51 protein-coding genes, 1 tRNA gene and 1 pseudogene (1 of these 53 only partly in view) are annotated in these 55,986 nt (G+C 67.5%); 20 read left to right on the forward strand and 33 right to left on the reverse strand.

Going from position 1 to position 55,986, the window contains the following annotated elements; translation table 11 throughout:
- Positions 1-158: 158 nt before the first annotated feature.
- Both ACGTN6_RS16340 and ACGTN6_RS16345 read right to left on the reverse strand, forming a co-directional pair.
- Positions 159-542 (reverse strand): hypothetical protein, encoded by a 384-nt coding sequence (locus ACGTN6_RS16340; protein ID WP_394593599.1) that lies wholly within the window; start codon positions 540-542, stop codon positions 159-161.
- Position 543: 1 nt separating this feature from the next.
- A complete protein-coding gene (locus ACGTN6_RS16345) occupies positions 544-1,008 on the reverse strand; it encodes a flavodoxin domain-containing protein (RefSeq protein ID WP_394593601.1) in 465 nt (154 codons plus the stop codon).
- A 627-nt stretch (positions 1,009-1,635) separates the two neighbouring features.
- Here ACGTN6_RS16345 and ACGTN6_RS16350 point away from each other — a divergent pair.
- Positions 1,636-1,842: a DUF2788 domain-containing protein gene (locus ACGTN6_RS16350; RefSeq protein WP_394593603.1), complete on the forward strand. Its 207-nt coding sequence runs from the start codon at positions 1,636-1,638 to the stop codon at positions 1,840-1,842.
- A 118-nt stretch (positions 1,843-1,960) separates the two neighbouring features.
- Here the strand turns inward: ACGTN6_RS16350 and ihfA are convergent, their stop codons facing one another.
- The 9 genes from ihfA to ACGTN6_RS16395 all read right to left on the reverse strand — a co-directional run bounded on the left by ihfA (position 1,961) and on the right by ACGTN6_RS16395 (position 10,835).
- Positions 1,961-2,293 (reverse strand): integration host factor subunit alpha, encoded by a 333-nt coding sequence (ihfA, locus tag ACGTN6_RS16355; protein WP_394593714.1) that lies wholly within the window; start codon positions 2,291-2,293, stop codon positions 1,961-1,963.
- Between the two features lie 38 nt (positions 2,294-2,331).
- The gene (gene pheT, locus ACGTN6_RS16360) at positions 2,332-4,713 is read right to left on the reverse strand and encodes a phenylalanine--tRNA ligase subunit beta (RefSeq protein ID WP_394593605.1); all 2,382 of its coding nucleotides are present in this window, start codon (positions 4,711-4,713) and stop codon (positions 2,332-2,334) included.
- A 31-nt stretch (positions 4,714-4,744) separates the two neighbouring features.
- On the reverse strand, positions 4,745-5,764 hold the full coding sequence (pheS, locus tag ACGTN6_RS16365; RefSeq protein ID WP_394593607.1) for a phenylalanine--tRNA ligase subunit alpha: 1,020 nt from the start codon (positions 5,762-5,764) through the stop codon (positions 4,745-4,747).
- A gap of 131 nt (positions 5,765-5,895) precedes the next feature.
- Positions 5,896-6,249: a 50S ribosomal protein L20 gene (gene rplT, locus ACGTN6_RS16370; protein WP_013332273.1), complete on the reverse strand. Its 354-nt coding sequence runs from the start codon at positions 6,247-6,249 to the stop codon at positions 5,896-5,898.
- A gap of 37 nt (positions 6,250-6,286) precedes the next feature.
- Entirely contained in the window at positions 6,287-6,481 is a 195-nt protein-coding gene (rpmI, locus tag ACGTN6_RS16375) for a 50S ribosomal protein L35 (protein ID WP_016854829.1), read from the reverse strand.
- A gap of 103 nt (positions 6,482-6,584) precedes the next feature.
- Positions 6,585-7,124, reverse strand: coding sequence for a translation initiation factor IF-3 (gene infC / locus ACGTN6_RS16380; protein WP_394593716.1), 540 nt, complete (start codon positions 7,122-7,124; stop codon positions 6,585-6,587).
- A gap of 35 nt (positions 7,125-7,159) precedes the next feature.
- Positions 7,160-9,058 (reverse strand): threonine--tRNA ligase, encoded by a 1,899-nt coding sequence (thrS, locus tag ACGTN6_RS16385; protein WP_394593610.1) that lies wholly within the window; start codon positions 9,056-9,058, stop codon positions 7,160-7,162.
- 231 nt (positions 9,059-9,289) lie between these two features.
- Positions 9,290-10,105, reverse strand: coding sequence for an OmpA family protein (locus ACGTN6_RS16390; protein ID WP_394593612.1), 816 nt, complete (start codon positions 10,103-10,105; stop codon positions 9,290-9,292).
- 262 nt (positions 10,106-10,367) lie between these two features.
- Positions 10,368-10,835: a DUF2489 domain-containing protein gene (locus tag ACGTN6_RS16395; protein ID WP_394593614.1), complete on the reverse strand. Its 468-nt coding sequence runs from the start codon at positions 10,833-10,835 to the stop codon at positions 10,368-10,370.
- Positions 10,836-10,929: 94 nt separating this feature from the next.
- On the opposite strand from ACGTN6_RS16395, the gene ACGTN6_RS16400 reads away from it, so the two are divergent.
- Positions 10,930-12,369, forward strand: a complete 1,440-nt coding sequence (locus ACGTN6_RS16400; RefSeq protein WP_394593616.1) for an SLC13 family permease — start codon at positions 10,930-10,932, stop codon at positions 12,367-12,369.
- A 10-nt stretch (positions 12,370-12,379) separates the two neighbouring features.
- On the opposite strand, the gene cyoE is transcribed toward ACGTN6_RS16400, so the two are convergent.
- Genes cyoE through ACGTN6_RS16420 form a run of 4 tightly spaced genes read right to left on the reverse strand, consistent with a single transcriptional unit; the run spans position 12,380 to position 15,623 of the window.
- Positions 12,380-13,291, reverse strand: coding sequence for a heme o synthase (gene cyoE / locus ACGTN6_RS16405; RefSeq protein ID WP_394593618.1), 912 nt, complete (start codon positions 13,289-13,291; stop codon positions 12,380-12,382).
- Positions 13,284-14,336, reverse strand: a complete 1,053-nt coding sequence (locus ACGTN6_RS16410) for a COX15/CtaA family protein (RefSeq protein ID WP_394593621.1) — start codon at positions 14,334-14,336, stop codon at positions 13,284-13,286. The genes cyoE and ACGTN6_RS16410 overlap by 8 nt, the downstream gene beginning before the upstream one ends.
- A gap of 12 nt (positions 14,337-14,348) precedes the next feature.
- Positions 14,349-14,882, reverse strand: coding sequence for a hypothetical protein (locus ACGTN6_RS16415; RefSeq protein WP_394593624.1), 534 nt, complete (start codon positions 14,880-14,882; stop codon positions 14,349-14,351).
- A gap of 3 nt (positions 14,883-14,885) precedes the next feature.
- Positions 14,886-15,623, reverse strand: a complete 738-nt coding sequence (locus tag ACGTN6_RS16420) for an SURF1 family protein (RefSeq protein WP_394593626.1) — start codon at positions 15,621-15,623, stop codon at positions 14,886-14,888.
- Here ACGTN6_RS16420 and ACGTN6_RS16425 point away from each other — a divergent pair.
- Entirely contained in the window at positions 15,613-15,807 is a 195-nt protein-coding gene (locus ACGTN6_RS16425; RefSeq protein ID WP_394593628.1) for a DUF2909 family protein, read from the forward strand. The genes ACGTN6_RS16420 and ACGTN6_RS16425 overlap by 11 nt on opposite strands.
- Before the next feature lie 5 nt (positions 15,808-15,812).
- Here ACGTN6_RS16425 and ACGTN6_RS16430 read toward each other — a convergent pair whose 3' ends face one another.
- The 4 genes from ACGTN6_RS16430 to ACGTN6_RS16445 form a co-directional block, all read right to left on the reverse strand.
- Entirely contained in the window at positions 15,813-16,676 is an 864-nt protein-coding gene (locus ACGTN6_RS16430) for a cytochrome c oxidase subunit 3 (protein ID WP_394593630.1), read from the reverse strand.
- 59 nt (positions 16,677-16,735) lie between these two features.
- The gene (gene ctaD / locus ACGTN6_RS16435; RefSeq protein ID WP_394593632.1) at positions 16,736-18,367 is read right to left on the reverse strand and encodes a cytochrome c oxidase subunit I; all 1,632 of its coding nucleotides are present in this window, start codon (positions 18,365-18,367) and stop codon (positions 16,736-16,738) included.
- Between the two features lie 53 nt (positions 18,368-18,420).
- Positions 18,421-19,539, reverse strand: coding sequence for a cytochrome c oxidase subunit II (gene coxB, locus ACGTN6_RS16440; RefSeq protein WP_394593634.1), 1,119 nt, complete (start codon positions 19,537-19,539; stop codon positions 18,421-18,423).
- Between the two features lie 128 nt (positions 19,540-19,667).
- On the reverse strand, positions 19,668-19,841 hold the full coding sequence (locus tag ACGTN6_RS16445) for a DUF2970 domain-containing protein (protein WP_394593636.1): 174 nt from the start codon (positions 19,839-19,841) through the stop codon (positions 19,668-19,670).
- A 199-nt stretch (positions 19,842-20,040) separates the two neighbouring features.
- Between ACGTN6_RS16445 and ACGTN6_RS16450 the strand changes: the two genes are divergently transcribed.
- Positions 20,041-20,400 (forward strand): hypothetical protein, encoded by a 360-nt coding sequence (locus ACGTN6_RS16450; protein ID WP_394593637.1) that lies wholly within the window; start codon positions 20,041-20,043, stop codon positions 20,398-20,400.
- 44 nt (positions 20,401-20,444) lie between these two features.
- On the opposite strand, the gene ACGTN6_RS16455 is transcribed toward ACGTN6_RS16450, so the two are convergent.
- Together ACGTN6_RS16455 and ACGTN6_RS16460 are read right to left on the reverse strand one after the other, a co-directional pair.
- Positions 20,445-21,176 (reverse strand): LrgB family protein, encoded by a 732-nt coding sequence (locus ACGTN6_RS16455; RefSeq protein WP_394593639.1) that lies wholly within the window; start codon positions 21,174-21,176, stop codon positions 20,445-20,447.
- Positions 21,173-21,535, reverse strand: coding sequence for a CidA/LrgA family protein (locus tag ACGTN6_RS16460; protein ID WP_394593640.1), 363 nt, complete (start codon positions 21,533-21,535; stop codon positions 21,173-21,175). Before ACGTN6_RS16460 ends, ACGTN6_RS16455 begins: the two co-directional genes overlap by 4 nt.
- Before the next feature lie 189 nt (positions 21,536-21,724).
- On the opposite strand from ACGTN6_RS16460, the gene ACGTN6_RS16465 reads away from it, so the two are divergent.
- From ACGTN6_RS16465 to ACGTN6_RS16475, 3 genes are all read left to right on the forward strand, one after another.
- A tRNA-Pro gene (locus ACGTN6_RS16465) sits at positions 21,725-21,801 on the forward strand.
- A 1,031-nt stretch (positions 21,802-22,832) separates the two neighbouring features.
- Positions 22,833-23,081: a hypothetical protein gene (locus tag ACGTN6_RS16470; protein WP_394593642.1), complete on the forward strand. Its 249-nt coding sequence runs from the start codon at positions 22,833-22,835 to the stop codon at positions 23,079-23,081.
- A 32-nt stretch (positions 23,082-23,113) separates the two neighbouring features.
- Complete coding sequence (locus ACGTN6_RS16475; RefSeq protein WP_394593644.1) at positions 23,114-23,308, forward strand: hypothetical protein; 195 nt, start codon at positions 23,114-23,116, stop codon at positions 23,306-23,308.
- A gap of 3 nt (positions 23,309-23,311) precedes the next feature.
- On the opposite strand, the gene ACGTN6_RS16480 is transcribed toward ACGTN6_RS16475, so the two are convergent.
- Positions 23,312-23,935, reverse strand: coding sequence for a DUF938 domain-containing protein (locus tag ACGTN6_RS16480; protein ID WP_394593646.1), 624 nt, complete (start codon positions 23,933-23,935; stop codon positions 23,312-23,314).
- Positions 23,936-24,141: 206 nt separating this feature from the next.
- Here ACGTN6_RS16480 and hutC point away from each other — a divergent pair, with 206 nt between their 5' ends.
- A complete protein-coding gene (gene hutC / locus ACGTN6_RS16485) occupies positions 24,142-24,852 on the forward strand; it encodes a histidine utilization repressor (RefSeq protein ID WP_183387104.1) in 711 nt (236 codons plus the stop codon).
- A 10-nt stretch (positions 24,853-24,862) separates the two neighbouring features.
- Here the strand turns inward: hutC and ACGTN6_RS16490 are convergent, their stop codons facing one another.
- The 3 genes from ACGTN6_RS16490 to ACGTN6_RS16500 form a co-directional block, all read right to left on the reverse strand.
- Positions 24,863-26,071, reverse strand: a complete 1,209-nt coding sequence (locus ACGTN6_RS16490) for a DUF2955 domain-containing protein (protein ID WP_394593648.1) — start codon at positions 26,069-26,071, stop codon at positions 24,863-24,865.
- Positions 26,061-27,122 (reverse strand): HlyD family secretion protein, encoded by a 1,062-nt coding sequence (locus ACGTN6_RS16495; RefSeq protein ID WP_394593650.1) that lies wholly within the window; start codon positions 27,120-27,122, stop codon positions 26,061-26,063. The genes ACGTN6_RS16490 and ACGTN6_RS16495 overlap by 11 nt, the downstream gene beginning before the upstream one ends.
- A gap of 211 nt (positions 27,123-27,333) precedes the next feature.
- On the reverse strand, positions 27,334-28,662 hold the full coding sequence (locus tag ACGTN6_RS16500; RefSeq protein WP_394593652.1) for a YjiH family protein: 1,329 nt from the start codon (positions 28,660-28,662) through the stop codon (positions 27,334-27,336).
- 297 nt (positions 28,663-28,959) lie between these two features.
- On the opposite strand from ACGTN6_RS16500, the pseudogene hutI reads away from it, so the two are divergent.
- From hutI to ACGTN6_RS16530, 6 genes and pseudogenes are all read left to right on the forward strand, one after another.
- Positions 28,960-30,165: pseudogene (gene hutI / locus ACGTN6_RS16505) on the forward strand (imidazolonepropionase); the annotation flags it as partial.
- A gap of 30 nt (positions 30,166-30,195) precedes the next feature.
- A complete protein-coding gene (hutG, locus tag ACGTN6_RS16510) occupies positions 30,196-31,119 on the forward strand; it encodes a formimidoylglutamase (protein ID WP_394593718.1) in 924 nt (307 codons plus the stop codon).
- Between the two features lie 52 nt (positions 31,120-31,171).
- Positions 31,172-32,845 carry a urocanate hydratase gene (gene hutU / locus ACGTN6_RS16515; protein WP_394593654.1) on the forward strand — a complete coding sequence of 558 codons (1,674 nt, stop codon included), beginning with the start codon at positions 31,172-31,174 and terminating at the stop codon, positions 32,843-32,845.
- 181 nt (positions 32,846-33,026) lie between these two features.
- Positions 33,027-34,559 carry a histidine ammonia-lyase gene (hutH, locus tag ACGTN6_RS16520; RefSeq protein ID WP_394593656.1) on the forward strand — a complete coding sequence of 511 codons (1,533 nt, stop codon included), beginning with the start codon at positions 33,027-33,029 and terminating at the stop codon, positions 34,557-34,559.
- An 89-nt stretch (positions 34,560-34,648) separates the two neighbouring features.
- Positions 34,649-35,995, forward strand: coding sequence for a Na+/H+ antiporter family protein (locus tag ACGTN6_RS16525; protein WP_394593658.1), 1,347 nt, complete (start codon positions 34,649-34,651; stop codon positions 35,993-35,995).
- 120 nt (positions 35,996-36,115) lie between these two features.
- Positions 36,116-37,450 carry a Na+/H+ antiporter family protein gene (locus ACGTN6_RS16530; RefSeq protein ID WP_394593660.1) on the forward strand — a complete coding sequence of 445 codons (1,335 nt, stop codon included), beginning with the start codon at positions 36,116-36,118 and terminating at the stop codon, positions 37,448-37,450.
- Between the two features lie 223 nt (positions 37,451-37,673).
- Here the strand turns inward: ACGTN6_RS16530 and ACGTN6_RS16535 are convergent, their stop codons facing one another.
- Together ACGTN6_RS16535 and hrpB are read right to left on the reverse strand one after the other, a co-directional pair.
- Positions 37,674-38,126, reverse strand: coding sequence for a YchJ family protein (locus tag ACGTN6_RS16535; protein WP_394593662.1), 453 nt, complete (start codon positions 38,124-38,126; stop codon positions 37,674-37,676).
- Between the two features lie 44 nt (positions 38,127-38,170).
- Positions 38,171-40,627, reverse strand: a complete 2,457-nt coding sequence (gene hrpB, locus ACGTN6_RS16540; protein WP_394593664.1) for an ATP-dependent helicase HrpB — start codon at positions 40,625-40,627, stop codon at positions 38,171-38,173.
- A gap of 192 nt (positions 40,628-40,819) precedes the next feature.
- On the opposite strand from hrpB, the gene ACGTN6_RS16545 reads away from it, so the two are divergent.
- Positions 40,820-42,193 carry an NCS2 family permease gene (locus ACGTN6_RS16545; RefSeq protein ID WP_394593666.1) on the forward strand — a complete coding sequence of 458 codons (1,374 nt, stop codon included), beginning with the start codon at positions 40,820-40,822 and terminating at the stop codon, positions 42,191-42,193.
- Here ACGTN6_RS16545 and ACGTN6_RS16550 read toward each other — a convergent pair.
- Positions 42,180-42,866: a TetR/AcrR family transcriptional regulator gene (locus ACGTN6_RS16550; RefSeq protein ID WP_394593668.1), complete on the reverse strand. Its 687-nt coding sequence runs from the start codon at positions 42,864-42,866 to the stop codon at positions 42,180-42,182. The genes ACGTN6_RS16545 and ACGTN6_RS16550 overlap by 14 nt on opposite strands.
- 182 nt (positions 42,867-43,048) lie before the next feature.
- Here ACGTN6_RS16550 and xdhA point away from each other — a divergent pair, with 182 nt between their 5' ends.
- The 4 genes from xdhA to guaD all read left to right on the forward strand — a co-directional run bounded on the left by xdhA (position 43,049) and on the right by guaD (position 49,363).
- Positions 43,049-44,545 (forward strand): xanthine dehydrogenase small subunit, encoded by a 1,497-nt coding sequence (xdhA, locus tag ACGTN6_RS16555; protein ID WP_394593670.1) that lies wholly within the window; start codon positions 43,049-43,051, stop codon positions 44,543-44,545.
- Positions 44,529-46,985, forward strand: a complete 2,457-nt coding sequence (gene xdhB / locus ACGTN6_RS16560) for a xanthine dehydrogenase molybdopterin binding subunit (protein ID WP_394593672.1) — start codon at positions 44,529-44,531, stop codon at positions 46,983-46,985. Before xdhA ends, xdhB begins: the two co-directional genes overlap by 17 nt.
- Positions 46,972-47,835: a xanthine dehydrogenase accessory protein XdhC gene (gene xdhC, locus ACGTN6_RS16565; RefSeq protein WP_394593674.1), complete on the forward strand. Its 864-nt coding sequence runs from the start codon at positions 46,972-46,974 to the stop codon at positions 47,833-47,835. The genes xdhB and xdhC overlap by 14 nt, the downstream gene beginning before the upstream one ends.
- A gap of 202 nt (positions 47,836-48,037) precedes the next feature.
- Positions 48,038-49,363: a guanine deaminase gene (gene guaD, locus ACGTN6_RS16570; protein ID WP_394593676.1), complete on the forward strand. Its 1,326-nt coding sequence runs from the start codon at positions 48,038-48,040 to the stop codon at positions 49,361-49,363.
- An 82-nt stretch (positions 49,364-49,445) separates the two neighbouring features.
- Here guaD and ACGTN6_RS16575 read toward each other — a convergent pair whose 3' ends face one another.
- Positions 49,446-49,907: a rhodanese-like domain-containing protein gene (locus tag ACGTN6_RS16575; RefSeq protein WP_394593678.1), complete on the reverse strand. Its 462-nt coding sequence runs from the start codon at positions 49,905-49,907 to the stop codon at positions 49,446-49,448.
- Positions 49,908-49,994: 87 nt separating this feature from the next.
- Between ACGTN6_RS16575 and ACGTN6_RS16580 the strand changes: the two genes are divergently transcribed.
- Complete coding sequence (locus ACGTN6_RS16580; RefSeq protein WP_394593680.1) at positions 49,995-51,035, forward strand: helix-turn-helix domain-containing protein; 1,041 nt, start codon at positions 49,995-49,997, stop codon at positions 51,033-51,035.
- Here the strand turns inward: ACGTN6_RS16580 and ACGTN6_RS16585 are convergent.
- The 4 genes in view from ACGTN6_RS16585 to cydB are tightly spaced (at most 13 nt apart) and all read right to left on the reverse strand, a layout consistent with a single transcriptional unit that may run on beyond the window.
- Positions 50,980-51,975 carry an adenosine deaminase gene (locus ACGTN6_RS16585; RefSeq protein WP_394593682.1) on the reverse strand — a complete coding sequence of 332 codons (996 nt, stop codon included), beginning with the start codon at positions 51,973-51,975 and terminating at the stop codon, positions 50,980-50,982. The genes ACGTN6_RS16580 and ACGTN6_RS16585 overlap by 56 nt on opposite strands.
- Positions 51,976-51,988: 13 nt before the next feature.
- On the reverse strand, positions 51,989-53,737 hold the full coding sequence (gene cydC, locus ACGTN6_RS16590) for a thiol reductant ABC exporter subunit CydC (RefSeq protein WP_394593684.1): 1,749 nt from the start codon (positions 53,735-53,737) through the stop codon (positions 51,989-51,991).
- Entirely contained in the window at positions 53,730-55,394 is a 1,665-nt protein-coding gene (gene cydD / locus ACGTN6_RS16595; protein WP_394593720.1) for a thiol reductant ABC exporter subunit CydD, read from the reverse strand. Before cydD ends, cydC begins: the two co-directional genes overlap by 8 nt.
- A 4-nt stretch (positions 55,395-55,398) precedes the next feature.
- A protein-coding gene (gene cydB, locus ACGTN6_RS16600; protein ID WP_394593686.1) for a cytochrome d ubiquinol oxidase subunit II crosses the window boundary here: on the reverse strand, positions 55,399-55,986 show its 3' portion. 414 nt of this gene lie beyond the right edge of the window; the window shows 588 of its 1,002 coding nt (coding positions 415-1,002); its start codon lies off the right edge, out of view — the gene reads right to left on this strand; the stop codon is at positions 55,399-55,401.

Below are 55,986 nucleotides of genomic sequence, written 5' to 3' on the forward strand. Positions count from 1 at the left end.
GAGGCGGAATATTATATCGAAGAGTATTACGACAAGGTGCGGCTTCATGGTGCCTTGGGCGGGTTGTCGCCCGAGGCGTTTGAAGCCGCAGCCTGATCGAGGTGTCTACTTTTTCAGGGTCACTTCAATCTCGCTTCTTACCTCTTCCTTCTTACCTCTTACACCTTCCCCTCTCCGCCTTCGACCGGCTTCCACCACAGCCCCACGGCATGCAGCAACAGGCCGAGGGTGGTGCCGTGGGAGGCGAGCAGCGCCCAGCCTCCCCAGCCGGCAACAGCCAGTTGCCAGACGCCCATCGCCACCAGTCCCAGCGCCAGGCACACCAGCAGGCGCCGCAGCAGCGCCGGCAGACGCCCTCGGGCCTCGGCGGCCAGCAGTCGCCACTGGGCCAGCACCACGGCCAGGACCGCGACGATCGCGCATGCCAACAGGGTGAGCCGCGTCTGGTGACCACCGGCCAGATAGCGCGGCAGGGTCGCCGCCATCATCACCGCCAGCCCGACCAGCAGGCTGAGCCGCTCCGGACTCGAGGTCGCGCCCATGTCAGGCCACCTTAAGCCGCTGGCTGGCGATCCAATCCTCGACCCAGGGCACGGCCGCGTCGTCGGCCATGAAGGTCTCCATGGCGTCGATCTCCAGTCGTTCGCCCAGACGGGTAGCCCCCTGTCCCTGCAGCGTTTCGTCCAGGGCGCGGCCGGCGCCGCAGTAGGAATCGACGTAGGAGCTGTCGCCCAGGGCGATCAGCCCGTAGCGTAGCTCGTTGAGCCCCGGGCTCCTGGCCTCCAGGTCGCGCACGAAGGGCACCAGGTTGCCGGGAATGTCGCCGCTGCCGGTGGTGGACACGCAGAACAGTGCCAGGTCGGTGGGCGAGTCGACGAGATCGTCCAGGGTCGGCTGGTCATGGATCTCGACCGCATAGCCGGCGTCCTCGAACAGCGGCTGGACCTGCTCGGCGACATCCAGTGCGCCGCCGTACATGGTGCCAACGAAGATCTTGAGCTTGGGCATGGATATATCGTGGATTTGCCTGAGAAATTCACTCGGATATTAACATAGCCACAGCCACGGCCGCATCTTCGCCCCAGGGCTATCGCGCAGCGGAGCTGCGCTCCTACGAAAGCCTGCCCGGTGGCACTCACCCCCTGTGGGAGCTCAGTTTACTGAGCGATTGGCGCCAACAAGCGCCTCCAGTGGCAAGCAACGCCTGTGCCCACCGCTATCGCGCAGCGGAGCTGCGCTCCTACGAAGGTCTGTACGGTGGCACTCACCGCCTGAGGGAGCTCAGTTTACTGAGCGATTGGCGCCAACAAGCGCCTCCAATGGCAAGCAACGCCCGTGCCCACCGCTATCGCGCAGCGGAGCTGCGCTCCTACGAAGGTCTGTACGGTGGCACTCACCGCCTGAGGGAGCTCAGTTTACTGAGCGATTGGCGCCAACAAGCGCCTCCAGTGGCAAGCAACGCCCGTGCCCACCGCTATCGCGCAGCGGAGCTGCGCTCCGGCCTCTGTCTGGGAGGCCAATGACATGACCTCGAATGCAGGGCTATCGCAGATCAGCGTATCGTTCGGGCTGATTCGGCGACAGGCCGACGAGTGTACAATATGGGATCATTTTCCACTGGCGCGAGAGCCCCCTATGACGCAGACCTTCGAAGCCTGGATCACGCCGCTGATGATCGGCGGCCTGATGCTGTTCATGTGCTTCATCATCTGGGACCTGGCCAAGCAGTCGCGGGCCGGCCGCTTCGGCACCCTGATGCTGTTCGTGGTGCTGGGCGCCGGCATGCTCGGCTATCTGCTCAAGGTGGTGATCACCTGGTGGCTGGAGCGAGGGACCCTCTAGCCTACACTTGCCGCCCGTCCCATTCCGCCCACACACAAACGCCGACGCCACCCCGCAGGGTGGCGTCGGCGCTTCGGGTCACATGATCCAGGCCTCTGTCGAGTCGGTCGCGATCGAGTCAGTCGCTGCCGGAGCCGTTGCTGTCAGGGCCGTCGCCGTCAGGATAGTACTCCTCGACCTGAGCCTTGAGCTTCTGGCCGGGCCGGAAGGTCACCACACGCCGGGCGGAGATCGGAATCTCCTCGCCGGTCTTGGGGTTGCGTCCCGGTCGCTCACGCTTGTCGCGCAGGTCGAAGTTGCCGAAGCCCGACAGCTTGACCTGCTCGTTCTCGCGCAAGCAGCCCCTTATCTCCTCGAAGAAGGTTTCCACCATGGACTTGGCCTCACGCTTGGAGAGACCCAGCTCGGCGTGCAGGTGTTCGGCCAGCTCGGCCTTGGTCAACGCCCCCATGTCGCTTCCCTCTCGCTGCTGGTCGAGCCCGGAATCCCTCATGCGCGGAGTTCGGCGCCAAGATGCAGCCGCGACTCCTCGACGATGGCATCGACCAAGTGGTTGATTTCCTCGTCATTTAGCGTGCGCGAAGGATGCTGCCAGGTCAAGCCCAGGGCCACACTCTTGCGCCCCTCGGCCACGCCCTTGCCCTGATAGACGTCGAACAACCGCGCCTCCACCAGCCACTCGCCGGCCTGGGCATGCACGGTGTCGAGCAGCGCCTGGACGGGGCTCTCGGCGTCGACCAGGAAGGCCAGGTCGCGGCGCACCTCGGGATAGCGCGACAGCGGCGCAAAGGCCGGCACCCGCCCTCGGGTCAGCGCCTCGAGGCGAACCTCGAACAGCACGGCGTCGACCTTGAGGCCAAGCTGGGCGCGCACCGCCGGGTGCAGGGTGCCGATCCAGCCGGCTTCCTCGCCACGATGCAGGATCCGTGCGCACTGGCCCGGATGCAGCGCCGGATGCTCTGCGGGCTCGAATCGCCAGGCGTCGGGCTCGCCGCCCATCGCCAGCAGGCTCTCCAGGTCACCCTTGAGGTCGAAGAAGTCGACGTCCTGCTTGCCACCGCTCCAGCCTTCGGGCTCGCGGCTACCGCAGGCCAGGGCCCCGAGCATCGGCACCTGATGCAGCGCATCCAGCTCGCCGCGGAATACCAGCCCGGTCTCGAACAGCCGCACGCGATTCTGCTGGCGGTTGAGGTTATGCTGGAGCGCCCGCACCAGCCCCGGGAACAGGCTGGCCCGCATCACTGAGAGGTCGCTGGAGATGGGATTGGCCAGCGCCGGGGAAACGGCCTCGGGCAGCAGCGTCGACTGCAGCTCCGGCGCCACGAAGCTGTAGGTCACCGCCTCGAAGTAGCCCCGCGACACCATCTGACCACGCAGCTGGGCCAGCGGCGTGCGCGCCTCGAAGTCGGGCTTGAGCCCCATGCGCGCCTGGGGACGACGCACCGGCAAGCGGTTGTAGCCGTGGATACGCGCCACTTCCTCGATCAGGTCCTCCTCGATGGCCAGATCGAAGCGCCAGCTGGGGATGCGCGTCTGCCAGCCGTCCGCAACGGTTTCCACCGTCAGCCCGAGGCGTTCGAGGATCTCGCCGACCTCCTCGGCCGGCAGCGTCTTGTCCAGCGCCCGATCCAGACGGCCGCGGCGCAGCAGCACCTGACGGTCGCCGGGAAGGTGCTCGGCATCGACCACCTCGACCAGCGGGCCGGGCTCGCCGCCGACGATCTCGAGCAGCAGTGCGGTAGCGCGCTCGGCGGCCTCGCGGGCCAGCGCCGGGTCCACGCCGCGCTCGAAGCGATGCGAAGCGTCGGTGTGCAGGCCATAGGAGCGGGCCTGACCGGCCACCGCCAGCGGCGAGAAGTGCGCGGCTTCGAGGAAGATGTCACGTGTCTCGGCGTTGACGCCGGAATGCTCGCCCCCCATCACGCCGGCGATGGCCAGCGGGCCGCGCTCGTCGGCAATCACCAGGGTACCGTCGGCCAGGGTGATTTCCTGGCCGTCGAGCAGCACCAGGCGCTCGCCTTCACGGGCCTGGCGCACCACCACGGCCTCACTGAGGTTGGCGCGATCGAAGGCATGCAGCGGCTGGCCGAGCTCGAGCATCACGTAGTTGGTCACGTCGACCACCGGGTCGATGGCACGGACGCCGCCGCGGCGCAGGCGCTCGACCATCCACAGCGGGGTCTCGGCGGTAACGTCGACACCCTTGATCACCCGTCCCAGATAGCGCGGACAGCCCTCGGCATCCTCGACGCGCACCGGGAAGGTCGCGTCGTGAGTCGCCGCGACCGGCGCGATGCCCGGGCCTTCGACCGCCAAGCGGTTGAGCACGCCCACCTCGCGGGCCATGCCCTTGACGCTCAGGCAGTCGCCACGGTTAGGGGTCAGGTCGACCTCGATAGTGTGATCGTCGAGGCCCAGGTAGTCGCGGACGCTCTCGCCCACAGGCGCCGACGCCGGCAGCACCAGGATGCCCGGCGAGGCCTCTTCTTCCAGACCCAGCTCGGACGATGCGCAGATCATGCCGCGGGACTCGACGCCGCGCAGCTTGGCCTTCTTGATCTTGAAGTCGCCGGGCAGCACCGCGCCGACCCGCGCGAAGGGCACCTTCTGGCCCTCAGCCACGTTGGGGGCACCGCAGACCACCTGAACGCGCTCGCCGCTGCCGTCCTCGACCTGGCAGACGTTGAGCTTGTCGGCGTCGGGGTGCGGCGCCTTGGCAACGACCTCGGCCACCACCACGTCCGTGAACTCGGCCGCCACCGGCTCGATGGCATCGACCTCGAGGCCGGCCATGGTGATCTGATCGGCCAGCGCCTGGGTCGCCAGCGCCGGGGACACCCATTCACGCAGCCACTGTTCGGAAAATTTCATGTCGAATCCTATCGCTGTGTTCTTGGGACGTTCAGGCGAACTGCTTGAGGAAGCGCAGGTCGTTGTCGAAGAACAGCCGCAGGTCGTTGACGCCATAGCGCAGCATCGCCAGGCGCTCGGCCCCCATGCCGAAGGCGAAGCCGGTGTAGCGTTCGCTGTCGATGCCGGCGTGACGGAACACTTCCGGGTGCACCATGCCGCAGCCCATCACCTCGAGCCAGCCGCTGTGCGAGCAGACACGACAGCCGTCGCCGTTGCACATCACGCACTGGATGTCGACCTCGGCCGACGGCTCGGTGAAGGGGAAGTAGGAGGGCCGGAAACGCACCGAGAGATCGTCACGCTCGAAGAAGGCGTGCAGGAAATCCTGGATGGTGCCCTTGAGGTCCGAGAAACGCACGTCTTCGTCGACCAGCAGCCCTTCCACCTGGTGGAACATGGGCGTGTGGGTCAGGTCGGAGTCGCTGCGATAGACGCGCCCCGGGCAAACGATGCGGATCGGCGGCTCTTCTTCCTTCATGGTGCGTACCTGCACCGGCGAGGTGTGGGTGCGCAGCAGCCGGGTGGCATCGAAGTAGAAGGTGTCGGCCATGCCCCGCGCCGGGTGGTGGGCGGGAATGTTGAGGGCCTCGAAGTTGTGGTAGTCGTCCTCGATCTCCGGACCGACGGCCACATCGAAGCCGATGCGCGTGAACAGCCCTTCGATACGCTCCAGGGTACGGGTCACCGGGTGACGGCCACCGCTCGGCTGGCCGCGGCCAGGCAGCGTCACGTCGAGGCGCTCGGCGGCCAGGCGCGCCTGCAGGGCGGCCTTCTCGAGGGCCTGTCGGCGCGCGTCGATCTCCTGGGCCAGCGCCTGCTTGGCCTGGTTGATGCGCTCGCCGGCGGCCGGGCGCTCCTCGGCGGGCAGCTTGCCAAGGCCCTTGAGCAGCGCGGTGATCTCGCCCTTCTTGCCGAGGTAGCGCACCCGCAGCTCATCCAGGGCGGCCATGCTCTCGGCGGCCTGAACGGCGTCGCGGGCCTCGGCGACCAGAGTGGGAAGGTGGTCCATCCGTTGTGCTCCGATGTCTTGATCAGGGGGTCGCATGCAAAAAAAACAGGGGAAGAGCGGCTGCTCTTCCCCTGCGAGGATCCGCGGCATGGTGCGCCAGCACTGACGCGCCATGCCGTTATCGAGATCACTTACTGGGCAGCCTTGGCCTTCTCGACGATGGCGGCAAAGGCGGCCTTCTCGTTGACGGCCAGGTCGGCGAGGACCTTGCGGTCGATCTCGATGCCGGCCTTCTTCAGGCCACCGACGAAGCGGCTGTAGGACAGGCCGTGCTGACGAGCACCGGCGTTGATACGCTGGATCCACAGGGCGCGGAACTGGCGCTTGCGCTGGCGACGGTCACGGTAGGCATACTGGCCGGCCTTGATGACGGCCTGCTTGGCCACGCGGAAGACGCGTGAACGAGCACCATAGTAACCTTTGGCCTGCTTGAGGATCTTCTTGTGACGACGACGGGCGACGACACCACGCTTGACGCGAGTCATGGCTTACTCCTGACGATTAAAGTTTGGCGACCAAGGGTTACAGGTTCGGCAGCATGCGCTGCACGAGCTGCTTGTCGGCGTCGTGGATCTGCTTCATACCACGCAGCTGACGCTTACGCTTGGTGGACTTCTTGGTCAGGATGTGGCTACGGAACGACTGCTTGTGCTTGAAGCCGTTGGCCGTCTTCTTGAAGCGCTTGGCAGCGCCGCTGTTGCTCTTGATCTTCGGCATGAGATGAACTCCGCTCGAGGTTTTTTAGAAAATCCGGGGCCGATGGCCGGCTGGCTGCCGGCCATCCGTTGGACGGGCCGTCGGATCACTTCTTCTCTTTCACTTACTTCTTCTTAGGGGCAATGATCATGATCATCTGCCGCCCTTCCATCTTGGGGAAGGACTCCACGGTGCCGATCTCTACGAGGTCGGCGGCGATCCGCTCCATCAGTTTGCGACCGATGTCCTGATGAGCCATCTCGCGTCCGCGGAAGCGCAGCGTGACCTTGCCCTTGTCGCCACCTTCGAGGAAGCGCGTCAGGTTCTTCATCTTGACCTGATAGTCGCCCTCGTCGGTGCCAGGCCGGAACTTGACTTCCTTGACCTGGATCTGCTTCTGCTTCTTCTTCTGAGCCGCCTTCTGCTTCTTCTGCTCGAAGACGAACTTGCCGTAATCCATGATCTTGCAGACGATCGGATCGGCATTGGAAATTTGCACGAGATCCATACCGGCGGCTTCTGCGCGCTCCAGCGCATCGCTGGTGGGTACAATACCCAACTGCTCGCCGTCGCTGTCGATCAGGCGAACCTGATCCTCGGTAATGCGCTCGTTCATCGGGGGCCGCTTGTCCTGCGGACGCCCTCTAGGGTTGCTTCGCTTGATGGTTCCGTCTCCACTTTCGCTTAGGGAAGATGTCGTTACAGCCGCTCGGCCCGCACTCTGTCGATGAAGGCATCCACCGGCAGCGTGCCGAGATCCTCGCCGGTGCGTGTTCGCACGGCCACCGAGTCGGCCTCGACTTCCTTATCTCCCACCACCAGGAGATAGGGGACCTTCTGCAACGTATGCTCGCGGATTTTAAAGCCGATCTTCTCGTTCCTCAAGTCCGCCTTGACGCGAAGGCCGATTTTCTGCAGACGACGCTCCAGTTCCAGCACATAATCGCGCTGGGCATCGGTGATGTTGAGGATCACCGCCTGCTGGGGGGCGAGCCACAACGGCATGGCGCCGGCATGATGCTCGATGAGAATCCCCAGGAAACGCTCGAAGGAGCCCAGGATCGCGCGATGCAGCATGACTGGCGTCTTGCGATCGCCGTGCTCGTCGACGAACTGTGCGCCCAGGCGGCCCGGCAGGTTGAAGTCGAGCTGCAGCGTGCCGCACTGCCACACGCGGTTCAGGCAGTCACGCAGCGAGAACTCGATCTTGGGACCGTAGAAAGCCCCCTCGCCGGGCTGCAGCTCCCACTCCAGACCGGTGGAGTTCAATGCCGCCTCGAGCCCGGCCTCGGCGCGATCCCACAGCGCCGCCTCACCCATGAAGTCGTCGGGGCGGGTGGACAGCTTGAGCTCGACGTCCTCGAAGCCCAGTTCCTTGTAGACCTTGAGGGTCAAGGCGATGAAGGCCTCGGCCTCGGACTGGATCTGGCCCTCGGTGCAGAAGATATGGGCGTCGTCCTGGGTGAAGCCACGCACACGCATCAGGCCGTGCAGCGAACCGGAGGGCTCGTTGCGGTGGCAGCTGCCGAACTCGGCCAGGCGCAGCGGTAGATCGCGGTAGCTCTTCAGGCCCTGATTGAACACCTGCACGTGGCAGGGGCAGTTCATCGGCTTGACCGCGTATTCGCGCTTCTCGGACTCGGTGGTGAACATCAGGTCGCTGTAGTGCCCCCAGTGCCCCGAGGCCTTCCACAGCGAGAGATCGACCACCTGGGGCGTCTTGATCTCCTGATAGCCGTTCTCGATCTGTATCCGGCGCATGTACTGCTCGAGCGCTTGGTACATGGTCCAGCCGTTGGGGTGCCAGAACACCATGCCCGGGGCCTCTTCCTGCAGGTGGAAGAGATCCATCTTCTTGGCCAGCTTGCGGTGATCGCGCTTCTCGGCCTCCTCGAGACGCTTGAGATAGGCCTTGAGCTGCTTCTTGTCGCCCCAGGCGGTGCCGTAGATACGGGTCAGCATCGGGCGCTCGGCGTCGCCGCGCCAGTAGGCACCGGCCAGCTTGGTGAGCTTGAAGGCCTTGAGGTGCCGGGTGTTCGGCACGTGCGGCCCGCGACACATGTCGGTGTATTCCTGGTGATGGTAGAGACGAATGGTCTCCCCTTCGGGAATCTCTCGGACGATCTCCTGCTTGTAGGGCTCTTCACGATGCAGGAAGGTCAGCATCGCCTTGTCGCGGTCGACGTACTCGCGAACCACGTCGTAGCCGGTGTCGATCAGCGCCTTCATGCGCTGCTCGATGGCCTCGAGGTCTTCGGGGGTCGCCGCACGGCCGAAGTCGATATCGTAGTAGAAGCCGTCTTCGATCACCGGGCCGATGGCCATCTTGGCATCGGGATACAGCTGCTTCACCGCATGGCCGATCAGGTGGGCGCAGGAGTGCCGAATGATCTCCAGGCCTTCCTGGTCGCGGGCGGTAATGATGGCCACCTTGGCGTCACGCTCGATGATGTCCGCGGCATCCACCAGCTCGCCGTCGATACGGCCGGCCACGCAGGCCTTGGCCAGGCCGGCGCCGATGCTTTCGGCCACCTGCATCACGGTGAGCGGTTCGTCGTAGGTTCTCTGGCTGCCGTCCGGCAGGGTCACGATGGGCATGATGAAGGGTTTCCTTGTGCGCAGTGGTGATCCATACCAGGGATCACATGTCGCCAGAAAAAGAATGGTCGTCGCAAGCGCTTGATAAAGCGCCACCTAGCCTAGCAGACGAGGCGGCACCGAGGCCATGCCATCTTGACGAAAGCACTCATCGACGAAAAGAGGCGCCCGAAGGCGCCTCTTTCACTCTCGATATACCCCGGCTGACCGGGGCATGGGCTCAGCGGAAGATTATTCCCACTCGCCCAGCTCGACGCGGCGGTTCTGAGCACGACCGGCATCGGTATCGTTGGAGGCAACCGGCTGGGACTCACCGTAGCCGATGGTGCGCATGCGGTTACGGTCGACACCCTGACTTGCCAGGTAGTCGGCCACAGAATCGGCGCGACGCTGTGACAGGTCCTTGTTGTAACCTTCCGGACCCATCGAGTCGGTGTGGCCTTCGATGCGAACGCGAACGTTCTGGTTGGCGCGCAGCTTGTCGGCAACGCCGTCGAGAATGCCCTCTGCGCCCATGGTCAGGGTCGCGGAATCGAACTCGAAGTTGACGTCACGCAGCACCAGGTCTGCCTCACAGCCCAGGGCGTTGACTTCGGCGCCGGCCGGGGTACCCGGGCACTGGTCCTGGTAGTCCGGCACGCCGTCGGCGTCGGAGTCCAGCGGGCAGCCCACGGCATCCACGGCAACGCCGGCCGGGGTACCCGGACACTGGTCGTTGGCGTCGATGACGCCGTCGCCGTCGGTATCCCTAGGCGCGGGAGCGGCTGTCTTGTTCGGCTCGGCGCACAGCAGCGCACCCGCGGTGGCACCGATGGTGCCGCCGACGGCTGCCCCGTCGGTCTCGTCATCATCGTTGGTGACGGAATAGCCGATACCGCCACCGATCAGACCACCGGCGAGACCGCAGATTGCCGGGTGCTGATACCAGGCACGATCGGAGGATGCGCTATCCCCCATGCCCGAGGATTGAGAGGCCGAGCTGGCACAGCCTGAAAGGCCGACAACCAGAGCGGAACCGAGCAGCAAGCCAGTCGTAGATTTTTTCATGTAAGACTCCTTCTTCACACAAATCTGGCATGGTCATCGTGGTGAAGCCATCCAGGAGGCCCGATGGAATGGCCAGGGTGACGAACAGCGTTCGCCTACACCGATCAAGAAAGCACGAAAATGCGAATTAAGCCAGCCAAGACCGCTAGATAGCGTCGTTTCCCTTCGCATATGAGCCATCTGCGGTGCGACGACAAGCTTGCCCAAGGTGGGCGAAGGATGCAAATGCTGTGTTGTAAGTCATTGTCTACACAACATGGCCTCAATGCAGCGATTGCGGCCAATTGTGCCGGAAACGCAGGGCCGCACCGGCCGCCTCGAGCACCGCTTCGCGCATCTCGTCCTCGACCGCCAGTCGCTCGCGATCTTCCCGGAAGCGCTCCTTGGGGCTCAGCGCCTGCCGCGCCGAGTGGGTATGCAGGTGTCGAGTTCGGCTATGGACCTCGCCGAAGGCCTGAAACTCAGGTCGCTCGACGAGAGAGGGGTCGAGGATCTCGAGCAGCGTCTTGCAGCGCCAGGCGCCTTCGGTGACATCAACCTGCTCCTGCATCAGCGCCGAGGCCACCAATTCCAGGTTGTCGAGACAGTTGTCATGGGCACGGCGCAGTTCCGCTTCACGAAACGCTCGGCGACGACGCACTTCGCGCCACAGGGTCATGGCGTAAGCGCCAAGCCCGGCCACAATGGCCAGGCCAACGCCGAGCAGGATCAACGCGGTAGTCAAGGTCATGAAGGCTCCCGAAGCATCGTGGGATAAGGGTCGCCATTCTATACTGTGCCCCCCAAGACCCCAATCCCCGGGACAAACCTGGCAAGGAGCCAAGATGACTGCGTCCGAATCCCGTCCCTCCCATGCCGCACGCATTGGCCTGGTACTCGGCCCGCTGTGGCTGCTGGCAACGCTGCTGGCACCTCCCCCCGCCGGCATGAGCGAGAGCGCCTGGGCCTGTGCCGGCCTGGCGCTGCTGATGGCGACCTGGTGGTCGACCGAGGCGATTCCAATCCCCGCCACCTCGCTGCTGCCCCTGGTGCTGGCTCCGGCGCTGGGCCTCGGCGACATGCGCGAGGCGGCATCCAGCTATGCCAATCCGATCATCTACTTGTTCCTGGGGGGCTTCCTGCTGGGCATTGCCATGCAGCGCTGGAACCTGCACCGGCGCATTGCGCTGCACGTGCTGCGCGTGGTCGGCCACCACCCACGGCGCCAGATCGGCGGCTTCATGCTGGCCACCGGCTTTCTCAGCATGTGGGTCTCCAATACCGCCACGGCGATCATGATGCTGCCCATCGGCATGTCGGTGATCAGCCTGCTCGACGACAGTGATCCCGAGGAACTCGCCCGCTACGCCACCGCCCTGCTGCTGGCCATCGCCTACTCCGCCAGCATCGGCGGCATCGCCACGCTGATCGGCACGCCGCCCAATGCACTGCTGGCCGGCTACCTGGCCGACAGCCGCGGCATCGATCTCGGCTTCGCCCAGTGGATGCTGGTCGGACTGCCGATCAGCCTGGCGATGATGGCCTGCGCCTGGTGGTGGCTGACCCGCCGCGGCTTCAACCTGCAAGGCAGCGACGAGGGCGCCGACCTGGTACGGCGCGAACTGCAGCACCTGGGCCGGACCAGCGCCGCCGAACGTCGTGTGGGCATGATCTTCCTGCTGGCCGCGATGGCCTGGGTCTGTCGCCCGCTGCTCAACCAGGCCGGCCTCGACTGGCTATCGGATACCGGGATCGCCATCGCCGCCGGGATCGCGCTGTTCCTGGTACCCGCCGGCAAGGGCAAGGGCGAGCGACTGATGACCTGGGAATCGGCCCAGACGCTGCCTTGGGGCATCCTGCTGCTATTCGGCGGCGGCCTGGCCCTGGCGGGAGCGATCAGCCGCTCGGGGCTCGCCGAGTGGATCGCCCAGCGCCTGGAGATCTTCGGCACCTTCCCGCTGCTGGCACTGATCGGCGTGGTGGTACTGGTGATCATCTTCCTCACCGAGGTGACGTCGAACACCGCCACCGCCGCGGCCTTCCTGCCGCTGCTCGGTGCCCTGGCCGTGTCGCTGGACATCTCGCCGCTGCTGGTGACTGTCCCCGCCGCCATCGCCGCGAGCTGCGCCTTCATGATGCCGGTGGCTACACCGCCCAACGCCATCGTCTTCGCCACCGGACACATGCGCATCCAGTCGATGATCCGGACCGGCTTCGCGCTCAACCTGATCGGCACCCTGCTGGTCAGCCTGCTGGCCTACCCGTTGGTGACGCTGTTCTGGTGAGACAGCGGCCTCAGGTCGGCCAGAGCATCGCGTAGTGATCCAGCAGCAGTACGCCGAACACGCCCAGCAGATAGCGAATCGAGAACCAGAAGGCTCCCAGCGGAGCCTTCTGATCCCGCCCCCGCCAGACCCGCCAGTTCCAGACCATGAAACGCGCATTGAGGATCATGACCCCGACCAAGTATAGCGCCCCGCTCATGCCGATCACGAACGGCAGCAAGGTCACGGCGACCGTCAGCCAGCCATAGAGCCAGACCTGCAAGCGCGTGAAGGCTTCTCCGTGCGTCACCGGCAGCATCGGCACCTGGGCCCTGGCATACTCGTCGCGCTTGTGAATGGCCAAGGCCCAGAAGTGCGGCGGCGTCCAGGCGAAGATGATCAGCATCAGCAGCAGCGGTTCCGGCCCGAGCTGACCACTGACCGCCGTCCAGCCGAGCAGCGGCGGGGCCGCTCCCGCCACCCCGCCGATGACGATGTTCTGAGGCGTGGCCCGCTTGAGGAAGGCGGTATAGACCAGCGCATAGCCGATCAGCGAGCTCAGGGTCAGCCAGGCCGTCAGGGCATTGACCCGCCACAGCAGCAGCGCGATCCCCGCCACCGACAGCAGCGTCGCCCAGCCCAGCGCCAGCGGGGTCGACAGCCGCCGACTGGCCAGCGGACGGGAGGCGGTTCTCAGCATCAGCGCGTCCAGCCGTCGATCCACCACGTGATTGAAGGCCGCGGCTCCGCCGGCGGCAAGCGCGATGCCCAACAGGCCGAAGAACACCGCACCGGGAGACGGCAAGGGCCGCGCCAGCAGCATGCCCACCAGGCTGCAGACCAGCATCACCGCCACCACGCGCGGCTTGCACAGGCTCAACAGGTCTCGCCAGCGCGGTGCTGCCCCGGCAGCCAGCGCTCGCATCGTCACGCCTTCAGACATGCACCCACCCCTCTCGCCCGACATTCGGCGCCACGGCCATGGGCGGCCAGCGCCAATGCCAGACCGCCAGCGACAGGCAGATCACCAGCAGGGCCGCGCCGGCCGTGTGCAACAAGGCTAGCCACAGCGGCAACCACAGCAGCACGTTGGCCACTCCCAGCGCCGCCTGCCCCAGGCCAGTGCCAACCGCCAATGCCAGCCAGGGCCGCATCGCCCGATCGCGGGCATGACGCCAGGCCAGCGCCAGCAGGCAGGTCAGCAGCAGCGCGGCACCCAGCCGGTGCCCCACCTGGATGGCGCTACGCGCCTCGGCATGCAACTGTCCGTGCAGATAGTTGGGGCCTACCGCCTGGGTCAGATGGAAGCCTTCCCCCCAGTCCATGGCCGCTGCCCACTGTCCATTGCAGGTGGGGAATCCCTGGCAGGCGATGCCGGCATAGTTGCTCGACGTCCAGCCGCCTAGCGCCAACTGCAGCACCAGAGCGAGCAGCGTGGCCCGCCACAGTAGCGTGAGGCGACGAGGCCGCATCACGGCAGGCGCTCCCGAGGCCAGACGCCGAAGGCGAAGGTGCAGCCACAGAAACAGCACCATGACCGCGAGGCCGCCCAGCAGGTGCAGCGTCACTACCTGGGGCCACAGCTTGAAGGTGACCGTGAAGGCGCCGAAGGCACCCTGCACCATCAACAATGCCAACAGCCCCAGGGTCGGGCGCCAGGGGTAACCGACCCAGCGCTGGCGTAGACGCCCGCCCAGCGCCATCAGCAGCAGCGCCATGGCGATCAACGCCGCCGCCAGATAACGGTGCATCATCTCCATCCAGGCCTTGGTCGCTTCGAGCGGAACCTCCGGACTGTGAGCCAAGGCGCCCTCGGCATCGGGTACCAGCGGCGCGCCATAGCAGCCGGGCCAGTCCGGGCAGCCAAGACCGGCATCCATCAGCCGGGTCGCGGCCCCGGCCAGCACCACCAGGGCACAAAACAGCGTCCCGGCCAGGCTCAGCCACAGCACGGGGCGCAGGCATGAACGATCGTCGGTATCGCGCATCCGGGTCCCTCCTCACTCGCGGTGCAGGCGCGCCGTGGGCGGCGCGGGATTGCGTTCGAGCAGATGCTCGAGGTCCTCGAGCACCAGCGACGTCTCGACCCCGGGCGCATACTGCAGCACCGGACGCCCCTCGGGGTCGAAGATCCACAGCCGCCCCGGCGCCCGCCACGCGGCTTCCTCCGTCCATTCCGCCGTCGCAGCCCCGGGCAAGGCCTCGCTGGAGCCTCCGAGCCGCAACCGACTGACACGATGGGCCTCCCGTCCCAGGGCGCGGTGCAGGCGCCACCAGCGATCGGCCTGTTCAGCGCACGATGCCGAGCAGTCGAAAGCCAGCACCCAGTCATCGGCGCCCTGCTTGGCACCTCCGACGAGCGGCCAGGCGGCAAGCTCCGGCAGGTCCGGCGTCAGGCGCCCATGAGCGGTGCGGCCCTCGGGCACGCCCCAGCGCCACTCGACCATGCCCCAGGCCACCGCCATGGGCAGCAGGAAGACCGCGAAAAGCGCCAGCAGCTTGGCGCGCGACGAGACGGGAGATTGGGCAGGCATCGATCACTCCTCTTGGCCGGACGAGGACTCGCGACGATCACGGGCCAGGCGTCGACCGCCCAGGATCATCACCACCAGCGCGGCGAGGGCCAGGCCCCACCACTGAAGGGCGTAGCCCAGATGCCGCGACGGCGGCAGAACGTTGGGACGCCACCAGGATTCGAGATGCCCGGGGCCGGCCTCGAGATGCAGCCAGCCGTCGTGGGCGAAGCCACCGAGCCCCGACCAGGCGCTCAGCGCGATACGCTGCAGACGACGCCCTTCGCGATTGGGACCGAACAGCGGCGCCGCCTCGCCGGCGACCTGCCAGCGCCCGGACAGCACGACCTTACCCTCGGGCGTGGCCACGACGGGGGTCGCCCGGCTAGGCCCGGTGGCCAGGAAGCCACGCTCCACCAGCCACAGCCGACCGCCATCGTCGCGCAGCGGTGTCAGGGCGGCGACGCCCAGCTGACTGTCGTGGGTGCGGTTATCGAGGAACAGCGTGTCCTCGGCCACGTACTCACCACGCAGGGTCACACGGGCGCCGTCTGGCGGCATCGCCACGGGGTCTTCCAGCTGGGGCGCCTCGGCGTAGCGTGCCAGCAGCTCGCGCTTGTCGGCGGCCCGCTGCCACTGCCATAGTCCAAGTCCGAGCGCCAACGCCACCACCAGGCTCCAGCACAGGATCCAGAGCCCCAGGCGGCGGCCGCTCCAGCGTCGGTCAGCGGCCCCTTTCACGGAGTGAGAAATGCTACTCAAGACCTTGATTGCCCTCGTTTTCCTGGCCATGGTGGCGAGCCTCGCCGCCGGCGCCGGCTTCCTGATCAAGGACGGGGGGCGCTCGCGGCGGGTCCTTGTGTCCCTCAAGCTGCGCGTCGTCCTGGCGGCCCTGCTACTGGCGCTGCTCCTGTATGGCTTCTATATCGGCGACCTCGGCGGCTGATTCGCTCAGAAGACGTAGACGCAGGTGAACAGGCCGATCCACACCACGTCGACGAAGTGCCAGTACCAGGCCGCCGCCTCGAAGGCGAAGTGGTCGTCGTGGGAAAAGTGCCCGCTCACCACCCGCCCCAGAATGGCGATCAGGATGATGGTGCCAATGATCACGTGGAGACCGTGGAAGCCGGTCATCAGGAAGAAAGTAGCGCCGTAGATACCCGCCTGCAGCGTGATGCCGTAATGAGCGTAGGCCTCGTAGTACTCGAACCCCTGGATGAGGATGAAGCAGAGCCCGAGCAGCACCGTGCCAGTCAGCCAGTTACGCGCTGTGGCGCGATAGCCCTCTTTGAGCCCTTCGTGGGCCACCGTCAACGTGATGCTGGAGCCGACCAGGATCAGGGTATTGACCAGCGGCAGGTGCCAGGGGGAAAAGGTCTCGCTGGGCCCCTGGATGGCCTTGTCCGGGGGATTCATCAGCGGCCAGGAGGCAGTGAAGTCGGGCCACAGCAAGGCCGCCACGCCCTTGGCGCCCTCGCCGTCCAGCCACGGCAGCGCGAAGGCGCGCACGTAGAAGAGCGTGCCGAAGAAGGCGGCGAAGAACATCACCTCCGAGAAGATGAACCAGCCCATGCCCCAGCGGAAGGAGCGGTCCATCTGCGCGTCGTAGAGGCCGCGGCGGGACTCCTGGATGACGTCACGGAACCACAGCGTCATCACCGCCAACACCCCCAGCAGGCCAACCGTCATGACAGGCCAGCCGGCCAGCCCGTGGACCAGCAGGGTGCCGGCACCGATCATCATCGCGCCCATCGCCAGCGAGGCCAGCACCGGCCACTTGCTGGAGGCGGGAACGTAGTAGCTGCCACCGCTCATGCTCGATCTCCTCTAGCTGGCCACCGCCCGAGTCGGCACCGCTGCGAGGCGCCGCGAACTCAGTGCTCGCGAGGCCGGAAGTCGGGAGGCGTTTCGAAGGTGTGCAACGGCGCCGGGCTCGGTACCGTCCACTCCAGGTCCTCGGCGCCGTCCCATGCCTTGGCCGGCGCCTTCTCCCCGCCCCGCACGCACAGCACCACCACCGCCACGAACAACAGCTGGGAGGCCCCGAACAGGAAGGCGCCGAGGCTGGTCACCATGTTGAAGTCGGCGAACTGCAGCGCGTAGTCCGGGATGCGCCGCGGCATGCCGGCCAGGCCGGCGAAGTGCATGGGGAAAAAGGTCAGGTTGACGCCGATCACCGACAACCAGAAGTGCCACTGGGACAGCCGCAGGTGCGGGTAGTGGCCGGTCCACTTGGGCAGCCAGTAATAGACGCCGGCCATGATGGCGAAGACCGCGCCGGGCACCAGCACGTAGTGAAAGTGCGCGACCACGAAATAGGTGTCGTGGTACTGGAAGTCCGCCGGGGAGATGGCCAGCATCAGCCCGGAGAAACCGCCGATGGTGAACAGCACCACGAAGGCCAGCGCGAACAGCATCGGCGGTTCGAAGGTGATCGAACCGCGGAACAGCGTGGTCACCCAGTTGAAGACCTTCACCCCGGTGGGCACCGCGATCAGCATGGTGCTGTACATGAAGAACAGCTCGGCCACCAGCGGCAGCCCCACCGTGAACATGTGGTGGGCCCAGACCAGGAACGACAGGATGGCGATGGAAGCCGTGGCGTAGACCATGGAGGCGTAGCCGAACAGCGGCTTGCGCGCGAAGGTGGGGATGATCACCGAGACGATGCCGAAGGCCGGGAGGATCATGATGTAGACCTCCGGATGGCCGAAGAACCAGAATAGATGCTGGAACAGCACCGGGTCGCCACCGCCGGCGGCGCTGAAGAAGCTGGTGCCGAAATTGATATCCAGCAGCATCATGGTGATCACCCCCGCGAGCACCGGCATCACCGCAATCAGCAGGAAAGCGGTGATCAGCCAGGTCCACACGAACAGCGGCATGTCCATCAGCCGCATGCCCGGCGCCCGCAGGTTGAGGATGGTGGCGATGATGTTGATGGCGCCCAGGATCGAGCTGATGCCCGCGAGATGCAGCGAGAAGATGAAGAAGGTGGTCGACGGCGGCCCGTAGGTCGTCGACAGCGGCGCATAGAAGGTCCAGCCGAAATTGGGGGCGCCACCCGGCATCACCAGGGTCGACAGCAGCATCGCAAAGGCGACCGGCAGCAGCCAGAAGCTGAAGTTGTTGAGCCGTGGCAGCGCCATGTCCGGGGCACCGACCTGCAGCGGCACCATCCAGTTGGCCAGCCCCACGAAGGCCGGCATCACCGCCCCGAAGACCATGATCAGGCCGTGCATGGTAGTCATCTGGTTGAAGAACTCGGGCTGGACCAGCTGCAGCCCCGGCTGGAAGAGCTCGGCGCGCACGACCATCGCGAACAGCCCGCCGATGAAGAACATGGCCAGCGAGAACAGCAGGTAGAGCGTGCCGATCTCCTTGTGATTGGTAGTCAGCAACCAGCGCTTGATGCCCCGCGGTGCGGCGTGCGGCTCGGCGGTCATCCCGGCCGAGGCCGGCTGACTATGCTGGGCGGTGGACTTGGGAGGCAGGTGCGAAGCCATGGTCGTACTCCCTGGTTAGCATCTCGTTCGCCTTTGCCGGCGCCTGGTGGAAGCTAGTCGGCGAGCCGCTCGGCGATCGCCGAGGGCTGGACGCTGTCGCCGGCATCGTTGCCCCAGGCGTTGCGCTCATAGGTAATCACGGCGGCGATCTCCACCGGGTCGAGCGTATTGCTGAATCCCGGCATGGCGGTGCCGGAGACACCGTTGACCACGGTCGTGATATGCCGCTCGCGGTCGTCCAGCAGCGCCTGGTTGCCCGCCAGGGCGGGGAAGGCCGGCGGACTGCCGCTGCCATCGGGCTGGTGGCAGGAAGCACAGATGGTGCCGTAGACCTGCTCGCCCCGTTCCATCAGCTCGTCGAGGCCCCACTCGCGGTCAATCCCAAGGGCGGCCTCGGCGGCGGCAGCCTTGCGCTCGGCCAGCCACTCATCGAAACGCGCGGGCTCCATCGCCTCGACGACGACCGGCATGAAGGCGTGGTCGCGACCACAAAGCTCCGCGCATTGGCCACGGTAGGTCCCGGGCTCGTTGATCCTCACCCAGTTCTCGTTGACGAAGCCCGGCAGGGCATCCTGCTTGACCGCCAGCTCCGGCACCCACCAGGAATGGATCACGTCATCGGACGTCAGCAGCAGACGTACCTTGCGGTCGGTTGGCAGCACCAGCGGCTGGTCGACCTCCAGCAGGTAGTTATCATCCTTGGCGGCCTGGCCCTGGACCTGCTCGCGCGGCGTGGCCAGGTTGGAGGTAAAGGCCACGCCCTCGTCCCGATACTCGTAGCGCCAGCGCCACTGCTGACCGGTGATCAGCACGTCCATGTCGGCCTCGGAGGCGTCGTACATGCGCTTGAGAGTCGCCGTGGCGGGCACGGCCATCGCCACCAGGATCAGCAGCGGTATGACCGTCCAGATGACCTCGACGGTAGTGTGCTCGTGGAAGTGCACGGCCTTGGCACCTCGGGAGCGGCGATAGCGAAACAGCGAATAGAAGATCGCGCCGAATACCACGATCCCGATGACCACGCAGATCCAGAAGATGATCATGTGCAGGGACTGGATATCGCGACTCAGGTCGGTGACACCGACCGGCATGTTCCAGCCGTTAGCCAGCACAACCGAGGGTGATCCCGCCAGGATCGTCCCTCCCGCCGTCCCTACGAGCCGGTTGCGCATCGCCCCTCCTCTTCCTGACGTCGTTGTTGTATTAGCCACGTCTGGATCGAGTATAGAAGCCGTTCGATGGTCGACCTGAAGAGGCAATCTCGCTCCCCCAACGGCTTTGTCAACGCTAGTGGTCCGGCTCAGCGTGCCGCCATAGAGGCGACCGCGGCGATCAACACGACCAACACCAGCGCCATCAGCACGCCCACGATGATGAAGGACCACGCTCGTCCGCTGGTAAAATCTTCACGGCGCCTGGACTCCTTCTGGACACCAAAGAAAGCCGTCAGCACCGACTTGATGACGTTCCACATGCTGCTTCTCCTCTACGACTCCCCATGACCCTAGACCAGGCCACCACGGCTTGCTCGAGCCGGCTTGACCGGCGTCACGGAAACGGTTGCCAGCAGCGATTCGCAACGTCAGAGACGGAGCAGACGCCTATACTTCCTTGGCGACGCGACCCGCGCGGCCGGCGTCGCTCGTCCTGTCACCGCGCGATACAGGAGGCCCATGATGACCCAGCAAGAGGGGGCGCCCGGCGAGCCGCTAACGCCAGCCAACGACGCCATGCTCAAATGGTGGAACCAGCAATGGCTGCAGGGAAGCCTTCCCATGGCCCGCATCCAGCTCGCCTGGATGGAAAGCCTGGCGGACGCCATGCAGTTCGAGGCGCAATGCCTGCATGCCCTCGCCGAGAGCGGTGAACGAATAACCAGCGGCTACGGCACCGACCCGACCAAGCATCCGCATGAACTTCACGAGCGCTATCATCAGCTCATCAGGGACGTCACCCACACCCATCTGCAGCGGTTGGGCAAAGTGGCCGAGCTGTCCGAGGATTTTCGCAAGCGCATCTGGGAAGAGCTCTGATCCCAGGCGCCAGAACGCCCGGACACCGGGCATCCCCCGGTGCCCTACCCCCATCCCAGCAGGTGCGTGATCAACGGCAGCAGGAAAGCCGTGAGCAAGCCGGTAACGCCCATGGCCAGGCCCGAGAAGGCCCCCGCCACGGCGCCCAGACGGGCAAACGCCTGGGCGGTACCGAAACCATGTGCCGCCAGCCCCAGGGTGAAGCCCTGGACCGCCGGATCCTCGATGCGCAGCAGGCGGAAGATCGCCGGCCCCAGCGCACAGCCGATGGCGCCGGTCAGCAGTACCAGCCCCGCCGCCAGGGAAGGGATCCCGCCGATCTGCTCGGCGATACCCATGGCGATCGGCGAGGTGACCGAGCGGGGCGCGAGCGACATCAGCGTTTCGTGCTTCGCCCCCAGCAACAGCGCCAACCCCAGCGTGCTGGCCACGGCGGTCAGGATGCCCGTCACGCAGGCCAGCAACAGGGGGCCCAGCAGGCGACGCACTCGCTCGCGATGGTCGTAGAGCGGAATGGCCAGCGCCACCGTGGCCGGCCCCAGCAGGAAATGGATGAATTGGGCACCCTCGAAATAGGTGGCATAGTCCATGTCGAGCAGCAGCAGGCTGCCGATCAGCAGGGCAATGGCCAACATCACCGGATGCAGCAGCGGCGTTCCCCCCAATGCCCTGTTGAGCCTGACCGCCAGCGTGAAGGCCAGCAGCGTCATCAACAGCGACAGCAGCGGATTGCCCGACAGATACACCCACAGCTGATCCAGCCGCGCGACATTCATGAGCGATCCCCCTTGCCGAGGCGCCCCTGGAGACGTGACAGCACCCAGGCCGTCACACCAAGGGTCAGCGCGGTGGACACGATCAGCGTCACCAGGATCGGCAGGACATCGCGACCGATCAGCGCACCGTGCACCATCAATCCGACCCCGGCAGGCACGAACAGCAGCGTCAGGTAGCGCAACAGTCCCTCGCCGGAAACTCTCAAGCTCTCCGGCACCTTGCCGCGCACTATCAACGCCGCGAGCAGGATCACCATGCCGATCACCGGCCCAGGGATCGGTAACGCCAGTCCTCTCGCCAGCATCTCACCCAGCATCTGGCAAGCCAGCAGCATGCTCATGCCCAAGATCAGTGGCATCGTCGTTCTCCCTGAATGCGTCGCCCTTCATTCTGGCAAAACGAGAGGCACCGCGGCAGCACTCGACACACATAGCCAAGTTTCTGAAACGAAAGCGCAAAAAGGGGTTTTCATTTCGAGGGGAACGCGCTAGTATACGCCTCGTTCTCAGGCACAGCGCCCCACGGCGAAGAGCCAAAACGAGAACGCCGGAGCGTGGCGCAGCTTGGTAGCGCGTTGCAATGGGGTTGCAAAGGTCGCAGGTTCGAATCCTGTCGCTCCGACCATGAACATCAAGAGAAACCGCCACTTACGGGTCATGCCGGGTGGCGGTTTTTCGTCGTGCTCAAAAAAACTTACCTCGGTCAGGTTTGACGTCGGAATGGTGCAATCTGCAGCATTTTAAGCCCAAAACGGTCCAGCGATGATCGGCTCGGCACAGGATTAGAAAACTCGGAAATTCATGTCAGCTTTTTCCTACAGCGAAGACTGGTTTTCAACCCTATTCTGCTCATCAATATGATAACTACATCGCACGCAGGGGGCAGGTCCATGGAGGAAATCGTGATGACGCCGGAGCCATGCTCCGGAGGCTGGATAATGATGTGTCCGTGCGGCACGACGGAGATGCGTGCAGCATCCACGAATGAGTGGCGTGAATTCCGGGTGACGGAGATTCGCCGACACCGGTACCACCTGGTCTGCTTGCACTGCAGCCACTCATCGGTTTACCACATGAAACCTGACGGGGAGCTATCGGAGCCCCGCTCCAGGATCCTGCAGACCCTCGATAGATTGATTCACCGCGCGCAACAGGACCATGACGATGCTGATGAGTCTGGCAAACGGGCCATCGCCGCCATGGCCTGGGCCCGCTCGGGCCATGGTCGCAGGCGCTCCGATGATGGCCCGAAGCGTTAATAGCTGACGTCGATACCCGGCAGTCCTTTCGGTCTTCGAGCAAGGCTTCCACGTTGCCGGACTCGATCGTGTCATAACGGGCTGAAGGACCAGGCAGGGCGAAGGCACGCCACCCACACGACCGGAAGCCTCGAAGGCTCCCGGTCGATAGGATACGGCAGGAGCACGTTCTCAACCGATATAGCGGGCGATAGCCTGCTCGGCCTCGAGCTTGGCCTCGGCGACGGCGGTCCAGTGGGCGAGGACCTCCGGGGTCAGGGAAGTGGGCATGGCGAACTCCATAATCAAACGTATGAATAGACATCATACGCTACCCACTGTGCCAAAACGGCACCATTCGCCTTTCGGCTAGGCCGTGACGATACTGCAGGGGGAACATCATCAACGAGGTGACGACGTGCGCCACTACGAGAGAACCCATATCGGCTTCGACGACCGCGGCAACGAATTCGTCATCGACGAATATCGCGACATCCCTGACATCGACGGCCTGCAGCACGGCGGTGCCATCAGCCGCGGCCTGACCCTGTTCAAGACCCGCGACGGCCACGAGGTGGAGTACCTCGCTCCAGGCGAATTCTCGGTGCGTATCCCCGGCGAAGAAAGCGGCGTCACGGTCTGGACCCACTATCCGGAGCATGTCTGATAGGCTGGGCCATCCACCGACTGGAGCCCGACATGTCACGCCGCATCCCGATCACCCTGCTCTGCCTCGCCCTGCTGGCGACCCTCACCGGCTGCACCACCTACACCTGGCCCGACGGCCATCGCGAGACGGTCTGGGGCGTGCCTGCCCAGGATGACACCAAGAGCGACGAGCAGCGGCGCGCCGAAGGCGTGCAGTACCGCCAGCCGGGCGAAGTGCCCGAGTGAGGCTCAACCATTGGCCGACTCTTCGCCCGGCCCCCTCCGCCAGACCAGACTGAGGTTGTTGGCCGGCATCTCCACCATCCGTTCCAGGATCAGCCCGTGCCTCTCGGCCACCGCCGTGACATCCGCCAGGTCGCGCAGGCCCCAGCGGGGATCGCGCGTCCGCAGGTCGGCATCGAAGGCCAGGTTGCTGGCGGCGGTCGGGCACTCCGCCCGCCGATAGGGGCCATAGAGGAACAGCACGCCACCGGGCACCAACCGCTCCCCTGCCCGAGCCATCAGCGCCTCGGTCACCTCCCAGGGCGAGATATGCAGCAGGTTGATGGCAACGATCGCATCATAGGGCCCCGCCGGCCAGTCCCCGGTGACGTCCAGGGCCAGCGGCGCGGCCAGGTTCGGCAGCTCCGCCGACAGGCGCCAGGCGTCGATGGAGGCCCGAGCCGCCGGCGCCGGGTCGCTGGGCTGCCACTGCCAGTCCGCTCGGGCGGCGGCGAAGTGGCAGGCATGCTCGCCGCTGCCGGCGGCCAGTTCGAGGACACGCGCCGGCCCCGGCAGCGCTGCCTCGAGCACCTCGCGAATCGGCTCTCGGTTACGCGCAGCGGCGGGGCTTTGCAGTCGTGCGTCGGTCATGGCGGAGCTCCTGGCGGGAACGATAACGGAATGGGTACACGATGATAGCGTTACGGGCCACAACCTCACCAGGCCGGCCATCGTCGGGATGCCTCGCGCCTCGCTCCCGGGTAGACTGACGTACGGGCGCCCGACCGACTCGGCCGATCAAGAGGCCAGCGGCGTCTGGCACTACCGATCCACCAGTGAAGGACTCACGGCCGACCATGGGCAGCACTCTCCCGCTCTACCTCAGGATCCAGCAGCATCTGCTCGACAAGATTCGCAGTGGCGAATGGGCACCTCATCACCAGATCCCCCCCGAGGAGCAGCTGGCCAAGGACTTCGGGGTCAGCCGCATGACCGCCAACAAGGCCATTCGCGACCTGGTCCAGCAGGGCTACCTGACCCGCCAGCCCGGTGTCGGCACCTTCGTCACCGACCACAAGGCGGAATCCTCGCTGGTGGAAGTCCACAACATCGCCACCGAGGTGGCCAGCCGCGGACACGACTACAGCAGCCAGGTGCTCACCGCCGAGGCCCTGGACGCCGGCGACGAGGTGTCCATGCGACTCGGTGTGCGGCTCGGCACTCGTGTCTTTCACACCCTGATCATCCATCGCGAGAACGGCGTACCAATCCAATTGGAGGACCGCTACGTCAATCCCCGCCGGGTGCCCCACTATCTCGACACCGACTTCGCCCGCCATACCCCCAACGAGGTGCTGGAGGCGGCCTGCCCGATCAGCGACGTCGAACATGTCGTCGAGGCGGTGCTGGTCGATACGGACACCGCCGAACGTCTCGAGATCGCCCCCGATCAGCCCTGCCTGCGCATGATCCGCCGTACCTGGTCCGGCGACCATCTGGTCAGCTATGCCCGCCTTCTGCACCCCGGCGACCGCTACAAGCTGCGCTCCTCGCTGCATACCGCCTGACTGAGCCTATTCAAGGCTCATGAGCCCTCGTCATCGCCGAGGCATTGAGCAGGCGATGCAGCACCGCCATCACCACCAAGGTAACGGCCATCGCCACGCTCATGGAGCTGAAGCGATAGAGGGCATCGTAGAAGAAGTCCTGGTTCGGCCCCAGGTACTGGCCGAACAGGATGCCCAGGGTGGTCAGGCCGCCGAACCCGACGCCCGAACCACCACCCTCGAGCAGGTGAATCCGCGCGAAGAGCATCAGCCCGATCCAGTAGCTGAGCAGCACCAGCAGCAGGTGGTCGCTCTGGGTGAACAGCATCAACTGCAGCAGGATCGCCAGGTTGCAGCCCAGCAAGGCGCCCACGGCCCGCTTGACCGCGGACAGCCGGGCGCCGGGATAGCCCAGCGCGAAGAGAATCAGGATGGTGGCCATCTGGGCCGACAGCGAATCGCGCAGATCCAGCGTCTGGAACACCACGAACGACAGCGTAGCCGTGCAGGCGCCGATCAGCGTCTGATGGCGCACCAGCGCGGCCGACTTCTCTGCTCCCGCCGGGCGCGGGCGGGGCGCGGTATCGGGAAACGCCAGGTGCATCACCGCAGCGATGGCCACCGCCAGCACACTGGCCGTCACGTGATTGGCCAGCAGGTCCAGGAGATCAACGGACGGATAGCTGGCGAAGTGCAGCAGGATACTCAGCGTCAGCACGCCGTTGGCGCCGAACAGGAACAGCGGCCCCTTGGCCATCAATCGAAAGCGGATGGCGAACAGCAGAAACACCAGCCCGGTCATCACCACCGGCAGGTGCTGGGTCAGCCCGACCACCAGGGTCACCTCGACCAGGTTGAGGAACACGTTGCCGAGGAACTGGCGCATCACATGGGCATTGAGCGCCGGGATCATGCCCAGCAGGAACATCGGAAAGACGGTATAGAAGACGCCGTAGTTCCAGCCCATCAGATGACTGACGACGAAGCCGAGGCCGGCACCGCAGGCGATGCGCTGACACTGGCGCAGGTCATTGGCCGAGAAACGCGACTCGCCGGGCTCCCGTTCCTCCGGTGCATGACCGCGGTGCGGCGCGACCAGCCCCAACGAGCGCAGCAGCAGGCGTCTCAGGCCATGGCCGAGCCCGGCCAGCGAGCCGGAGGGCCGCTCGGAAGACGCCGCGGGCGTTGCCGCGGTCTCCGTCGGCCGCGGTTCGGCCTCCGACACGCCCTCAGTAGACATAGTGCAGCCAGGACATCAGACGAATCTGAAACCCGCCGAACAGCGCCGCCAGCGGGTTGGCCTCCGGCAGCAGCTGCACGGTGGCCCGAGCGCCGCTGACGGGCAGCGACGGGGGCGGATCCTGCACCTCGAGATGCAGACGCACTCGCTGGGCGTCGCGCACCCAGCGATCGGTGGTCGGAATGTCCGCCAACTGGCCGTCCGCTGCCAGTTGGCCGGCACGGACCCCGGCATCCACCGAGGTCACCCGTGCCTCGAACACTCGGCCCGGCAGAGCGTCGAACACCACCCGTGCCGGCTCTCCCTCGCCAACATGGCGCAGGCTTTTCTCGCGCAGATCGGCGACCAGATCGAGGCGCTCCCCCACCAGTGCCAGGGCCGGCTGCCCCCGCGTCGCGTAGTCGCCTTCGCGCAGCTGCAGGTTGGTTACCACCCCATCGCGCTCGGCCCGCACCAGGGTATGCGCCAGATCCAGCTGGGCCTGATCGATGGCGTTGTTCGCCTGGCGCCGCTGCAGGTTACCGTCCCCCTGGTCACCCAGTTTCACTTCCAACTGACGCACCCGCGCCCGGGCCGCGTCCACCGACGCCCTGGCCTGGCGCTCCTGGGCCACGATGCTGTCGACACGCTGCCGGGAGATGCCCTGACGCGCCAGCAGCGACTCGGCCCGGCGGCGCTCACCGGCCAGTTCCTCGGCCGACGCGCGTGCCGCCTCGAGGTCGGCCCGCGCCCCGACGAGGTCGGCCTCGATCAAGGCGTTGTCGCGCTCCACGCCCTCGCGGGCCAGCCGCGCCTCGCGCAGCGCCAGCTCGAAGGGGGCGCGCTCCAGCGAGAACAGCACGTCGCCGCGCTCGACCGGCTGATTGTTGGTCACCGCGACCGCCTCGACCCGCCCCGAGACCTCCGGGGCCACGCGCACCACGGGGCGCAGCACGCGCGCCTGGGGCGTCATCGGCATATAGGTATCGGCGACCACGAAATAGACGAACAGCACGCAGAAGGCCACCAGCGCGACCCGGACCCAGCGCGCGAAACTCTGATCTGGAGACATCGAAAAGCTTCCTGACACATCACTCGATGCCGCCGACAGAGCCGACGGCGCGACAAAAGGTCGGCGATCATAACAAATCATTTAGCATGCTAAAAGAATAATCAGCATGTTCTCGATGTCGCCAGGCATGGTGAAAAGCAAAACGGCCGGAGGCGCTCGCACGCCTCCGGCCGTCAACGACTTCCCTGTCCGGGCCATGCGGCCCGGTCATCTACCCGCTCAGGCCCTGCACCAGGTATCCGGTTGGCACCGCCAGCAGCAGGCTCAACGCCACACGCAGGAACCACACCACCACGATGCGTCCCACCGACAGCGGAATGCTGGTGGACAGAATGCAGGGGATCGAGGCCGAGAAGAACAGCACCGCCGACACCGAGACCACGCCGGTGGCGAAGCGCGCCACGAAGTCAGCCTCGCCCATCAACAGCGCCGGCAGGAACATCTCGGCGAGCCCCGCCGCCGCGGCCTGGGCCAGCTCGGCTGCCTCCGGCACGCCCCACACGGCGACGAACGGGTAGAACACCCAGCCCAGCCACTCGAACACCGGGGTGTACTTGGCCAGCAGCAGTCCCGCCAGCCCGACCGACATGATCGACGGCAGGATGCTGATGGCCATCACCATCCCCTCACGAAAGTTCAGCGCCACGCTGGCCGGCAGGCTCGGCGCCTTGGCGGCCACGTCGAGGCCGGTCTGCCAGGCGGTGGCAAACCGCTTGCCGGACGCCGCCTCGGGCTCGGGGTCGCTCTTGGTGTCGTCCATGCCGGCCAGCGGCGGCAGCCGCACGGTGATGGCGGTGACCAGGAAGGTGATCCCCAGCGTCAGCCAGAAGTAGGCGTTCCACACGCTCATCAGGTCCAGGGTCTTGGCGACGATGATCATGAAGGTCGCCGAGACGGTGGAGAACCCGGTGGCGATGATCGCCGCCTCCCGCGCCGAGTACTCGCCGGCCCGATAGACCCGGTTGGTGATCAACAGCCCGATCGAGTAGCTGCCGACGAAGGAAGCCACCGCATCGATGGCGCTGCGGCCCGGGGTACGCCAGATCGGGCGCATTACCGGCTGGACCAGAACGCCAATCAGCTCAAGCAGCCCGAAGCCGATCAGCAGCGCCAGGAAAATGGCGCCGATCGGCACGATCAGCCCCACCGGAATCACCAGCTTGTCGAACAGGAACGGCAGCATGTCCGGCGTGTGCAGGAAGGCCGGCCCCCAGCCGGTCAGTGCCAGCACCGCCGTGACGATCCCGGCGAGCTTCAGCACGGTGAACACCATGTCGGTCACACTGCGTCGCCAGATGCCCTTCCACAGCGGATAAATGGCGCCCGCCACGATCAGCGCCAGTGCATAGTAGCCGCTGGCCTCGCCGAGCAGCGTCCTCGCGCCGGTGACCATGTGGTCCAGCGGGATGGTGGTCTTGCCGCCCAGGCTCAGCGGCACGAAGAAGATCAGCACGCCCAGCAGGCTGGGAACGAAGAGTTTCAGTGCGACGGCCGGCGAATGATGCCGCGTCGGCGTCGAAGCGGAGGGAGGGGTAGCCATGTTGCACTCCTGGGTTGTCGTTGTGATGACGACGCGTCGCCGCCATGTAATGTATATACATTATGCCGGCCTCGTGACGCCAACCCGTCGCCCCCTCTTTCGCTTATACTTTGGTATAAGCCCAGAATCCCAGCTTCGCCGCGTGACGCAATATTAACTTCAACTACCTGATTTTTAATTTTTATTTCTGAATCACCCCACAGAACCATCGATCGATCTACAGATGATCCGAAGGGGTGACGGATCCACAAGGATCGGCTAGCATTTGTATATACAAACCTATACGGAGGTCCTCCCATGACCCAAGGCACGCCGACCCGCCTGCTGTGGCGCGACGTCACCGTCTTCGACGGGCTGGCCACTCTCCCCGAGCCGATGGCGGTGATCGTCGAGGAAGAGCGTATCGCCGGCCTGGTGCCGATGCGCGAGCTCGACGCCGAGCGGGCCGCCGACTGCCGGGAGATGGGCCACGGTGGCGTCATGACGCCCGGCCTGGTGGACTGCCACACCCACCTCGTCTTCGGCGGCGGCCGCGCCGACGAGTTCGAGGCGCGCCTCGAGGGCGCGAGCTACGAGGAGATCGCCCGGCGCGGCGGCGGCATCCTGAGCACCGTCAACGCCACCCGTGACGCCGACGAGGACACCCTGTTCGCCGCCGCCCTGCCCCGGCTGACGGCGATGATCGCCGACGGTGCCACCACGGTGGAGATCAAGTCGGGCTACGGCCTGTCCGTGGACGGCGAGCTGAAGATGCTGCGCGTGGCGCGCCGCCTCGGCGAGGCCCTGCCGGTGCGTATCGTCACCACCCTGCTCGGCGCCCACGCCCTGCCGCCGGAATATCGCCACGACAGCGATGCCTATATCGACCTGGTTTGCGACGAGATGATCCCGGCGGCGGCCGCCGAGGGGCTGGCCGACGCGGTGGACGTGTTCTGCGAGACGATTGCCTTCTCGGTGGCACAGTGCGAACGGGTCTTTGAGGCGGCCGCGGCCCATGGCCTGCCCATCAAGGCCCACGCCGAGCAGCTTTCCAACCTCGGCGGCAGCGCCATGGCGGCGCGCCACGGTGCGCTGTCCGCCGACCACATCGAGTACCTGGACCAGGCCGGCGTCGACGCAATGCGCGAGGCGGGCAGCGTGGCGGTGATCCTGCCCGGTGCCTTCCACACCCTGCGCGAGACGCAACTGCCGCCCATCGCGGCACTGCGCGAGGCGGGCGTGCCCATGGCCGTGGCCACCGACGCCAACCCGGGCAGCTCGCCGCTGTTCATGCCGACGCTGATGCTCAACCTGGCCTGCACCCTGTTCCGGCTCACGCCGCGCGAGGCCCTGTCCGGCATGACCGCCCACGGTGCCGCCGCCCTGGGTCGTCGCGACCTGGGACGGCTGTACGAGGGCGCGCCTGCCGATCTCTGCGTGTGGGACATCGACTCACCCGCCGAACTCGCCTATGCCGTCCAGCCGGGTCGGCTGCGCCAGCGGGTCTTCCAGGGAGCCATGAGCACTGAAACCGCCAAGCCCGTGGAGATCGACATGCGTGTCTGGCAGGGCCGCACCGACCCGGAGCCCGACAGCGAGCGCTGGCACCAGCGCGTGCGTCCACTCGATGCCAACGCCGCCCCCGGCACCGTGCTGGTCGGCTTCGCCAGCGACGCAGGAGTGGCCCGCAACCAGGGGCGCATTGGCGCCGCCGCCGGGCCCACCGCCATTCGCCGCGCCTTGGCGCCGCTGGCCTGGCACCGCCGAGGACCGGCCCATGACGCCGGCGACGTGATCTGCGAGGGCGACGCCCTCGAGGCCGCCCAGGACGCCCTGGCCGCACGCCTGGCCCCGCTGCTCGAGGCCGGCCACCTGCCCATCGTGCTCGGCGGCGGCCACGAGGTGGCCTACGCCAGCTGGTCGGGCCTGGCCCGCCACCTCGAGGCGCGAGAGGCCAGGCCACGGATCGGCATCATCAACTTCGATGCCCACTTCGACCTGCGCGACCCGGCCCATGTGCGCTCTTCCGGCACGCCCTTCGCCCAGATCGCCGGGCAGTGCCAGCAACGGGGCTGGCCCTTCCGCTACGCCTGCCTGGGTGTCAGCCGCGCCGCCAACACCCGTGCGCTGTTCGCCCGCGCCGAGTCGCTCGACGTGCTGGTTCGCGAGGATCGCGAGTTCGATGCCCGCCGGCTCGACGCCCTCCAGCGCGACCTGGCGCGCTTCATCGCCCACTGCGATCACGTCTACCTGACCATCGACCTGGACGTGCTGCCCGCCGCCGAGGCCCCGGGCGTCAGCGCCCCCGCCGCTCGCGGCGTGTCGCTGGCCCTGCTCGAGCCATTGCTCGAGGCGATCCGCGACAGCGGCAAGCTGCGCTTGGCCGACCTGGCCGAGCTGAACCCCGATTTCGATCTGGACGCCCGCACCGCCAAGGCGGCGGCCCGGCTCGTCCATCTACTGACCCTGAACGGCTGAATCGCCACCCGGCCGTCAGCCTCCTTACCGCGAGACCCAGAGGAATCCGAGCATGTCCGATACCGACAAGCGTCACGACCCGAGCCGCCAGATTGCCGCCCCCACCGGGACCGAGCTGTCCTGCAAGAGCTGGCTCACCGAAGCGCCGCTGCGCATGCTGATGAACAACCTGCACCCGGACGTCGCCGAGCGCCCCGAGGACCTGGTGGTCTACGGCGGCATCGGCCGCGCCGCCCGCGACTGGGCGTGCTACGACAAGATCGTCGAGACCCTCCAGCGCCTGGAGAACACCCAGTCGCTGCTGATCCAGTCCGGCAAGCCGGTGGGCGTGTTCGAGACCCACAAGGACGCGCCCCGCGTGCTGATCGCCAACTCCAACCTGGTGCCGGCCTGGGCCAACTGGGAGCACTTCAACGAGCTGGATCGCAAGGGCCTGATGATGTACGGCCAGATGACCGCCGGCTCGTGGATCTACATCGGTTCCCAGGGCATCGTCCAGGGCACCTACGAGACCTTCGTCGAGGCCGGGCGCCAGCACTACGACGGCGAGCTCGCCGGCCGCTGGATCCTCACCGCCGGCCTCGGCGGCATGGGCGGCGCCCAGCCGCTGGCCGCCACGCTGGCCGGGGCCTGCTCGCTGAACATCGAGTGCCAGCAGTCTAGCCTCGACTTCCGCCTGCGCACCCGCTACCTGGACGAGCAGGCCGACGACCTGGACGACGCCCTGGCCCGCATTGAACGCTACACCGCCGAGGGCAAGGCGATCTCCATCGGCCTGTGCGCCAACGCCGCCGACGTGCTGCCCGAACTGGTCAAGCGCGGGGTGAAACCGGACATGGTCACCGACCAGACCAGCGCTCACGACCCGCTGCACGGCTACCTGCCGGCCGGCTGGACCTGGGACGAATACGTCGAACGCGGCAAGGCCGAGCCCGAGGCCACCGTCAAGGCCGCCAAGCGCTCCATGGCGGTGCACGTGCAGGCCATGCTCGACTTCCAGGCCATGGGCGTGCCGACCTTCGACTACGGCAACAACATCCGCCAGATGGCACGCGAAGAAGGGGTCGAGAACGCCTTCGACTTCCCCGGCTTCGTGCCGGCCTATATCCGCCCGCTGTTCTGCCAGGGCATCGGCCCGTTCCGCTGGGCGGCGCTGTCCGGCGACCCCGAGGACATCTACAAGACCGACCAGAAGGTCAAGGAACTGATCCCGGACGACCCGCACCTGCACAACTGGCTCGACATGGCCCGCGAGCGCATCAGCTTCCAGGGCCTGCCGGCGCGCATCTGCTGGGTCGGCCTCAAGGACCGCGCGCGGCTCGGCCAGGCCTTCAACGAGATGGTCGCCAACGGCGAGCTCAAGGCGCCGGTGGTGATCGGCCGCGACCACCTGGACTCCGGCTCGGTGGCCAGCCCCAACCGCGAGACCGAAGCCATGCAGGACGGCTCCGACGCCGTCTCCGACTGGCCGCTGCTCAACGCCCTGCTCAACACCGCCGGCGGCGCCACCTGGGTGTCGCTGCACCACGGTGGCGGCGTGGGCATGGGCTACTCGCAGCATGCCGGGGTGGTGATCGTCGCCGACGGCAGCGATGACGCCCACGCCCGCCTCGGCCGGGTGCTGCGCAACGACCCGGGCACCGGCGTGATGCGCCACGCCGATGCCGGCTACGACATCGCCAAGCGCTGTGCCGCGGAGAACGGCCTGGACCTGCCGATGGTCTAGGGGAAACACCGATTCATTGCTGCGCTCGACAGGCTGGTCCCCGGCGGTACTCAAAGTCCTCATTTACTGCCGTGTAAACTCCGGCTTTTCCGTTCCGGCGGTAACCAGCCTGTCGTCGCTCGCGACATGAATCAGCGCTTCCCACCTAACCCCCGAACATGACTATCCAAGGTAATGCCAGATGAACCATCTCGAGATCCAACCCGGCAAGATGACCCTGGCCCAGGCGCGCCAGGTCTTTCAGGCCCCCGTGACCGTCGATCTGCCCGCCAGCGCCGACGCCGACATCGGCCGCGCCGTCGACTGCGTCAATCGCGTGATCGCCGAAGACCGCACCGTCTACGGCATCAACACCGGCTTCGGCCTGCTGGCCCAGACCCGCATCGAGAAGGACCAGCTCGAGGACCTGCAGCGCTCGCTGGTGCTGTCGCACGCCACCGGCGTCGGCGAGGCCATGAGCGACGACCTGGTGCGGCTGATCATGGTGCTCAAGGTCAACAGCCTGGCCCGCGGCTTCTCCGGCATCCGCCGCGAGGTGCTGGACGCCCTGGTGGCGCTGATCAACGCCGAGGTCTATCCCCATATCCCGCTCAAGGGCTCCGTCGGGGCTTCAGGGGATCTCGCTCCCTTGGCCCATATGAGCGTGGTGCTGCTCGGCGAGGGCAAAGCCCGCCATAACGGCGACTGGCTGCCGGCCCGGGAGGCCCTGGCCAAGGCCGGCCTCGAGCCGCTGGCCCTGGCGCCCAAGGAGGGCCTCGCCCTGCTCAACGGCACCCAGGTGTCCACCGCCTACGCCCTCAAGGGCCTGTTCGAGGCCGAGGACCTGTTCGCGGCGGCTACGGTATGCGGCTCGCTCACCGTGGAAGCGACCCTGAGTTCCCGCTCGCCGTTCGATGCCCGCATCCACGAGGTTCGCGGCCAGCGCGGCCAGATCGATGCCGCCGCAGGCTACCGTCACCTGCTGGGCAGCCGCAGCGAGCTCAGCGACTCCCATGCCGACTGCGGCAAGGTCCAGGACCCCTACTCGCTGCGCTGCCAGCCCCAGGTGATGGGCGCCGCCCTGACCCAGATCCGCCAGGCCGCCGAAGTGTTGGCCATCGAGGTCAATGCCGTCTCCGACAATCCGCTGGTGTTCGCCGAACAGGGCGACATCATCTCCGGCGGCAACTTCCACGCCGAGCCGGTGGCCATGGCGGCCGACAACCTGGCGCTGGCCATCGCCGAGATCGGCTCGCTCACCGAGCGCCGCGTGTCGCTGATGATGGACAAGCACATGTCCCAGCTGCCGCCCTTCCTGGTCGAGAACGGTGGGGTCAACTCGGGCTTCATGATCGCGCAAGTAACGGCCGCCGCCCTGGCCAGCGAGAACAAGGCCCTGGCCCATCCGCACAGCGTCGACAGCCTGCCCACCTCGGCCAACCAGGAAGACCACGTCTCCATGGCACCGGCCGCCGGCAAGCGCCTGTGGGAGATGGCCGACAACGTGCGCGGCATCCTGGCCATCGAATGGCTGGCCGCCTGCCAGGGGCTCGACTTCCGCAATGGCCTGGCGACTACCGCCCCGCTGGAAGAGGCCCGTCACGCCCTGCGCGAGCGCGTTGCCTACTACGACAAGGATCGCTTCTTCGGCCCTGACATCGAGGCTGCCGGGGAGCTTTTGGCGGCACGCACCCTGAGCCACCTGGTGCCCGCCGAATTGCTGCCCAGCCACTAAGCTGGCCCTCGACCGCTCGCCCTCCCGACCACGGCGGGAAGGCGGGCGGCTCGCTCCTCCAACAACAATCCGCTCCACAAGGACCTTCCATGAATGCAGTCGTCCTGGCCATCCTGGTGATGGTCGTGCTCAGTCTCGCCCGCGTTTCCGTGGTCTTCGCCCTGATCGCCGCCTCCCTGGTCGGCGGCCTCTACGCCGGCATGCCGATCGGCGAGATCATGAGCGCCTTCAACGACGGCCTCGGCAACGGCGCCACGGTGGCCATCTCCTACGCCGTGCTCGGCGCCTTCGCCGTGGCGCTGTCGCGCTCCGGGATCACCGAGCTGCTCTCCGTCCGGGCCATCGATCGGCTCAAGCTCGACGAGGGCATCCCTCACCGCAAGACGATCGCCCTCACCCTGCTCGGCGCGCTGCTGGCCTTCTCGATCAGCTCCCAGAACCTGATCCCGGTGCACATCGCCTTCATCCCGGTGCTGGTGCCGCCGCTGCTCAAGCTGATGAACCACTTGAAGCTCGACCGCCGCGCCGTGGCCTGCGTGATCACCTTCGGCATCACCGCGCCCTACATGCTGCTGCCAGTGGGCTTCGGCTCGATCTTCCTCCACGATATCCTGCTGGCCAACCTCAACGAGGCCGGCGCCTCGCTGGGCCTGTCGGTGACGCCGGGCATGGTGCCCACGGCGATGATCGTGCCGATCGGCGGCATGGCGCTGGGACTGGCCACCGCGGTGCTGTTCAGCTACCGCGGCAAGCGCGAGTATCGGGATCTCGACCTGGCCCACAGCGACGAGAGCCAGGCCCAGGCCGCTAGCCACCTCAAGCCCTGGCAGCTCGGCGTGCTGGCCATCGCCCTGGGCGGCACCGTCGCCACCCAGCTGGTGACCGGCTCCATGGTGCTGGGCGGCATCTTCGGCTTTGCCGTGCTCTCGGTCAGCGGCGTGTTTCGCTGGCACGAGCAGGACGGCATCTTCACCGAAGGCATGCGCATGATGGCGCTGGTCGGCTTCATCATGATCTCGGCGTCGGGCTTCGCCAGCGTCATGCAGGAAAGCGGCCAGGTCGAGACCCTGGTCACCACCTCTACCGAGCTGATCGGCGACAACAAGGGCCTGGCCGCACTTATCATGCTGCTGGTCGGCCTGTTCATCACCATGGGCATCGGCTCGTCGTTCTCGACCATCCCGATCATCGCCTCGCTCTATGTGCCGCTGGCCATCAACTTCGGCTTCTCGCCGATGGCCACCGTAGCGCTGGTCGGCACCGCCGCCGCCCTGGGCGACGCCGGCTCCCCGGCCTCGGACTCGACCCTCGGCCCCACCGCCGGCCTCAACGCCGACGGCCAGCACGACCACATCTGGGACAGCGTGGTGCCCACCTTCCTGCACTACAACATCCCGCTGATCGCCTTCGGCTGGCTCGCCGCCATGACGCTGTAAGCCCCGCCGCCGGCTCGCGACGAGCCGGCGGCCCCGGTTTCCTGGCGTCGAGGGATCAGATGACTACAATGGGCGCTTCGTTCTCCGCCCATACCCTCGACACTCCCGCAAGGAAACCTCATGAACGCCATCGTGCTTGCCATCCTGGTCATGGTCACCCTGAGCCTGATGCGGGTGTCCGTGGTCTTCGCGCTGATCGCCGCCACCCTGGTCGGCGGCCTCTACGCCGGGATGCCGATCGGCGAGATCATGGACGCCTTCAACGACGGCCTGGGCAACGGCGCTACCGTGGCCATCTCCTACGCCGTGCTCGGCGCCTTCGCCGTGGCGCTGTCGCGCTCCGGCATCACCCAGCTGCTGTCCCAGAAGGCCATCGCAGGGCTGCACCTGGACGAGGGCATCCCCCACCGCCGCACCATCGTCTTCACCCTGCTCGGCGTGCTGCTGGCCTTCGCGATCAGCTCCCAGAACCTGATCCCGGTGCACATCGCCTTCATCCCGGTGCTGGTGCCGCCGCTGCTCAAGCTGATGAACCACCTCAAGCTCGACCGCCGCGCCGTGGCCTGCGTGATCACCTTCGGCATCACCGCGCCCTACATGCTGCTACCGGTGGGCTTCGGCTCGATCTTCCTCCACGACATCCTGCTGACCAACCTCAACGACAACGGCCTGGACGTCACCGCCGCCATGGTGCCCACGGCGATGATCGTGCCAATCGGTGGCATGGCGATCGGCCTGGTGGTGGCGATTCTGCTCAGCTATCGTCGCCGACGCGACTACGAGGACCGCGACCTGGCCCACGGCGACGAGACGCCCGCCGAGGCCGCCGGCCATCTCAAGCCCTGGCAGATCGCGGTGCTGGGCCTGTCCTTGGTCGGCACCGTGACGGTGCAGCTGATGAGCGGCTCCATGGTGCTCGGCGGGCTGTTCGGCTTCGCGCTGCTGTCAGTGAGCGGCGTCTTCCACTGGCACGAGCAGGACGACATCTTCACCGAGGGCATGCGCATGATGGCGCTGGTCGGCTTCATCATGATCGCCGCAGCCGGCTTCGCCAGCGTCATGCAGGCGAGCGGCCAGGTGGAGACCCTGGTCTCGAGCTCCACCGAGCTGATCGGCGACAACAAGGGGCTGGCCGCACTGGTCATGCTGCTGGTCGGCCTGTTCATCACCATGGGCATCGGTTCGTCGTTCTCGACCATCCCGATCATCGCCTCGATCTACGTGCCGCTGGCCATCGGCTTCGGCTTCTCGCCGATGGCCACCATCGCCCTGGTCGGCACCGCCGCCGCCCTGGGCGACGCCGGGTCCCCGGCCTCGGACTCGACCCTCGGCCCCACCGCCGGCCTCAACGCCGACGGCCAGCACGACCATATCTGGGACAGCGTGGTGCCCACCTTCCTGCACTACAACATCCCATTGATCGCCTTCGGCTGGCTCGCCGCCATGACGCTGTAAGCCAGCCAGTCGCGTCACCACGCAAGAGTCCCCGCCGGTGTACCGGCGGGGACTCTTGCTGTCAGGAGAAGGTCTCGGCAATGTCTAGGCCTCTAAAAGTCGGCGAGCGAAGGCTAGACAAGGCAAAAATCAGCGAGAAGCCGGAGTTTACATGGTGTAAATGAGGACTATGAGCTGATTTTTAACGCCGTATAGCCGAGCGCAGACACTTTTCAGACACGGCCTAGCGTATGCAGCAGGCCTTGCCCTTCTTCCCGCTACCGCACGGGCAGGGCTCGTTGCGCCCCGGCTTGAGGCGCGTCACCGAGGGCTCGCCGTCCACATAGACCCAGCGCCCCGCCTCGCGGCGAAAGCGCGAGCGCTCCTCCAGCATCCCCCAGCGGCGCCCCTCGCGAAAGGTGGCGCGAAAGTGCACGGTACCCTCATCACCCGACTCGCCGTGGTCGAGGATCTCCAGGCGTACCCACTGGGTCGGGTCGCCGGGCGGCAGCGCATCCGGGCGGGTCTCGGGCGCCCAGCTTTCCAGCAGATAGTCGGTCAGGCCTAGGGCAAAGGCGCTGTAGCGCGAGCGCATCAGCGCCTCCGGGGTCGGGGCCGGTTCGCCGTCGTGGTAGCGGCCGCAGCAGGCGGAAAGCGCCAGGCCGCTACCGCAGGGGCAGTCGTTCGGAATCGTCATCGGGGTCTCGTATCCCTCTTGAAAGCGTCTTTAGCGAAACGCGCTCAGGCGTTTCGCCGCTTGGTGCGCGCCGTGGCTTGGGCCGACCACGGATCCTCCGGCCAGGGATGCTTGGGGTAGCGACCACGCATGTCCTTGCGCACCTCGGGGTAGCCGTTGGCCCAGAAGCTCGCCAGGTCCGCGGTGACCTGCAGCGGGCGCCGCGCCGGGGACAGCAAGTGCAGCAGCGGCGCGACCCGGCCGTCGACCAGCCGCGGCGCCTCGCGCCAGCCGAACACCTCCTGCAGCTTGACCGCGAGCACCGGCGTCTCGCGGCGATAGTCCAGCGCGATTCGCGAGCCGCTGGGCACCGTCAGGTGGGTCGGTACCAGCGCATCGAGCCGCGCCGAAAGGCCACCGGCCAGGCCATCGCGCAGGATGCGCGAGAACGGCAGCGCCTCGACCTCGCCGAGGCGCGTCAGTCCTGCCAGGTAGGGGCCGAGCCAGGTGTCCAGAGTGTCGAGCAACACTTCGTCGGACCAGTCCGGCCAGGCGTCGCCCAGTTCGCGACGCAGCAGCGCGACCCGGGCACGCAGATGCTCGGTGGCTTCATCGAACGGCAGGCCACGGCGGCGCACCGCCTCGAGCAGCGCCTGCTGGGCGGCCTCCGGCGGCAGCGTCTGCAGGGGACGACGCTCGAGCACCACCGCCCCGAGGCCACGCCGCCGCTCGCCGACCAGCCGCCCACGCTCGTCGGACCATTCGAGATGATCCCGCCACTGGCCGGCCTCCGGATGCAGCGCGGTCAGCCGCGCCTCGTCGAGGGCCGCGGCACGGAAGATTCGACCGCCGCCGCCCTCGCCGTCCAGAGCCACCGCCACCAGCAGCTCGGCGTGGGCCAGCGGATGCGATTCGGGCAGCGTGGCCTGACCGCCGCCGGCCAGGCGAAAGCGCCCCGGCGCCAGTCGCTGGGCGATGCGCTCGGGCCAGGCCAGCGCCAGCAGTTCGCCGAGCGCGTCCAGCCGCGGTGCCGCCAGTCGACAGCCCATGAGGCCCGCCAGCCGCTTGGCGTCGCGGTGCCAGGCGCGATCCTCGCCGGGGTTCGCGAAACGCTTCTCGAGCGCCGCCGCCAGGTCGCGCTCGTCGTCGGCACCGCGCCCTTCGAGCAACGCCGCAAGACCGCAGGCCAGCCCCCGGGCATCGAGCTCGGCGGCACGCTCCAGCATCGCCGCCAGTCGTGGGTGGGTTGGCCAACGCGCGCAGGCGCGACCCAGCGCCGTCAGCCGATGGCCGTCGTCCAGCATGCCGAGGCCGCGCAACAGCTCGCGCCCGGCGGCGAGCGCCCCCGACGGTGGGGGCGTAATCCAGCTCAGCGACTGCGGCTCGGTGATGCCCCAGCGCGCCAGTTCGAAGGCCAGCGGCGCCAGGTCGGCCTGGCGAATCTCCGGCTCGCGGTCCGGCGCGAGCGGCTGCTCCTCGGCCCACAGCCGGTAGCAGACCCCCGGCGCCTGGCGGCCGGCGCGCCCGCGGCGCTGGTCGGCACTGGCGCGATTGACCCGCCGGGTCTCGAGGCGCGTGAGCCCGGTGCGCGGCTGGAACACCGGCAGCCGCTCCCGGCCGGCGTCGATCACGATGCGCACGCCCGGCACGGTGACGCTCGATTCGGCGATGGCGGTGGCCAGCACCACCCGTCGGCGCCCCTGCGCATCCGGGGCGAGCGCCCGACGCTGGGCCTCCATCGTCAGCCGGCCGTGGAGCTCGTGGATCGCTACCTCGGACAGCCGCTCGGCCACTGCCCTCGCCAGGCGTCGGATCTCGCCGACCCCGGGCAGGATTACCAGCACATCGCCGTCGTCGGCCGCCAGGGCCTCGGCGACCACCGCCGCCTGATGGCGGACCGGGTCGTCCCGGGACGGGAGCGGCCGGTGACGGGTCGCGACCGGAAACTGGCGCCCCTCGCACTCGATCACCGGCGTGGCCTCGCCGAGCACCGCGGTGAGAGAGGCCACGTCCAGGGTCGCCGACATCACCAGCAGGCGCAGGTCCTCGCGCACCGACTGGGCGTCGAGCGTCAGCGCCAGGCCGAGATCGGCCTCCAGGCTGCGCTCGTGGAACTCGTCGAAGATCACGCCGGCCACGCCCTCGAGCAGCGGGTCGTCCTGAAGCATGCGCGTCAGCACGCCCTGGGTGACCACCTCGAGGCGCGTTGCAGGGCCGACGCGGGACTCGCCGCGCATGCGGTAGCCCACCGTCTGCCCCACCGGCTCGCCGAGCGATTCGGCCATGTGCCCGGCCGCCAAGCGCGCGGCCACTCGACGCGGCTCGAGCAACAGCAGACGCTGCCCGCGGCACCAGTCGGTGTCGAGCAGCGCCAGTGGCACCCGGGTGGTCTTGCCCGCCCCCGGCTCCGCCACCAGCAGGGCACGGGAGTGGGTCGCCAGAGCGGCGCGGATATCGGCCAGCCGCGGCTCGATCGGCAAGGTTTCAAGGGAGGGCTCGTCAACGCTTTGCTTCATGCTCATCTTCGCTTCCGAGGCCCGAAACGGCGCGCCTCGCGCGCCTTCCGGGGCCGCTCTACTTCGTTGAATGCCGATGCATGACCAACGCTTGCCCCGCCGTGACGCGGTGACTAGCCTTGGCTCTCGGCATCTTGACCAAAAGGTCAGGAAATGACATTTTCATCCAACCACCCACAACAACAACAGGGTATCGGCATGCAACAGACATCCACCCGCCCCGACGGGGAGCTTAGCGCGGACACCTCTCAGCAGGAGGGCCTGCCGCTCCTCGACCGCTGGTTCGGCGTCACCCGTCGCGGCTCGACGCTCAAGATCGAGATCCTCGCCGGCATCGCCACCTTCCTGGCCGGGATGTACATCATCGTGGTCAACCCCGCCGTGCTCTCCGACGCCGGCATCCCCTTCTCCGCCGCCCTCTCGGCCACCGTGCTGATCAGCTTCATGAGCAGCCTGGCCATGGGCCTCTACGCGCGCAACCCCATCCTGGTCGCCCCGGGCATGGGCATGAACGCGCTGTTCACCTACACCCTGGTGCTCGGCGCGGGCCTGAGCTGGGAGGTCGCGCTGGGCTGCGTCTTCTGGTCGGGGGTGATGTTCGCGGTACTCGCGATGTTCAACGTGCGCCGCGCGATCATCGAGGCCATCCCCGCCTCGCTGCGCTATGCCATCACCTGCGGCATCGGGCTGTTCATCACCTTCATCGGGCTGCAGAACGCCGGCTTCATTGTCGGCAGCGACGCCACCCTGGTGTCGCTTGGCGCCATGGACGCCCACCTGGCGACCTTCTTCATCGGCCTGGTGGCCACGGCGGTGTTCGTGATCCTGCGCTTCAACGGCGCGCTGATCATGGGCATCGCCCTGACTACCCTGATGGCCGCGCCCATGGGCCGGCTGTGGGGCGACGAGGTGATGGTGGCCTGGAACGGGCTGGCCGCCTGGCCGGACTTCAGCGCCGTGATGCAGGTCGACATCCTCGGCGCGCTCAAGGTGGCCTACCTGCCATTCATCTTCGTGATGCTGTTCACCAACTTCTTCGACGCTCTGTCCTGCTTCATGGCGCTGTCGGAGTCGGCGAACCTGAAGGACAAGGACGGCAACCCGCGCAACCTCAAGCGCTCGATGACCGTGGACGCCTTCGCCTCGATGATCGCCGCACCGCTTGGCACCAGCGCCGCCCAGACCTTCATCGAGTCCGGCGCCGGCGTCGCCCAGGGTGGCCGCACCGGCCTGGTGGCGGTGGTGATCGCGCTGCTGTTCCTGCCGTTCCTGTTCCTCTCGCCGCTGCTGTCGCTGGTGCCCGGCATCGCCACAGCGCCGGCGCTGGTGCTGGTCGGGCTGTTCATGATGGCGCCGATTTCCAAGATCGACTGGCAGCGCTTCGACCAAGCCTTTCCGGCCTTCCTGGCGATCATCCTGATGCCGCTGACCTACTCGATCACCCTGGGCATCGCCTTCGGCTTCATGAGCTTCGTGCTGATCAAGGTCGCCACCGGCCGGATCGAGGAGATCAAGCCGGCCATGTGGGTGTCCGCGGCACTCTCGGTGCTGATGCTGGTCACCGCTCAGTGAGCGAGGCCTGACCGGACGGCGTCCGGGCCGCGGGGTGCTTCACCCCGCAGCCCTTGATCACCACCTGGGTCAGGAACTCGGTGATCCGCTCCAGGTCCTCGTCGGAGAGCGCTTCACGTCCGGTAATGCCCAGCACCTGGGCCTCGAAGTCGGCATAGTGCTGGGTGGAGGACCAGATCAGGAAGATCAGCCACACCGGGTCGACCGGGTCCATCAGGCCGCGGTCGGCCCATTCGCGGAACACCGCCGCGCGGCTCTGCACCCAGTCGCGCAGTTCACCGCTCAGGTACTCCTGGAGGAAGGGCGCGCCACCGAGGATCTCGCTGGCGAACAGCCGGGAGCCCTCGGGATGGCGCCGCGACATCAGCATCTTCGAACGAATGAAGGCCGACAGCACCTCGGCCGGATCGTCCTCCGCCGAGATGTCGTCGAGCATGGCGTTCCAGCGCTCCATCATCCGCTCCAGCAGGCGCACGTAGAGCTTGCGCTTGCTGCCCATGTAGTAGAGGACATTCGACTTGGGCAGTCCCGCCTGCTCGGCGATCTCCTGCACGCTGGCGCCACGGTAGCCGTGGCGGGCGAAGACCCGCTCCGCCGCTGCCAGGATGGCCCTCTCGTTGCGCCGCCGGATGGCGCCCCCTTCCTGTTCACTGCTGTTGTCTACCTTGGCCATGGGCCCTCGTTGCTCCCGAAGACGATCTTGGGGCAAGAGATTGCCTGACAGGCCGGCACCAAGGCAATTCCGAGAGCCAGGCGCGAAAAAAATGTCGTGGAAACTTGCCAAAGCTGACCATATGGTCAAGAATTAACTCAACCCGTGACCACCGGCCTACACAACCACAAACGGAGCCGACCATGATCGACTTCTACCTCAACGGCAGGCGGCAGCGCTGCAGCGACGTGTCCGCCGAAACCAGCATCCTCGAGCTGTTGCGCACCCGGCTCGGCCAGACCGGCACCAAGGAAGGCTGCGCCTCCGGTGACTGCGGTGCCTGCACCGTGGCCATCGGCGAGCCCGATGCCACCGGCGGCGAGCTGATCTACCACAACGCCAACGCCTGCATCACCCCGGCCCATCAGCTGGACGGCTGCCACCTGGTCACCGTGGAAGGCCTGGCCTCCGGCGAGCGCCTCCACCCGGCCCAGGCCGCGATGGTCGACTGTCATGGCAGCCAGTGCGGCTTCTGTACGCCGGGTATCGTGATGTCGCTGTTCACCCTCTACGAGAACCAGCGTCGACAGCCCGCCCCGCTTACCCAGGATCGCCTGGAAGCGGCGCTGGGCGGCAACCTGTGCCGCTGCACCGGCTACCGCCCGATCCGCGACGCCGCCCTGAGCATGAACGACTACCCCGCGGCCGACCCGGCCTGGTCCGAGGACGCCGCACTCGCCGGCAACGTCGCCTGGCTGCGCCGCCCGCGCAACGGCGAACCCGCCGCCCAGGGCCACTATGTTGCGCCCCAGGACATCGAGGCCCTGCGTGCCCTCAAGGCCAAGCGTCCCACCGCGCGACTGGTGGCCGGGGGCACCGACCTGTGGCTGGAGACGACCCAGCAGCTCAAGGCACTGGACGACATCATCGACGTGCGCCAGGTCGCCGAGCTGAACGCCATCGAGGAGACCGACGAGGGCTGGTGGATCGGCGGTGCCGTGACCCTGGCCCGGCTGACGCCGCTGCTCGCCGGGCCTTACCCAGCCTTCGAGCACCTGATGCATCGCTTCGCCTCCTCGCAGATCCGCAACCGGGCGACGCTCGGCGGCAACGTCGCCAACGCCTCGCCGATCGGCGACACCCCGCCGGTGCTGCTGGCCATCGATGCCCGGGTGCGCCTGGACGGCCCCCGCGGCAGCCGCGAACTGCCGCTGGCCGACTTCTTCCTCGACTACAAGCGCACGGCGCTGGCCGAGGATGAGTTCATCGCCGCGATCCTCCTGCCACGTCCGGCCGACGGCGCTAACCTGAAGGTGTGGAAGCTGTCCAAGCGTCGCGAGGACGATATCTCCGCGGTGCTCGGCGCCTTCGCCTGGCGTCTCGAGGACGGCGTGATGCGCGACGTCCACCTGGCCTTCGGCGGCATGGCGGCGATTCCCCGCCGCGCCCCGGCTGCCGAGGCCGCCCTGGAGGGCCGTGCTCCGGACGCCGAGGCCTTTGCCGATGCTCGTGCGGCGCTGGCCGAGGAACTCGCGCCGATGTCCGACGTACGCGGCAGCGCCGACTACCGACGCGTCGCCGCCGGCAACCTGCTCGAACGCCTGCGCCTGATGATCGCCGCCGAGGGCGGCCAGGCCGACAACAACAGCGACAACCGCGATTCCGTGACCAAGGTGACTCTCGATGCGTACGCTCACTGACATTGCCCAAGACACCTCCCGGCGCAACCAGGGCGACGCCCCCCTGGCCCGCGAGACCGTCGATCCCCGGGGCGGCGCCGGCAGCTCTCGCGCCCACGAGAGCGCCGTCAAGCACGTCACCGGCCGCGCCGCCTACATCGACGACATCCCGAGCCCGGCCGACACCCTGCACGTGGCCCTCGGCCTGTCGCCGGTGGCCCACGGTCGGCTGACCCGCCTGGACCTGGACAAGGTCAGGTCCGCCCCGGGCGTGGTAGACGTCATCACCCTGGCCGACGTGCCCGGCCATACCGACATCGGCCCGGTGTTCCCGGGCGACCCGATCTTCGCCAGCGACGAGATCAGCTACGTCGGCCAGTGCCTGTTCGCGGTCGCCGCGGAGACCCATCGGGCCGCCCGCCTGGCGGTCAAGGAAGCTGTGGTCGAGATCGACGAGCAGCCGGCCTCGCTGGATCCGGTGGCCGCGGCCGAGCGCGGCGACTTCGTGCGCCCCACCCACACCCACGAGCGCGGCGATTGGCAAAGCGCCCTCGAGCAGGCGCCCCATGTATTGGAGGGCGAGCAGTTCGTCGGCGGCCAGGAGCACTTCTACCTGGAGGGCCAGGCCTGCCTGGTCCAGCCCACCGAGGACGAGGGGGTGATGGTCTACACCTCCAACCAGCACCCCAGCGAGACCCAGAAGCTGGTCGCCGAGGTGCTCGACATCCCCTTCCATGCGGTGACCATGGAGATGCGCCGCATGGGCGGCGGCTTCGGCGGCAAGGAGACCCAGGCCTCGCCCTGGGCGTGCATCGCCGCGCTGATTGCCCGGCGCACCGGCCGGGCCGCCAAGCTTCGCCTGCCCCGCGCCGAGGATTCCCGGGCCACCGGCAAGCGCCACCCCTTCCATAACCGCTATCGGCTGGGCTTCGACGACCAGGGCGTGCTGGCCGGCGGCGAGATCACCGTGATCGGCGACTGCGGCTACTCGCCGGACCTGTCCGACGCCATCGTCGACCGCGCCATGTTCCACTCCGACAACGCCTACTCGCTGGGCGATGCCCGGGTCACCGGCCAGCGGGCCAAGACCCACACCGCGTCCAACACCGCCTTCCGCGGCTTCGGCGGCCCCCAGGGCATGATGATCATCGAGCGGGCCATGGACGACATCGCCCGTCATCTCGGCGAAGACCCGCTGACCATCCGCAAGCGCAACCTCTATCGCGCGAAGGATCCCGACGGCAAGCCGCGAGACGTGACCCACTACGGCCAGCGGGTCGAGCAGCTCAGTCTGCTCCACGACCTGATCGGCCAGCTCGAGGCCAGCAGCGACTATTGGAACCGCCGCCGCGAGATCGCCGCGTTCAACGCCAAGAGCCCGATCATCAAGAAGGGGCTGGCGCTGACCCCGGTCAAGTTCGGCATCTCCTTCACCGTCCAGCACCTCAACCAAGCCGGGGCCCTGCTGCTCGTCTATACCGACGGCAGCGTGATGATCAACCACGGCGGCACCGAGATGGGCCAGGGCCTGCACACCAAGGTCTGCCAGGTGGTGGCCCGCGAGCTGGGCCTCGACCTCGAACGGGTGCGCATCAGCGCCACCCGCACCGACAAGGTGCCCAACACCTCGCCCACCGCCGCCTCCAGCGGCGCCGACCTCAACGGCCAGGCCGCCCGCGACGCCGCCAGCAAGCTGCGCGAGCGGCTGTTCGACTTCGCCGCCAGCCACTTCGACCGAGAGGCCGGCGGGCTCGACCGCGAGGCCATGCGTCTGGAGGACGGCCACCTGGTGGCCGGCATCGGCGAGGCCGAGCGGCGCATTCCCTGGGGCGAGCTGGTCCAGGAGGCCTACATGGCGCGGGTGTCGCTGTCCGAGAAGGGCTTCTACGCTACCCCGCTGATCCACTACGACCGCGCCACCGGCCGCGGCCGCCCCTTCTACTACTACGCCCACGGCGCCGCCGTGGCCGAGGTGGAGGTCGACACCCTGTCCGGCGAGTACCGGGTCAGCCGCGCCGACATCCTCCACGACGTCGGCGAGTCCCTGAATCCGGCCATCGACATCGGCCAGATCGAAGGCGGCTTCATCCAGGGCATGGGCTGGATGACCAGCGAGGAGCTCAAGTGGAACGACGCCGGCCGGCTGGTCTCCGACGGCCCGGCCACCTACAAGATCCCGGCCTTCGGCGACCTGCCCGAGACCTTCAACGTCTCGCTGCTGCAGGGCCATCCCAACTCCCAGGCCAGCATCTACCGCTCCAAGGCGGTGGGCGAGCCGCCGTTCATGCTGGCCATCTCGGTGTGGTCGGCGCTGCGCGACGCCCTGGCGAGCCTGGCCGACTACCGGGTCAGCCCGGCGCTCGACACCCCGGCCACGCCGGAACGGGTGATGATGGCCGCCGAGGCCCTGCGCCAGGCCGAGCCGACGCTCCCCGCGAGGCCCGACCATGCACCGGCCTGAAGCCTGGCACGCGGCGCTCGATCGCCTGCAGCGCCAGGCCCGCCCCCACGCGCTGGCAAGCGTGGTGGGGGTGGCCGGCTCCACCCCGCGGGAGCCCGGCGCCAAGATGGTGATCACCGAGGACGCCGTCCACGACACCCTGGGCGGCGGCACCTTCGAGCTGCAGGTCATCGAGGCGGCCCGCGAGGCGCTGGCCGCGGGTCGCACCGACACCCGGCTCGAGGCCTTCCCGCTGGGCGGGCGTTCCGGCCAGTGCTGCGGCGGCTACGTGCACGTGCTGATCGAGCTGTTCGCCGGCGCCGAGATGGACGTGGCGCTGTTCGGTGCCGGCCACGTCGGCCAGGCGCTGGTCGAGGTACTGGCCCCGCTACCCTGGCGCGTGCTGTGGTTCGACAGCCGCGAGGATGCCTTTCCCGACGGCGGCACCGACCGCGAGCGCCTGCATCACCGGCGCTTCGTGATGGGCGCCGAGGGCCGCGAGGCGGCCGCTGCCGTGGCCTCGCTACCGGCCGGCTGCCATGCCCTGGTGATGACCCACGATCACGCCGAGGATCGCGCCCTGGTCGACGCCCTGCTGCGCCGCGGCGACTGCGCCTCGATCGGCCTGATCGGATCGGACAGCAAGTGGGCGAGCTTCCGCCGCCGCCTCACCGAGGCCGGCCACGACGAAGCAGCCCTGGCCGGCGTGCGCTGCCCGATCGGCGTGCCCGGCGCCCACGGCAAGCGGCCCTATGAGATCGCCCTGGCGGTGGCCGCCGAACTGCTGACGCTCAAGCCCGCCGACGCGCGGCCCGACCGGCGCGGCATCGCCCCGGAGCGCCTGCGCGAGGCCTTCACGTCAGCCCGCTGAGGACGATCGTTATCGAGAGCCCGGACGCCGAGCTGTCTCGGCGACAAGGCGTCGCGAGGCGCTGTAGACCCATCCATGGGCGCTACTTTTGCCATCCATGGCAAAAAACCCTCGCTCCGACTTGTCCCCGGCGCACGGCATCCATGACCTTGAAGCCAACATCGCGTTGCGTCGGCCGAACCGGCGCCGATTGGAGAGATTCATGAACGACCCCCGTACCCCCATGCGCGTGCTGCGCGGCCCGCTGCTGAGCTTCGACGCCGACCCGGGCGAGGACGACGCCCCGGCGCCGGGCAGCGTGCGCCACCTGGAAGACGGCGCCGTGTGGCTGGTCGACGGCCATATCCGCGCCGTCGCCGACTTCACCGAGCTGGCCCCCCACCTGCCCTCCGACATCGAGGTAGTGGACTACTCGGACAAGCTGATGATGCCGGGCTTCATCGACAGCCACGTGCACTATGCCCAGCTCGACATCATGGCTTCCTACGGCCGACAGCTGCTCGACTGGCTGAACGACTACACCTTCCCGGAAGAGTGCCGCTTCGCCCAGCGCGCCCACGCCGAGTCCGTGGCCGAGGCCTTCCTCGACGAGACACTGCGCGCCGGCACCACCACCGCCCAGGTGTTCTGCACCTCGCATCCCGGCTCGGTGGACGCCTTCTTCACCGCCGCCAAGGCCCGCGGTCTGCGCATGCTGGCCGGCAAGGTACTGATGGACCGCCACGCCCCGGAGGCCCTGGTCGACGACACCCTGGGTGGGCTGCGTGACAGCGAGCGGCTGATCGGCGACTGGCACGGCAAGGACCGGCTGGGATACAGCCTGACGCCACGCTTCGCCCCGACTTCGAGCCGCGAGCAGCTCGAGGCCACCGGCGCGGTACTGCGCAATGCCCCGGACCTGCACCTGCAGACTCACCTCTCCGAGAACGAGGGCGAGATCGCCTGGGTCGCCGAGCTGTTCCCCGAGTGTCAGGATTACCTGGGCGTCTACGAGCACTTCGGCCTGGTGGGCCCACGCAGCACCTTCGCCCACGGCATCCACCTGGACCAGGGCATGCGCCGTCGGCTGGCCGACGCCGGCGCCAGCATCGCCTTCTGCCCCACCTCCAACCTGTTCCTCGGCAGCGGGCTGTTCGACCGCCAGGCCTGCCGTGAGATGGGCCTCGCCACCAGCATCGCCAGCGACGTTGGCGCCGGCACCGATCTCTCGGGGCTGGCGACCCTCAAGGCCGCCTACCAGGTCGGCCAGCTGCTCGGCCAGCCGCTCACCGCCTGGCAGGGCTTCTATCGCCTGACGCTGGGCAATGCCCGCGCCCTGCACCTGGACGACCGCATCGGTCGTCTGCGCGAGGGCGGCGAGGCCGACATCGTGGTCCTCGACCCGGCCGCCACGCCGCTGCTGTCCCGGCGCACCGCCCGCTGCCAGTCACTCGCCGAGACGCTGTTCGCGCTGATGATGCTGGGCGACGACCGCACGGTCTACGCCACCTGGGCCGACGGCCGACGGGTGCACCAACGCGCGGCCTGACAGCCAAACTGTTTCGTCATTGGGTGTGGTACCCACTTGGGCGGCTCGAACGAGCCGCCCTTTTTTGTATCGGGCGCTACCGTCACCGACCCTCAGCGGCTGCAGGCATCGCGGGCGCGCCACCCTCCAGCATAAATCCCTCGTCTCTCCAGCCGGTGATACCACCGATCATCTTCTTCACCGACCTGTCGAGTCGTGCCAGCCGGATGGCCGCCTTCTCGGTGGCATTGCAGTGCGGGCCGGCACAGTAGACGACGAACAGCGCATCGATGGGATAGTCGGACAGCGTACCAAGGTTGATGCGGGGGTACGGCAGGTTGATGGCGCCCGGCACATGCCCTTCTGCGTATGCCGCTTCGCCGCGGACATCGAGCAGCACGAAATCCTGACGGCCCTGTGTCAGAGCATGATGGACATCCCAGCAGTCGGTCTCGAAGCGCAGGAGGGATTCGAAATGGGCCAGTGCCTCGCGACTTGCAGCCGCTTGGGGGCGCGATACGGCGGATGTCATGTGGTTTCCTTCTTGATCGGCGAATGGAGACATCAGTCTCCTCCCTCGACGCCGCCGGGCCCATTGGCTGAAAAGACAGACTTCGATAAGATCCAGCCAATCCCCCGCGAGACTCTTCCCATGCCCCGCGTCGCGATCCTCGCCTACGACGGCAGTGCCCTGTTCGAACTCGGCTGCGCCGTGGAACTGTTTGCCCTGCCAAGACCGGAATTCGACGACTGGTACCAGACCCAAGTGATCAGTTTCGATGCGGGAATGCTGGCCGCAACGGCCGATATCCGGCTGCAGGTCGACACTGTGGAGCATCTGGAAGGCTTCGACATGCTGGTGGTGCCCAGCTGGCCGGTGGAGGTACGCCCCGACGAGCGGCTGGTCCAGGAGGCGAGACGCCTGCATGCGCGTGGCGGCACCCTGATCAGCTTCTGCTCAGGGGCCTTTTTCCTGGCCTGGTCGGGCCTCCTGGAGGCACGTCAGGCCACCACCCACTGGCGCTATGCCGAGCGTTTCGCATCGACGTTCCCCGACGTCGCCTATGTGGAAGACGTCCTCTACGTGTACCAGGATCGGATAGGCTGCTCGGCCGGAAGCTCGGCGGGGCTGGATTTGGGCATCGCGGTGATACGCGATCATTTCGGCCACGCAGTCGCCAACCGGGTCGCGCGCCGGCTGGTCATGGCCGCCCACCGCACAGGTGGCCAGTCCCAGTACGTCGAAACCCCGGTGGCGCCCCGGCCGGGCACCTTCGCCGCCACCCTCGACTGGGCGATCGAGCATCTCGCGCATGACCTGGACGTGAACACCCTGGCCGAGCATGCCAGGATGTCTAGACGTACCTTCGACCGCAGGTTCAAGGCCTCGCTGGGGATGTCGCCTCACCGCTGGTTGACCCTTCAGCGGGTGCGGCTCGCCCAGCAGCTCCTCGAAGCATCGAACGCCCCGATCGAGCAGGTGGCGACCCTGAGCGGGTTCGCCAACGCCGTGACCCTACGCCACCATTTTCGACAATCGCTCGGACAGTCCCCTCGGCAATATCGCCAGCGCTTCGGGACCTGCCCTGACGAGGGCAAGGAAAACACTGCCGCGTCTCCCGACAACGAGCTCGCCTCTAACGACAAGCCTCGAGCCGCTCGCGCAGCTCGGCGCGGCGCGCTTCGCTCATGAAGGCGGCTTCGATGGCGTTACTCGCCAAGCCCAGGAACACCTCTCGTGACCAGCCGAAGGCACGCCGGCAGGCCAGGAAGTTGTCCAGCATGCCGCCGCCGAAGTAGGCGGGATCGTCGGAGTTGAGGGTCAGGTTGAGGCCGGCCTCGAGCATCGCCGGCAGCGGATGGTCCTCGAGCCGTTCGACCACCCTGAGGCGCAGGTTGGAGAGCGGGCACACGGTCAGCACCATCGCCTCGTCGCGCAGCCGGGCGACCAGAGTCGGGTCCTCCAGGCAACGCACGCCATGGTCGACGCGGCAGACGTCGAGCACGTCCAGCGCCTCGCGGATATAGTCCGGCGGGCCTTCCTCGCCAGCGTGAGCGACCCGTGCCAGGCCCAGGGCGCCGGCGCGGCGGAACACCTCGGCGAACTTGGCCGGCGGATTGCCGACCTCGGCGCTGTCGAGCCCCACTGCGTCCAGCGTCTCCCAGTAGGGTGCGGCCCGCTCGAGCAGGTCCAGCGCTTCCTCGGCCGGCCTATCGCGCAGAAACGCCAGGATCATCGCCGTGGACAGGTCGAGCTCGCGTTCGGCGCGCCGCCTGGCACGCCCCAGCCCCTCCATCACCGTGGCCAGCTCGACGCCGCGTGCCAGATGCGCCTGGGGGTCCACGTGCAGCTCCACGTGGACCACGCCCTCGTCGGCGGCCCGGTGGAAGTAGTCCATCGCCAGGTCTTCGAAGTCCTGGGCGGTGCGCAGCACACTCATGCCCTGGAAGTAGAGGTCCAGAAAGGACTGAAGGTCGCTGAAGTCGTAGGCGGCGCGCACCTCTTCCACCGAGGCGTAGGGCAGGCACACGCCGTTGCGTTCGGCCAGCGCCATCATCAGCTCGGGCTCCAGGGTGCCCTCGATATGCAGGTGCAGTTCGGCCTTGGGCAGGGCCTTGAGGAAATCCCGCATGGCTCACCTCGTGTCAGTGCTTTGCACCATCCTGAAAGATTCCCGGCGGCGGCGCAAAGGCCGGTTCGGCGCCGCTCGCCAACGCTTGCCAACGGCCAACGCCCGGCAGACACGCCTGGGGCGTGCGCTCGTGCACCAGATACAGCACGCTGCGCCCCGCGAGCCAGACGTCGATCCGCTCGGCGATGCGTGACGCGAGCGCCGAGTCCAGGCCGGCGAATGGCTCGTCGAGGATCACCAGTCCAGGGTCGCGCAGCAGCAGGCGGGCCAGCGCGAGGCGTCGCGCCTGGCCGCCGGAGAGGCGACGACCGCCCTCGCCCACCCGAGTATCGAGCCCTCGAGGCAGGGCTTGTGCCCAGTCGGCCAACTCCACGGTGGCGAGGACGGCCCAAAGCCGAGATGTCTCAGCCTCGGGCGCGGCAAGCCGCAGGTTGGCGGCCAGGCTGTCGTCGAACAGCTCGGTGTGCTGGGTCAGGCAGGCCACCCGGTCGGCCAAATCCTGAGGAGCGATATCCGCCAGCGGCAGGCCGCCCAGCCCCACCGCACCCGCGTCCGGCACCAGCTGGCCGGTGGCCAGCGCCGCCAGGCTCGACTTGCCGCTGCCCGACACGCCGTGCACCGCGACCCGCTCCCCCGGCGCCAGGGCCAGGGAAAAGCCATCGAACACCGGGGTCAGGGCCCCGGGATAGCGCAGCGAGACCTCCTCGAGGGACAGCCTCAGTGCCCCGCCGGGCAGGTTCGTCACGCTCCCGGCCGGAGCGTCGCGCCGCGCATCGTCCAGGGCATTGAGCCGTTCGGCGGCGGCCAGGGTCGCCCCAAACTGGGTGAAGGCCATAGGGAGCGCGGCAAGTGCCTCGCTCATCGCCATCACCGCCAGTGGCATCATCACCATCAGCGGACCGGACAGCGCTCCGGCCTGCCAGGCCAGGGCACCTAGCCACAGTGCCGAGAGCCAGCCGAGCCCCACGGCCAGCCCGGCGAGTACCGATCCCAGCGCCGCGAACCGGCCGAGCCGGCGCTGGTCATCGTAGAACCGTGCCTCGATGGCCTCGAGATGCCGTCGCCGGGCCGCCAGGCTGCCGTAGGTCTCGAGTTCGGCGAGCCCCTGGAGCTGCTCGATCAGCCGGCCACGCAGCCGTTCCAGTTCGGCGATCCGACGCCGGCTGGCGGCAAGGCCCAGGCGCGCCTGGCCCCATGTCAGCCAACTCCAGGCCAGGCCAAGCACGCCTGCCACCGACAGCCCCGCCGCCGGCGACCACAGCGCCAAGAACCCGGCCAGCGCGAGGATCGCCAGCAGCGCTACCGCTGCCGGGGCCAGCAGGCGCAGAAAGAGACTATCGAGGGTGTCGATATCGGCGGTGAGCCGGTTCAGCCAGTCGCTGGCCCGACGCTGCGCCAGCGAGCGCCCGTCGAGTCCGGCCAGCACGGCGAACATCCGCCCACGCAGGTCGGCCAGCAGGCGCAGGATGGTGTCGTGGTTGTAGAGCCGTTCCAGGTAGCGCGCCACGGTCCGGGTCACCGCGAAGCCGCGGATCCCACCGCCCGGCACGTAGACATCCAGGGTCATGGCGCCCCCCGCTGCCAACGCCAGCCCCGCCAGGCCAGTCGCGGTGATGAACCAGCCCGACAGCGCCAGCAGGCCAAGCGCCGCCACCAGGGCCAGCGCCATGAGGCCAGCCCCGGCCGCCAGCCGTCCGCGTCGGCGCCCAAGCAGGCGTAGCCAAGGCGCCAGGGTGGCGAACACGCCGCATCGCTCAGCCATCGGCCACCTCCTCGAGACGCCCGTCGCGCAGCGCCAGGTGGCGATCGGCACAGGCCAACGGTGCGGTGCGGTGGCTGGCGATGACCAGGCTGCGCCCCTCGGCGGCCAGCGCCGTGAGCGCCTCCAGCACGTGCCTTTCGCTGTCGGCATCGAGACTCTCGGTGGGCTCGTCGAGCAGCACCAGACTTGCCTTGGAGAGGAAGATCCGCGCCAGCGCCAGGCGCTGGGCCTGGCCACCGGATAGCCCCGCGCCGCGCTCCCCGACCGGGGCATGGATCCCCTCCGGCAGGCCGGCCACCAGTTGACCGAGCCCGGCGGCATCGAGCGCCCGACGCATCGCTCGCTCGTCGGCATCCGGTGCCGCCAGGCGCAGATTGTCGGCCAGGCTACCGTGAACCAGCAGCGGACGCTGATCCATCCACGCCACGGCCATCCCCTTTACCGTTCGCCGCTCGCCGGTGTCGGGATCGAGGAATCCCGCCAACAGCTGCAGCAGGGTCGACTTGCCGGCCCCCGAGGGCCCGCTGATCGCCAGCATTTCGCCCGAGACCAGGGACAGATCCAGGGGCCCCAGCACGCGGCCGCGCTCGGGGTGCGTCACCGTGACCGCCTCGAGCTCGACGCGCGCCTGCGCCGCGCGGGGCGGAGCGGGGGGACGGCCGCTGCGCCGCGGCGACTCTTCCAGCAGCGCGACCATGCCCTCGGCGGCGCCCAGCGCCGAGGCCCGATCATGGTAGTGCTGGGCCAGGCTGCGCAGCGGTTGGAAGAATTCCGGTGCCAGCAATAGCGCCAGCAGCCCCGTGAACAGCGTCAACTGGTCGGCAGGGCCGTAGCTGATGTAGCCAAGCAGGCCGAAGCCTACATAGATGGCCACCACAGCGATCGAGACGGCGGCAAAGAACTCGAGCACCGCCGACGAGAGAAAGGCCAGGCGCAGCGGGCGCAGGGTGCGCTGGCGATAGTCGTCGGCGGCGGCGTGGACCTCGTCAGTGGCCGCCGCGGTGCGGCCGAACAGCTGCAGGGTGGCGATGCCGCGCACCCGGTCGATGAAGTGGCGCGACAGCCGTGCCACGGCATCGAACTGTTCCTCGTTGAGGCGCTCGGCGCCCATGCCCACCAGCGCCATGAACAGCGGGATCAGGGGCGCCGCCAACAGCAGGAAGAGCGCCGCCAGCCAGTCGAGCCATGCCACCGCCGCCAGAATCACCAGCGGCAGCAGCAGAGCGAGGTAGCGCTGCGGCAGGTAGCGTGCCACATAGCCGTCGAGCGCCTCGACCTGGTCCACCACGCGATGGGCCAGGCTGGCACTGTGATGGCCAGTGACACCCACCGGACCAAGCCGTGCCAGCTGGTCGAGCAGCTCGCCGCGGGCCCGCCGGCGGAGCCTCAAGCTGGCGGAAAGCCCGGCCGCCTCCTGGCCCCACTGGGCCAGGGCACGCAGCCCCATCAACCCGGCCAGGACGGCAAAGATCATCACCAGCGAGGAAAGCTCCCGGCCCTCCACCAGCAGCGCCGTGACCAGCCAGGCCAGCAGCGCCAGTTGGGCCATGGTGCTGACACCGGCGACCAGGCCGCAGGCGACGGCCAGGCCCAGTCGCCCTCTTTCGGCGCGCGCCAAGCCGGCGAGCCAGGCGCGCGATGTCGATGCCTGCGCCATGGTCTTAGTGATACCCCTCACCGACACGGACCTTGCCGCGGAATACCCAGTAGCTCCAGGCGGTGTAGGTCAAGATGATCGGAATCACGAACAGCACCCCGATCAGCAGGAACAGCTGGGATTCCGGCGCCGAGGCGACGTCCCACAGGGTGTAATTCGGCGGCACGATCACCGGCCACTTGCTGACCACCAGTCCCAGGTAGGTGAACACGAACACTCCCAAGGTGGCGATGAACGGCTGGCCCTCGCGGCGCGTCTGCACCGAGCGCCACAGCCAGTAGGCGCAGAGCAGCGCCAGCACAGGGAATATCCAGATCAGGTGCAGATGCCCGAACCAGCGCTCGCGCACCGCCTCGTCGACGAAGGGGGTCCACAAGCTGATGATGGCGAACACCACCAGAACGGCGATCAGCAGGCGCGGCGCCAGTCGATAGGCCCATTGCTGGATGTGTCCCTCGCTCTTCATGATCAGCCAGGTGGCGCCAAGCAGCGCATAGCCGGTCACCAAGCCGATGCCGGTCAGTACGGTGAATGGCGTCAGCCAGTCCAGGGCGCCGCCCACGTAGACAAAGTCCTCGACCGGGAAGCCCTG

Origin of the sequence: Halomonas sp. B23F22_20 (assembly GCF_043496985.1) — a bacterium.
Lineage (GTDB): Bacteria > Pseudomonadota > Gammaproteobacteria > Pseudomonadales > Halomonadaceae > Halomonas.

Excerpts from the sequence above, each read along its gene's own strand:
- ACGTN6_RS16500 (WP_394593652.1), bottom strand. The coding sequence starts at position 28,662 with ATGGCTACCCCTCCCTCCGCTTCGACGCCGACGCGGCATCATTCGCCG.
- guaD (WP_394593676.1), top strand. The coding sequence starts at position 48,038 with ATGAACGACCCCCGTACCCCCATGCGCGTGCTGCGCGGCCCGCTGCTG.
- ACGTN6_RS16535 (WP_394593662.1), bottom strand. The coding sequence starts at position 38,126 with ATGACGATTCCGAACGACTGCCCCTGCGGTAGCGGCCTGGCGCTTTCC.
- ihfA (WP_394593714.1), bottom strand. The coding sequence starts at position 2,293 with ATGGGGGCGTTGACCAAGGCCGAGCTGGCCGAACACCTGCACGCCGAG.
- xdhB (WP_394593672.1), top strand. The coding sequence starts at position 44,529 with ATGCGTACGCTCACTGACATTGCCCAAGACACCTCCCGGCGCAACCAG.
- ACGTN6_RS16340 (WP_394593599.1), bottom strand. The coding sequence starts at position 542 with ATGGGCGCGACCTCGAGTCCGGAGCGGCTCAGCCTGCTGGTCGGGCTG.
- cyoE (WP_394593618.1), bottom strand. The coding sequence starts at position 13,291 with ATGTCTGAAGGCGTGACGATGCGAGCGCTGGCTGCCGGGGCAGCACCG.
- ACGTN6_RS16480 (WP_394593646.1), bottom strand. The coding sequence starts at position 23,935 with ATGACCGACGCACGACTGCAAAGCCCCGCCGCTGCGCGTAACCGAGAG.
- ACGTN6_RS16445 (WP_394593636.1), bottom strand. The coding sequence starts at position 19,841 with ATGTGGAACGTCATCAAGTCGGTGCTGACGGCTTTCTTTGGTGTCCAG.
- ACGTN6_RS16475 (WP_394593644.1), top strand. The coding sequence starts at position 23,114 with ATGTCACGCCGCATCCCGATCACCCTGCTCTGCCTCGCCCTGCTGGCG.
- pheT (WP_394593605.1), bottom strand. The coding sequence starts at position 4,713 with ATGAAATTTTCCGAACAGTGGCTGCGTGAATGGGTGTCCCCGGCGCTG.
- ACGTN6_RS16460 (WP_394593640.1), bottom strand. The coding sequence starts at position 21,535 with ATGCCACTGATCTTGGGCATGAGCATGCTGCTGGCTTGCCAGATGCTG.
- ctaD (WP_394593632.1), bottom strand. The coding sequence starts at position 18,367 with ATGGCTTCGCACCTGCCTCCCAAGTCCACCGCCCAGCATAGTCAGCCG.
- ACGTN6_RS16400 (WP_394593616.1), top strand. The coding sequence starts at position 10,930 with ATGACTGCGTCCGAATCCCGTCCCTCCCATGCCGCACGCATTGGCCTG.
- ACGTN6_RS16525 (WP_394593658.1), top strand. The coding sequence starts at position 34,649 with ATGAATGCAGTCGTCCTGGCCATCCTGGTGATGGTCGTGCTCAGTCTC.
- ACGTN6_RS16545 (WP_394593666.1), top strand. The coding sequence starts at position 40,820 with ATGCAACAGACATCCACCCGCCCCGACGGGGAGCTTAGCGCGGACACC.
- coxB (WP_394593634.1), bottom strand. The coding sequence starts at position 19,539 with ATGCGCAACCGGCTCGTAGGGACGGCGGGAGGGACGATCCTGGCGGGA.
- ACGTN6_RS16530 (WP_394593660.1), top strand. The coding sequence starts at position 36,116 with ATGAACGCCATCGTGCTTGCCATCCTGGTCATGGTCACCCTGAGCCTG.
- ACGTN6_RS16345 (WP_394593601.1), bottom strand. The coding sequence starts at position 1,008 with ATGCCCAAGCTCAAGATCTTCGTTGGCACCATGTACGGCGGCGCACTG.
- xdhA (WP_394593670.1), top strand. The coding sequence starts at position 43,049 with ATGATCGACTTCTACCTCAACGGCAGGCGGCAGCGCTGCAGCGACGTG.
- ACGTN6_RS16410 (WP_394593621.1), bottom strand. The coding sequence starts at position 14,336 with ATGCGCGATACCGACGATCGTTCATGCCTGCGCCCCGTGCTGTGGCTG.
- ACGTN6_RS16415 (WP_394593624.1), bottom strand. The coding sequence starts at position 14,882 with ATGCCTGCCCAATCTCCCGTCTCGTCGCGCGCCAAGCTGCTGGCGCTT.
- ACGTN6_RS16495 (WP_394593650.1), bottom strand. The coding sequence starts at position 27,122 with ATGTCTCCAGATCAGAGTTTCGCGCGCTGGGTCCGGGTCGCGCTGGTG.
- xdhC (WP_394593674.1), top strand. The coding sequence starts at position 46,972 with ATGCACCGGCCTGAAGCCTGGCACGCGGCGCTCGATCGCCTGCAGCGC.
- ACGTN6_RS16450 (WP_394593637.1), top strand. The coding sequence starts at position 20,041 with ATGATGACCCAGCAAGAGGGGGCGCCCGGCGAGCCGCTAACGCCAGCC.
- cydD (WP_394593720.1), bottom strand. The coding sequence starts at position 55,394 with ATGGCGCAGGCATCGACATCGCGCGCCTGGCTCGCCGGCTTGGCGCGC.
- hrpB (WP_394593664.1), bottom strand. The coding sequence starts at position 40,627 with ATGAGCATGAAGCAAAGCGTTGACGAGCCCTCCCTTGAAACCTTGCCG.
- ACGTN6_RS16395 (WP_394593614.1), bottom strand. The coding sequence starts at position 10,835 with ATGACCTTGACTACCGCGTTGATCCTGCTCGGCGTTGGCCTGGCCATT.
- ACGTN6_RS16585 (WP_394593682.1), bottom strand. The coding sequence starts at position 51,975 with ATGCGGGATTTCCTCAAGGCCCTGCCCAAGGCCGAACTGCACCTGCAT.
- ACGTN6_RS16425 (WP_394593628.1), top strand. The coding sequence starts at position 15,613 with ATGCTACTCAAGACCTTGATTGCCCTCGTTTTCCTGGCCATGGTGGCG.
- ACGTN6_RS16390 (WP_394593612.1), bottom strand. The coding sequence starts at position 10,105 with ATGAAAAAATCTACGACTGGCTTGCTGCTCGGTTCCGCTCTGGTTGTC.
- cydC (WP_394593684.1), bottom strand. The coding sequence starts at position 53,737 with ATGGCTGAGCGATGCGGCGTGTTCGCCACCCTGGCGCCTTGGCTACGC.
- hutU (WP_394593654.1), top strand. The coding sequence starts at position 31,172 with ATGTCCGATACCGACAAGCGTCACGACCCGAGCCGCCAGATTGCCGCC.
- ACGTN6_RS16455 (WP_394593639.1), bottom strand. The coding sequence starts at position 21,176 with ATGAATGTCGCGCGGCTGGATCAGCTGTGGGTGTATCTGTCGGGCAAT.
- hutG (WP_394593718.1), top strand. The coding sequence starts at position 30,196 with ATGCGTGTCTGGCAGGGCCGCACCGACCCGGAGCCCGACAGCGAGCGC.
- rpmI (WP_016854829.1), bottom strand. The coding sequence starts at position 6,481 with ATGCCGAAGATCAAGAGCAACAGCGGCGCTGCCAAGCGCTTCAAGAAG.
- hutH (WP_394593656.1), top strand. The coding sequence starts at position 33,027 with ATGAACCATCTCGAGATCCAACCCGGCAAGATGACCCTGGCCCAGGCG.
- hutC (WP_183387104.1), top strand. The coding sequence starts at position 24,142 with ATGGGCAGCACTCTCCCGCTCTACCTCAGGATCCAGCAGCATCTGCTC.
- thrS (WP_394593610.1), bottom strand. The coding sequence starts at position 9,058 with ATGCCCATCGTGACCCTGCCGGACGGCAGCCAGAGAACCTACGACGAA.
- ACGTN6_RS16580 (WP_394593680.1), top strand. The coding sequence starts at position 49,995 with ATGCCCCGCGTCGCGATCCTCGCCTACGACGGCAGTGCCCTGTTCGAA.
- ACGTN6_RS16575 (WP_394593678.1), bottom strand. The coding sequence starts at position 49,907 with ATGTCTCCATTCGCCGATCAAGAAGGAAACCACATGACATCCGCCGTA.
- ACGTN6_RS16350 (WP_394593603.1), top strand. The coding sequence starts at position 1,636 with ATGACGCAGACCTTCGAAGCCTGGATCACGCCGCTGATGATCGGCGGC.
- ACGTN6_RS16490 (WP_394593648.1), bottom strand. The coding sequence starts at position 26,071 with ATGTCTACTGAGGGCGTGTCGGAGGCCGAACCGCGGCCGACGGAGACC.
- rplT (WP_013332273.1), bottom strand. The coding sequence starts at position 6,249 with ATGACTCGCGTCAAGCGTGGTGTCGTCGCCCGTCGTCGTCACAAGAAG.
- ACGTN6_RS16550 (WP_394593668.1), bottom strand. The coding sequence starts at position 42,866 with ATGGCCAAGGTAGACAACAGCAGTGAACAGGAAGGGGGCGCCATCCGG.
- ACGTN6_RS16430 (WP_394593630.1), bottom strand. The coding sequence starts at position 16,676 with ATGAGCGGTGGCAGCTACTACGTTCCCGCCTCCAGCAAGTGGCCGGTG.
- pheS (WP_394593607.1), bottom strand. The coding sequence starts at position 5,764 with ATGGACCACCTTCCCACTCTGGTCGCCGAGGCCCGCGACGCCGTTCAG.